The sequence below is a fragment of the Rhodanobacter sp. MP1X3 genome (assembly GCF_014207165.1).
GTDB lineage: Bacteria > Pseudomonadota > Gammaproteobacteria > Xanthomonadales > Rhodanobacteraceae > Rhodanobacter.
Genome location: NZ_JACHCO010000004.1, coordinates 401,845 through 458,491 on the forward strand (window position 1 = coordinate 401,845; position 56,647 = coordinate 458,491).

The window sequence follows — 56,647 nt, forward strand, 5'->3', positions numbered from 1 at the left end:
TCGACATCCTCGCCAACATAACCCGCCTCGGTGAGCGTGGTGGCATCGGCGATTGTGAACGGCACATTGAGCAGGCGCGCAAGCGTTTCAGCCAGCAGGGTCTTGCCCGAACCGGTCGGGCCGATCAACAGAATATTGGATTTACCGAGCTCGATATCGTCGCTCTTCTGACGCGACTCGATTCGCTTGTAATGATTGTAGACCGCGACAGCGAGCGCTTTCTTTGCACGCGTCTGACCAACCACGTACTGATCCAGTGACTCGCGAATTTCGCGCGGCTTGGGCAACTGGGTACGGCCGGATGCAGCCTTTTCTTCCAGTTCCTCGCGGATGATGTCGTTGCAAAGCTCCACGCACTCGTCGCAGATGAACACGGATGGACCCGCGATCAGCTTGCGCACTTCGTGCTGACTTTTGCCACAGAAGGAGCAATAGAGAATCTTGCCACTATCGCTGGAACGGCCCTGCCGATCGTCACTCATACTTTCGATCCCGCTGGTAAATCTGGATGCGTCTTGAGAATAACACAGCGTTTCGCATCTGCATTCAGATACGAAACGCTAATAAAGACACCTAGGTACAGCGTGGAAATCAGGCCGATTTGACCGTCTCACCGGCGCGCTTGCCGAGCACTTCATCGATCAGACCGTAAGTCTTGGCATCGACGGCGTTCATGAACCGATCGCGCTCCATGTCCAATTCGATCTTCTCGATCGGCTGGCCGGTATGCTCGACATACAGCCGATTCAAACGCTCGCGGATGTAAAGAATCTCGCGTGCCTGAATCTCGATGTCAGTCGCCTGACCTTGCGCGCCACCCGACGGCTGGTGAATCATGATGCGTGAATTCGGCAACGCGTAGCGCTTGCCCTTGGCACCCGCCATCAGCAGGAACGAACCCATGCTGCACGCCTGACCGATGCACATCGTGCTGACGTTCGGCTTGATGAATTGCATCGTGTCATAGATCGCCAGACCCGCGGTAACCGCACCACCCGGGCTGTTGATATAGAACTGGATGTCCTTGTCCGGGTTTTCCGACTCAAGAAACAACATTTGCGCGACCAGCAGGTTGGCCACCTGGTCGTTGACTTCGCCGACCAGGAAAATCACTCGCTCCTTCAACAGGCGCGAGTAAATGTCGTAGGAGCGCTCGCCGCGTGCCGTCTGCTCGACGACCATCGGTATCAAATTGAGATTCTGGATCTGGTCCATAGCCATGCTTGCAGCTCTCCGTTGAATGGACCTGGTATGGCTCAGGCGTTAGCCGGACGCATCACGTCATCGAAACTCAGATCCTGCTGCGTAGTTTTAGCATGTTCTGCCACCCACTCCGCGACTTGGTCTTCCATCACTCGATTCTGCAGCCCAGACATCAATTGGGGGTCGCCGTTGTAGAGTTCAATGACTTTCTCGGGCTCTTCGTAGGTGGAGGCAATCGCGGCCAGCTGCTCGGCAATGCGCTTGCGGTCGATCACCAGCGACTGCTTGCGAGCGATTTCACCCATCAGCAGGCCTGCGATCACGCGCTTGTGCGCGATCGGCATGGCAGCTTCGATCAACTGCGGCGGCGGCTGCTGGCCACGCGGAACGTTCCCAGCGGCCATGTTCTGCGCCTCAGACTGCACCATCAGCTTGGGCACATCCAGCTCGCCGTGCGTGTTGGCGAGCTTTTCCGCCACTTCGGACTTCAAACGCGCCATCAGTGCGGCCTTCAGCTCACGCTCGAGATTCGCGCGCACCTCCTTGCGGAAGACTTCCAGATCACCGTCCTCGATGCCGAACAACCGGGCGAATTCGCTATCGATCTCGGGCAGCTTCGGCTCCTGCACCTTGATGATCTTGAAGCTGACTTTTGCTGTCTTGCCAGCCAGTTCTTCATTGCGGAAATCATCCGGGAAGGCGATTTCGGTGTCGAAGCTGTCATCGGCCATGCGAGTAAGCAAGGCGTCGTCCAGTGCCTTGAAGAGGTTGCCCGAGCCCAGCACGCTGCCGGCACGCTCCATGCCTTCCGCCGGGAAACGATAGTCGCCAGCCTGCGCGGAATACTCGAACATCACGAAGTCACCCTCGGCCGACGCGCGCTCGACTTCATCGAAACTGCGACGCTGCTGGCGCAGGGTTTCCAGCATCTTGTCGATATCGGCGTCGGTCACCTCCGCGACGGGACGATTGATCTCCAGCCCGGACACGTCGATAGCCGGAAACTCGGGCATGACCTCGAAGGTGGCGGTATAGGCGATTTCGCCGTTCTCCGGCTGACCGGTCGTATTGATCGAGGGATTGGCGATCGGCTGCAGCTTTTCCTGCTCCACGGCTTCACGCAACGTGCTGCCGATCAGGTCGGAAAGAACCTCTCCACGCACCTGCGCGCCGAAGCGCTGCTTGATGACCGTGGTAGGCACCTTGCCCGGACGAAAGCCCTTGAGGCGAACCGTGCGACCCATTTCCGCGATACGTGCAGTCACCTGCGTCTCGAACCGCTCTGCGGGAAATTTCACCGTGAGCTTGCGCTCGAGCGTGCCGATGTTTTCAACCGAAACCTGCATGACGTCTCCTGGTACAACCTGATGTTATGGGCCTGCAACAGGCACCATGGCAGCCATTGCCGCCGGCAAAAAAAGAAAATCATCTAGCTTGGTGCGAAAGGGGGGACTCGAACCCCCACGATTATTAGTCGCCAGAACCTAAATCTGGTGCGTCTACCAATTCCGCCACTCTCGCGCGCCAACCACAGAAAACTTGCGCAACTGCAGGATTATCAAGTCTATTTTCGGGCGAGATACAGCCCAGCCATTGATCCGACCCCACTTTTGCCGCGCTCGTCTAAGTTGATGATTCCCTTATACGAAAGCGCTCCATTTTACGGTTGCACCACGCTACAGCACAAGCAGCGCATTCCAGCCTTGCCCTAGGCCCCACGTGGTTTTATTCCACACAAAGAAAAAGGGACTTGCGCAAGCGCAAGTCCCTTTTGAATTGGTGGGCCGTGAAGGATTCGAACCTTCGACCAATTGATTAAGAGTCAACTGCTCTACCAACTGAGCTAACGGCCCGGTGAAACTGGGCTTGAACAAATTGATTTGAAACTGGGGTGGATGATGGGATTCGAACCCACGACAACCGGAATCACAATCCGGGACTCTAACCAGCTGAGCTACACCCACCATAAATCTTGAAACTGGTGCGCCCGACAGGACTCGAACCTGCAACCGTCGGCTTAGAAGGCCGATGCTCTATCCGGTTGAGCTACAGGCGCAGTCACTACCAGAAGAACGCGTCGCTGGTCGGGGCAGAGGGATTCGAACCCCCGACTTTTGCGTCCCAAACGCAACGCTCTACCAGACTGAGCTATACCCCGCAACGAATGATCGAAGATTTCAAGTCATCGATGCCTTCAAATGTTACGGGTGACACTGCGATCCGTCAATCCGTATCGAAGCACACACCTTGATTCCACATCTCCAAGAACTACGGAAAAATCGCTTTCCGTAAAAACAAAACGGGGTGCAAGCACCCCGCCTCGCTGCATAAATGGTGCGCCCGGAGAGATTCGAACTCCCGACCACCTAGTTCGTAGCCAGGTACTCTATCCAACTGAGCTACGGGCGCACTGAAAAACGTTTGACTCGCTGTATCGATGTTTGGGCATCAACACGCCGAACCAAGAAGCGGAATTATTCAGACTCCGCCCTCATGCGTCAACACTTTTCGTCAAAAAAATTTAATAGACATGCTGCCATTCGGCACTGATGGCTCTTTCTAGCGGGCTCCGATGAAATAGTTGGCGCAATGACGGCGGTCATAAATCGGAACAGTGGAAATCAATTAGGCGGCCATGGCCGCCTAATTGATCGAACGTATCTGATCACACGCTACAGAGCACTACAGACTCATCTCAAGCCTGCAGCCCTACATCAGCTCTCGAAGCCCGAGCGATTTTGCGCAGCGGGATCACCCACCTTCCCCACCGGCAAACCGGCATCGCTTTTCGGCGGTGGCGGCGGTGGCGTGCTGCTGGTCGGCGGATTTTTTGTCCAGTCGGCTGGCGGACCGGGCTCGCGCCCCGCCATGATGTCGTTGATCTGGTGCGCATCGATCGTCTCATACTGCAAAAGCAGCTCGGCCATGATGTGCAGCTTGTCCATATTCGCCGTCAACAGCTCCTTGCTGCGCGCATAAGCGCGATCGAGAATGCCGCGCACGACTTCATCGATCTTGCTCGCAGTCTCGTTGGAGATGCTCTTGTGCTGGGTCACCGAGCGACCGAGAAATACCTCGTCCTCGTCTTCACCGTAGGTCACCGGACCGAGTTCATCGGACAAGCCCCACTTGGTCGCCATGTTGCGCGCCATCTTGGTCGCGCGCTCAATGTCGTTGGAGGCACCGGTGGTGACCTTGTCGGCACCGAAGATCAACTCTTCCGCCACACGGCCGCCATAGAGCGAGCACAATTGAGACTGGATCGCGACCCGGTTGATGCTGTACTTGTCGCCTTCGGGCAGATACATGGTGACGCCAAGCGCACGCCCACGCGGAATGATGGTCACCTTGTAGACCGGGTCATGCTCAGGCACCAGGCGACCGATGATCGCGTGACCCGACTCGTGATACGCGGTGAGCTTGCGCTCGTCCTCGCTCATCGCCATCGAGCGGCGCTCCGAGCCCATCAGGATCTTGTCTCGCGCCTTGTCCAGATGGCTCATGCGGACTTCGCGGGCGTTCTCACGCGCCGCAAACAACGCTGCCTCGTTGACCAGATTGGCCAGGTCCGCACCGGAGAACCCTGGTGTGCCTCGCGCAATCGTCATCGCATTGACGTCGCTGGCGGTCGGCACCTTGCGCATATGCACTTTCAGAATCTGCTCGCGGCCACGCACATCGGGCAGACCCACCACGACCTGACGATCGAAGCGACCCGGACGCAGCAAGGCAGGATCCAGGACGTCAGGCCGATTGGTCGCGGCGATGACAATGATGCCTTCGGTACCCTCGAAGCCGTCCATCTCGACCAGCAACTGGTTCAGCGTCTGCTCGCGCTCGTCGTGACCACCGCCGAGGCCTGCGCCGCGATGACGGCCGACCGCGTCGATTTCGTCGATGAAGATGATGCACGGGGCGTGTTTCTTGGCCTGCTCGAACATGTCGCGCACGCGGCTGGCGCCCACGCCGACAAACATCTCGACGAAGTCTGAACCGGAAATCGCGAAGAACGGCACCTTGGCCTCACCCGCAATCGCCTTGGCCAGTAGGGTCTTGCCGGTGCCGGGCGGACCAACCATCAGCACGCCACGTGGAATCTTGCCACCCAGCTTCTGGAAACGGCCCGGATCGCGCAAGAACTCGACCAGTTCGCCGACCTCCTCCTTCGCCTCGTCACAACCGGCGACGTCGCTGAAATTGACCTTGATCTGATCCTCGCCCTGCAGCTTGGCGCGCGAGCGACCGAAGCTCATGGCACCGCGACCACCGCCACCGGACTGCATCTGGCGCATGAACCAGATGAATACGCCGACGATCAGCAGCACCGGCAGCCAACTGATCAGCAAGCCGATGAGCGAGAAGCCTTCCGATGGGTCCTGGCGGACTTCAACGCCCTTGTCCTGCATCTGCTTGACAATCGGGCTGATGGACACGCCTACCTCAGGCACTACCGTACGGAAGGTGCTGCCATCCTTCAGCTTGCCGCTGATGGTTGCCGGCTGATCGGCGCTGATAACTGCGGTCGACACGTTGCCGTTGTCGACGCTTTGCACGAATCCGCTGTAAGGCAGATCCGAGGAGGATGTGCCGTGCGGATTGAAGCTCTGGAATACGGCGAACAGAACCGCCGCGATAATCACCCAGAGCAATACGTTTTTTGCTGTCTCATTCATGCGCGATTCTCGACCGGTTGCACCGCAGAAGGCTTTCTACCCATCGCCAGTGCGTACACCTCACGTGAACGGGCACGTGAGGCCTTTGGTTTACGCATAGTCACGCGGGTGAAGTCCGCGCGCAAGCTGCGCAAGTAATTGTCAAAACCGGCCCCCTGAAACAACTTGATCAGGAAAGAACCACCGGGCTTGAGCCACTGCCGACTAAAGTCCAGCGCCAGTTCGGCCAGATCCATGGCACGGGTCTGATCGGCTAGCGCCACACCACTCATATTGGGGGCCATATCGGACAGCACAAGATCCAGCTTTTGGCCGTTCAACCGGGCCTCCAGCTCGCGCAAGACCGACTCTTCACGAAAATCGCCCTGCAGGAAATCCACGCCAGCGATGCTCTGCATCGGCAGGATATCCAGAGCAACAACCGTGCCGGTATCACCCATGCGCTGGCGCACCAGCTGCGACCAGCTGCCGGGGGCTGCGCCCAGATCCACCACGTGGATGCCCGGCTTCAGCAGGCGATCGCGTTCGATCAGTTCTTCCAGCTTGTAGACCGCACGGGAGCGAAGGCCCTCGGCTTGGGCCTTTTTCACATAGACATCGTTGAAATGTTCGCGCAGCCAGACGGCACTGCTTTTACTGCGGGTCATGGTCGGATACAGCCAGGAAAAGGGAGATTGCTGAAAGGCCGAGAAAACACGCGTTAACGGTTACAACAGTACACAGGATCGTTCATCACTTGTGACGATCGAATGTTTTCCGGCATGCGGCTTGTGGACGCATGATACCCTTAGATGTTGAATGACAGCGAATCGAGTACGCACGACATGGCACTTTCCTCCTCGCAGATCCGTTACCTGCGCAGCCTCGCTCATGATCTGAGCCCGGTCATCCTGCTCGGCAACAAGGGCGCCAGCGACGCTGTCACCAAGGAACTCGGCCTGGCTCTTAGCCAGCACGAACTGGTCAAGGTCAAGCTGTCCGGTGGCGACAAGGAAGAGCGCCAGGCCCAGATTGCCGTTTTGACCGAAGGCACCCAAGCGGAGACGATCCACCAGATCGGCCACGTGGTGGTGCTTTTTCGTCGCAATATCGACGAGCCGAAGATCGCCCTGCCGCGCTGATGGATCTATCCCTCGACCAGGCCGAAGGCTATCTGCTTGTGCGCCGAGTCGGCGCGCAAAGCATCACACTGATCGATCGGGAGCTGTCCAGCAGCTTTCTGCTGGCACCGGACAAGGCCATCGAGAACTGGGGTGTCGACGACGCCAGCCAGCTCGATGCCGACCACGTCAGCGTTCTACTGGACTTGCAGCCCGAGCTCGTAATTCTGGGTACCGGCCAGCGCCAGACATTCCCGGCGGCGGCCTTCATGGCCGGCTTTCTTCGCCGGAACGTCGGCATCGAAGTGATGGACAACGCCGCCGCCGCGCGTACCTACAACCTGTTGGCGGGTGAAGGGCGACGGGTCGTTGCCGGGTTTATTCTGCCGACGCCTTGATTCGACGCGACTTGCGTTGCCGTTATAGCCTTAGTGCGGCGGCAGATAACCCAGCGGATCGACCGGGTTGCCATCCTTGCGGATCTGGAACTCCAGTTCGTTGCGGGTCGCGCCAGTGGAACCCATTTCGGCAATCTGCTGCCCGGCGGTGACTCGCTGACCTTCCTTGACCAGACGCTTGCTGTTGTGGCCATAAGCCGACAGGAAGCTGTCACTGTGCTTGATGATGACCAGCTCGCCATAACCGACCAACCCGTTGCCGCTATAAACCACGACACCGTCCGCCGCGGCGTGCACGGGATCGCCGGCGTTGCCACCGATCTCGATACCGGGAATGGCATCGCCCGTCTGGAAGCGTTTGATCAACGTGCCCTGTGCCGGCCAACGCCATGTCACGCCGCTGACCGCACGTGCGGGGCCGGTAGAGACCACCTGCGCGGGCGCAGGTGGTGGCAGCACCGCTGGTGACGGCGTCTTTACGCCCGCTACCGGTACAACGCTGGTTGTTGTTGCGACCGCAGGCGCCACCGGTTTGGATGGCACCGTGACGCCTGGCGTGGCACCTGCGCTTGCCGGGCTTGGCGGCTTCGAACTGGACGATGCAGCAGCCGGCGTGGTCACGGGTTCAAACATCGGTGCCGATGCAACCGCGGGAGCGGGCGATGGATGCGCAGTAGATGCCGGGGCAACAGCTGCCGCCGGACCCGGCGGCGGCGCACCGCCGGGATGCCCCGTTGCAACAGCAGTTGCCGTCACCGGAGAAAGTTTCAGACGCTGCCCGGGATGAATGGTGTAAGGCGCAGCGACAGAATTCCACTGTGCCAGATCGCGAAAGTCCACTTTGTTGCGAAAGGCGATTGAATACAGTGTGTCGCCCTTCACCACCTGATAGCTACCGCCGGGAATCGACGTATGTGCAGGCGCCGCAACACTGCCGCCGCTGTAACCACCGCCGGCAGCCGGCTCCACCACCACCGAACTGTGCATGGTGCTACAGGCGGCGAGCGTCAAGGATGCAACCGCAATCGTCAGAACAGGCAGGTGTCGAGTCATGGTGAGCAGCATACCGAGGCGCCATCCCTCTTCCTATACTTTCTCATCACTCTGTAGCCGACGCTCAACGCAACCACAACCACCAGACCAGCAGCAGGCCGAGCAGCAGCAGCGCGATCCAGCCAATCCACTCGATATATTTGTGCAGAATACGCTCGGCACGCTCGCCGAAAAGACGAATCAGCAACGCCAGCAACCACACACGTTTACCTCGCCCCAGCCCGATGCAGACGAGGAATGGCAGCACCGGCACGCCGATGATGCCGCAGGCCCAGGTAACAAATTTCATCGGTACGACCGGCTGCAGCGCGGCCAGAATCAGTACACCGAACAGTCCCCACTGGTGATGGACCATCTGCTGGCGTAATACAGTGACGCCCTGCTCGATCGGCACCAGCAGATGCAGCGAATCGAGCACGGGCCGCAGGGCCTGAAATGCCCAATGACCCAGCGCATATCCCACCAGCGCACCCAACAGCGAAAACAGCAGGCTTAGATTCGCAAAGTGAAAGGCCTTGTGCCGTTTGCCCAGCATCATCGGCGCCAGCATCACTTCCGGTGGAATCGGGAAAATGAAGGCCTCGACGAAGCTCAGTCCACAAAGGTAATAAATCGCCTTCGAGCTGCGCGCCCAGACCAACGCCTGGGCATAGAGTTTTCCAAACAGCCGCATCAGCCGATCCCGCCAAGCAGTGGCACGAAACTGACCGGGCCGAGTTCTTCTTGCATAAAGTCACCTTCGCCATCGCCGCGCATGCGGATCAACGTCTGGCTGCTGGCCGAACCGACCGGTGCCACCAGCACGCCGGTGGGCGTGAGCTGATCGAGAATTCGTGTGGGGATCGTGTCGCCCGCGGCAGTGAGGATAATCGCATCGAACGGCGCCTCGTCCGGCCAGCCCAGCTTGCCGTCATCATGCTTCGAACGCAGATTGGTGATGCCCAGCTGACGAAAGCGTCGGCGGGCCTGGCGCAGCAGCTCCTCGATGCGCTCCACCGTGAAAAGCTCCGGCACCAGCGCCGCCAATACGGCCGCCTGATAACCCGAGCCTGTACCAATCTCCAGCACCTTCTTCGGCATGCCCTGTTTCGAATCGAAGTGCTCCAGCAGCACTTCGGTCATCCGCGCCACCACCCACGGCTGCGAGATGGTCTGGCCGTGGCCGATCGGCAGCGCGGTATTTTCGTAGGCACGCGAATGCAGCGCCTGATCGATGAAATGGTGACGCGGCAAATTGCGGATCACCTCGATCACCCGGGTATCGCGGATGCCGCTTTCCTTCAGGCTGACCGCCAGACGGTCCCGCGCGCGTTGGGAGGTCATGCCCTCGCCCTTCAGTTCTGCCGCCGGCAATCGATAAACCGTCATCTTTCAGACGACCTCGTGGCTGGCAGTGTGATCGAGCGCCATGGGAGTGCTCAACATGTTATCGCTCAACTCTTCGATCCAGCTGCTGACTTTTTCCAGCGCCTGGAAACGCGTGAGGTCGACATGGATAGGCGTTACCGAGATAAAGCCGCGCTGCACCGCGTTAAAATCGGTACCGGGGCTATCGTCGTCTACCTCACCTGCCGGCCCGATCCACCAGATCGGTCGGCCGCGCGGATCAGTCTGTGCCACCGAGGGCGCCGAGCGATGGCGGCGACCCAGGCGAGTCACTTCGAAACCCTGAATTTCTTTCCAGGGCCGATCGGGTACGTTGACGTTGAGAATCGTGTCGGCCGGCAGTGGGTCGACCAACAGGCGCTGCATCAGCAACAACACGGCCTGCGCGGCCGAGTCGTAGTGTTGACCGTTATGATCCTTGGTGACCAGCGATACCGCGATCGCCGGCAGTCCGAGGAAACGCCCTTCCATCGCCGCCGATACCGTGCCGGAATAAATCACGTCGTCGCCGAGGTTGGCCGAATTATTGATGCCGGACACCACGATATCGGGCTCGTGGTCGAGCAATCCAGCCAGCGCCAGATGCACGCAGTCGGTTGGCGTACCGGCCACACGAAAATAGCCGTTACCCATCGGAAGCACCCGCAAGGGCGAGTCCAGGGTGAGTGAATTGCTGGCGCCGGAACGGTCGCGATCGGGCGCCACCACGGTCACCTCGCCGACCTCGCGCAAGCGCTCGGCAAGCACGTGGATGCCAAGTGCATCCACGCCATCATCGTTACTGACCAGAACTCGCATGCTGCTCCGTTGAAAGCTGACGGTGACGCACCGCGGTGATTTTCACAGTACGCCTTAACCGTTGAAGTCTACCGGAGCGCGTGGGTGGTTTCACACGAATCGGCCGCGATCCGGCGCATTCGCACCATCGCACGGGCTTTGGTTAGCATGGAGCCATGAAACGCCGCGCCCCCGTACCGATCGATGACGACGACAGCCGCCTGTTTCGCGAGTCGATCGGCGAGGTGCGTCGACTTGATCCGGTGACGGCACCACCGGCCCCGGCAAAGCCGGCGCCACATCCGCACATGTTCGAAGCGGACGAGGCCTCGGTACCCGGCGAACTGCTCGACATGGCCTTCGATCCAGCCATCCTCGAAGTCGGTGAAGAGCTGAGTTATCTGCGCGATGGCTACTCACCCAAGCTGCTGCGGCAGCTCAAGCGCGGCCAGTTCAGCGTACAAGACGATATCGACCTGCATCAGATGAACGCCGCTGCCGCCCAAGCCACCATCGTGATGTTTCTGGCCGAAGCCAAACAAAACGGGCTGCGCTGCGTGCGCATCGTGCATGGCAAGGGCCTGCGCTCACGCGCCGCCGGGCCCGTATTGAAAGGCCTGACCGATCGTCTGCTGCGGCGGCGCGATGACGTGATCGCCTTTGCTTCGGCGCGTCCAGCCATGGGCGGCACCGGCGCAGTCGTGGTGTTGCTGAAAGGCTAAGCGATTTCAGCGATCAGTTCAGCGCCAACTCGCGCACGACAACCGTGGCATACGCACCGGCTGGCAGTTCGAAAGACAGCTCCAGCGCGTCGTCATCCAGCCAGCGCCACTTCAAATCCGTTGGCATCAGCCGGAGTGGCCTACGCTCCTGATCCATGCGCGCCGCGACCAGGCCGGCCGCCAGATCGCTGTAGCTTTCGGCAATCGACTGCTCCAGCGCACCGGCTTCACTTTGGCTTGGCCGTTCACCCTGACCCCACAACGGCCCGGATGGATGGATGTCCAGACGCGCCAGTCGTTCGGCCAGTACGTCGCTGAAAGGTTCCGGGCCGAACCACGAGCGTGAACCGGCCAGCGCCCAGATTTCGCCATCGAGCGGCGTGTCCCAAGCGCCACGTTCAACGCGCGCGGCCAGCACGCTGTTGAAGATCTGCGAGCGCGCAGCCGACAAGAGAAACGAACGCTTGTCGCGTTCGACGCGGCGCCCGGCGAACATCGAGCGCGCCTGTGCCACGTTGCCGCCTTCGCGACCGAAACGCTGTTCACCGTAATAGTTCGGCACGCCGCGCGCGGCGATCTGCTGAAGCACGCGCTCGGCCGCTTCGCGATCGCCCTGCACCTGACGCAGTACCAGCACGAAGCGATTGCCGCGCAGCGCGCCACGCTTGAGCTTGCGCGAATGGCGCGTCGCGGCCAGCACTTTCACTTCAGCGTGAGGAAAAGTCGACCAGTCCGGATCAGGCTTGCCGGCCAACTGAACCGAGAAAGTCTGGCGAGTTACCGCATGGCGATCCTTCATGCCGGCGTAGCCCACCGCGACCTGCGACACGCCGGCAAACTTCGCCAACTCGCGTGCGACCCAGTCCGTATTCGCACCGCGCTTTTCTACCCACAACAGTGCGTGTTCGCCCTGACCGTCGGCGTCGTAACCCAGCACTTCCTCGACCCGAAAATCGTCCGGTGTGCTGCGCAGCCGAGCCTGCAACGGGGGGGCGCCGTAGGCCCAGGGAAGCGCTTCGTTCACGGACGTGGTCTGAGCCGACTCGGTGGTTACCGGCTGGTTTTGAGTTTCTTCGGATTCGGACATGACGCTCCACCGGCCGTGCCGGCATTCAATAGTTCAACGAGCGCTCAAAGCCGCTCAAGTAGCACAACAGCCTGTGCCGCGATGCCTTCGCCACGACCAGTGAAGCCGAGCTTTTCGGTGGTGGTGGCCTTGACGCTGATGCGGCCAGGATCGCTATCCAGATCAGCGGCCAGACATTCGCGCATCGCCTGCGTGTGCGGCCCGACCTTCGGCCTTTCGCAAATCACCGTAATGTCGGCGTTGCCCAGCGCGTAGCCATGTTGTTCCATCAGCAACGCCGCATGGCGGAGAAACTGGCGGCTATCGGCATTGCGCCAGCGTTCGTCGGACGGTGGAAAATGGGTGCCGATATCACCCAAGGCCAACGCACCGAAAATGGCATCGCACAACGCGTGGATCACCACGTCGCCATCCGAATGCGCGACCAGGCCATGATTGTGCGGCACGCGCACGCCGCCCAGGGTGACATGATCGCCATCGCCGAAGGCATGCACGTCGAAACCGTTACCGATACGCATCATGCCGTCCTCGCCAGCAGAAATTCGGCCAGCGCAAAATCCGCAGCGGTGGTGACCTTGATATTGTCCTCGGCACCTTCGACCAACAGGGGCGCGAAACCAGCCAGCTCCATCGCCATGGCCTCATCGCTCACTTTCACGCCACGCGCAGTAACGTCGCGCAATGCCGAAGTCAGCTCGCCGCGTCGAAACATCTGTGGCGTGAAGGCCCGCCAGCGCTCATCGCGCGGTTCGGTGGCCACGCTGCGCGCCGCGGCATCCGCGCGTTTCAAGGTATCGCGCAGGGGCGCGCCGAGCAAGCCACCGTCGACTACCGTGACGCAATCGATCAAGCGGCTGATATCCGCGTTACGCACGCAAGGCCTGGCAGCGTCGTGGACCAGCACGAACGCATCGTCGCCCACCACGGCGGGCAATGCATGCAGACCAGCCAGTACCGAATCGCTTCGCTCATTCCCACCCACGGCAGTAAGCACCGGCTTGCCATGCAGTGAATCGATGTCGGTCCAATGCACATCCGATGCGTTGAGCGTCACCAGCAACCCGGCAATCTGTGGGTGTGCGGCGAGACGATCCAGCGTATGCATGATCAACGCCCGCCCGGCCAGCGGCAGATATTGCTTGGGGCAGTCTCCGCCAACCCGTGTGCCGCGACCTGCCGCCGGCACCACACACCAGAACACCGGCGATGGGAGCGACGGCGTGCTCACGGTTGACCGGCTTGCGCCGCCGATGATGCTGCCGCAGGCGATGTCGTAGCTGCTGCTGGCGTTTCGACGACCTGATAGAACGTTTCGCCCGGCTTGATCAGACCCAGCTCGGTACGCGCACGCGCTTCAACTGCCTGGTCACCATGCTTGAGATCCAGCACATCGGCACCGAGCGCCTGATTGCGCTGCTGCAGCCGATCGTTTTCATCGGTCTGTTTCTTCACGGCGATGCGCAGGCTGTCGACGTCGCGCATGCTGCCCGCACCGGACCACAGCTTCAGCTGCAGTCCGACCAGGACAAGGATCAGAATCAGGGCGACCCAGCGCAGCATCGGCAGTCAATCGCCCCGCTCAGCCCGGCAGCTTGCTGAGGTTGGGGAACGCATTGCGACCGGCGTAACGCGCGGCGGTGCCTAGCTGCTCCTCGATCCGCAGCAACTGGTTGTATTTCGCCACGCGATCGCTGCGGCACAGCGAACCGGTCTTGATCTGGGTTGCCGTCGTCGCGACAGCTATATCGGCAATCGTGGTGTCCTCGGTTTCGCCCGAGCGATGCGAAATCACCGCCGAGTACTTGGCCGCATCGGCCATCGCAATCGCTTCCAGTGTCTCGGACAGCGTGCCGATCTGGTTGACCTTGATCAGGATCGAGTTGGCGATGTGCTTTTCGATACCCTCGCGGAAGATCGCCGGATTGGTGACGAAAAGATCGTCGCCGACCACCTGGATGCGATCACCGATGGCATCGGTCAGCAACTTCCAGCCGTCCCAGTCGCCTTCGGCCATACCGTCCTCAATGGTGACGATCGGATACTGCTTGGCCCAACTGGCCAGCAAGTCGACGAACTGTTCGGAGGTGTACTTTTTACCTTCACCCGCCAGATCGTACTTGCCGTCCTTGTAAAACTCCGAACTGGCCGCGTCGAGACCGAGCAGGATCTCGCTACCGACCTTGTAACCGGTCTTGCCAATCGCTTCGAGAATCGTATCCAGCGCTTCGATGTTCGATCGCAGGTTGGGCGCGAAACCGCCCTCGTCGCCGACGGCAGTGCTCAATCCGCGACCATGCAACACACTCTTCAGCGCATGGAAAATCTCCGCACCGGCGCGAAGCGCCTCGGCGAAATTCGGCAGACCGACCGGCAATACCATGAACTCCTGCACGTCGATATTGTTGTCGGCATGCTCACCACCGTTGATGATGTTCATCATCGGCACCGGCAGGGCGCCGGGCTTGCCGTTCGACAAATACTTCCACAGCGGCTCATGGCGCGAAGCCGCCACGGCATGCGCTGCCGCCATCGAAACACCGAGCAGTGCGTTGGCGCCGAGTTTGCCCTTGTTCGGCGTACCGTCGAGCGCAATCAGCTTGGCATCAAGACCTTTCTGATCGACCGCATCGAAACCCTTCAGCGCATCGGCGATGGTCGTATTGACGTTCCCCACGGCGTTCTTCACACCCTTGCCGCCGTAACGCGACTTGTCGCCATCGCGCAATTCCACTGCTTCGCGCGAACCGGTCGATGCACCGCTCGGCACTGCCGCGCGGCCGAAGCTACCGTCGCTCAAGGTGACTTCGGCCTCCAGCGTGGGATTACCGCGTGAATCGAGAATTTCACGGGCGTGAATTTTGGCAATTGTGGTCATTGATACGTCAACCCTATGAAAAACAGATGATTGAAATTATTTTTTGCTGAGACATGGCTTTAACTTTCAACTTGGCTACCAAGAGCACTGACCCTATGCTCGATACTGGCAACTACATAACCACTAATAACTCTAGGAGCCAAAGAATGCTGAATCGCCAGATGACGGCATAAACCAGACAGATCTGGAAAGATCGTTGCCGCATTGATGCCCGCATGATCGAGCTCTTGAATCAACGAGTGAAAAATATGAGGAGGTATTAATACTCTTCTCAATCTCTCTTTGAATCCAGAGACACCGTCAAAAGGCACCACACGCGATCCGTCTTCCCAATAACGATGAATAGAAAACAAACCTTGTTGAGCCGCCAACCTCCGATCAAAGTACGGTGATTCAAAAAATTTCGTTCTTTCAATATTGAAAGGATCGCTGCTCGATCTTTCAACCTCGGTCACATAATCACCGGTCGCCGTAGAACAGGCCCAAACTGTGGCATCACCGCCGTCATGCTGCCTGACCCGTCCGGAGACAGCGAACCACAGAGCAATTAATGGGCTACGTGTCCAATCAAGCAGACGCGTGGGAGCACCATGGTGCTGAATTAATGCGAGCAGATCCCAGTTATCTAACGGGCTACCGGAGTAAACACTAGGAAGGCGCAATCTCAGTTCTTTGAATGCCTCAACTTCTTTACCTTTTGGATCAACCTTAGGCTCATGCCTCGCGATAGCAGGCAATAATCGCCAACTTGCTAGGGATTGCCCTCTGTAAGCCCAACTTTTTTCAAAACCACATTCGTCACGAATGAGTGCAAGATATGCACCCAAATGCGACCCCGACTCGTCGGGCATTCGGACCTCTCGAATAGAGGCAGAAATCAAACCATGCTCTCCAAAAACGCGTGACGCTTGGTAACCGCATCGAGCGCCATCAACGTTTCCAGCAGCGCTTCCATCTTGTCCAGCGGCCACGCGTTCGGGCCGTCGCTTAGCGCCTTGCTCGGATCGGGATGCGTTTCGGCAAACAGGCCAGCAATACCTACCGCCACCGCCGCGCGCGCCAGCACTGGCACGAATTCACGTTGGCCACCGGAGCTTGTGCCCTGACCGCCCGGCAGCTGCACCGAATGGGTGGCGTCAAATACTACCGGGCAGTGGGTCTCGCGCATCACGCTCAAACTGCGCATGTCGGAGACCAGGTTGTTGTAACCGAAGCTGGCGCCACGCTCGCACACTATGATGTCGTCGTTGCCAGCGGCTTTGGCCTTGGCCACCACGTGCTTCATGTCCCATGGCGCGAGGAACTGGCCCTTCTTGATGTTCACCGGCTTGCCGGCACGCGCAACCTTCTGGATGAAATCGGTCTGCCTGCACAGGAAAGCCGGCGTCTGCAGCACGTCGACGACCGAAGCCACCTCGTCCATCGGCGTGTATTCGTGCACGTCGGTCAGCACCGGCACGCCGATCTGGCGGCGAACCTCACCGAGAATGCGCAGACCTTCTTCCAGGCCCGGTCCACGAAAGCTTTCGCTGGAGGAACGATTTGCCTTGTCGAAGCTGGACTTGAAAATGAAGTTGACACCGAGCTTGCCGGTGATCTCTTTCAACTTGCCCGCGACATCCAGCTGCAGCTGTTCGGACTCGACCACGCATGGACCAGCGATCAGAAACAGTGGCTGGTTCAGTCCAATCTCAAAACCACAGAGCTTCATGCGATCGACTCCTGCTGGGCCAGTCGATGACCATCACGCACCGCCTTGTACTCGCGCGCGGCGCGGACAAAGCCGATGAACAATGGATGGCCATCGCGTGGCGTGGAAGTGAACTCGGGATGCGCCTGGCAACCGAGGAACCACGGATGTTGCTGCGGCGGCAGCTCAACGATTTCCACCAGCAGATCGTCCATCGACTTGCCGGAAATCACCAGCCCCAGATCCTCGAAGGCCTGGCGATAGCGGTTGTTGAACTCATAGCGATGGCGATGGCGCTCGGCGACGACATCCTGACCGTACAACTCGCGCGCCAGCGTGCCGGCCTTGAGGCGGCATTCCTGCGAACCCAGCCGCATGGTGCCGCCCAGGTCGGAGCGATCGCTGCGCTGCTCCACCTCGCCCGTGGCCGTGGTCCATTCGGTGATCAAGGCGATCACCGGATCGGGCGTATTCCGATCGTTTTCGCTGGAGTCCGCTTCGGGCAAATTCGCCACGTGGCGGGCAAAGTCGATCACCGCCGCGTGCATGCCGTAGCAAATGCCGAAATACGGCACGCCATGTTCGCGCGCATAGCGGGCGGCCAGAATCTTGCCTTCAAAGCCGCGCTTGCCGAATCCGCCGGGCACCAGGATCGCATCGACACCTGCCAGAACGGCGGCTGCACCATCTGCCTCGATCTGCTCCGAATCGATCCACTGCAGGTTGACCCGCGTCTGCTGCTTGATGCCACCGTGGCGCAGTGCTTCGCCCAGCGACTTGTATGCGTCCTTGTGCTCGACGTATTTGCCGCAGATGGCGATGGTGACTTCATCCTTGGGATTCACCACCGCGTCCACGGTACGCTGCCAGGCGGAAAGATCCGCCGGTTTGGCATTGAGGCCGAGACGCTTCACCACGATATCGTCCAGACCCTGGCTATGCAGCCACAGCGGCGTCTTGTAGATCACATCGACGTCGACGGCGCTGATCACCGCCTGCTCGGGCACGTTGGTGAACAAGGCGATTTTACGGCGCTCGCCTTCCGGCAGCGGCTGTTCGCTGCGGCAAAGCAGGATGTCGGGCTGGATACCGATCGAGCGCAACTCCTTTACCGAGTGCTGGGTCGGCTTGGTTTTGATCTCACCGGCAGCCTTGATATACGGCACCAGGGTGAGGTGCATGAACACCACTTTTTCCTGGCCATGTTCAATGCGCAGCTGGCGAATGGCTTCGAGGAAAGGCAGCGATTCGATATCGCCGACCGTACCGCCGATCTCCACCAGTGCCACGTCAAAGCCACGCGTTGCTTCGTGAATGCAGTGCTTGATCTCGTCAGTGATGTGCGGAATCACCTGCACTGTGGCGCCGAGGTAATCACCGCGACGCTCCTTGCGGATCACCGATTCGTAAATTTTGCCGGTGGTGATCGAGTTCTTGCCGGCGAGACGGGTGTTGACGAAGCGCTCGTAGTGGCCAAGATCGAGGTCGGTCTCCGCGCCGTCGTCGGTCACGTAGACCTCGCCGTGTTGGAAAGGGCTCATCGTGCCCGGATCCACATTGATATACGGATCGAGCTTCATCATGGTGACCGAAAGCCCACGGGCTTCCAGAATCGAAGCCAGTGAAGCCGCAGCAATGCCCTTGCCAAGCGAGGACACCACACCGCCGGTGACGAAAATCAGGGGGGTCATGGAAAGTAGCCGTGCTGGAAATAGGCATTTTAGCGGCAGAACCGTCCCGCTGCGAGAGAGCATTTAATAATCGACCGTTTTAATTCATCTGCGCGGCCGTCGCAGCGGGTGAAAAAGCCGCAGACCGCCTGCTAGCATGACCGCATGAACAATTCAGCCAGCAACCCGACAGACCGCAACTCGATCCGCGTCCGGCTGGTCGCCCTGCGCGCGGCTATGCAGCAACATGGCGTGGCCGCCGTGCTCGTACCCAGCGCCGACCCGCATTTGTCCGAATATCTGCCCGAACACTGGCAGGCACGGTCGTGGCTGTCCGGCTTCACCGGCTCGGCTGGCACCCTGATCGTTACCGCAGACCACGCCGGCCTGTGGACCGACTCGCGCTATTTCTCGCAGGCCGAGCAACAGCTGGCCGGCACGGGCATCTCGTTGATGAAGCTGCAGGTGCCACATGCCGCCGAGCATCTGGTCTGGTTGCAAAAAAATCTGCATGAAGGCGATGTGCTGGCGATTGCCGGCGACAGCATTGCGGCGGGCTCGCAGCGGCAAATCGAGAAACGATTGAGCCAGAGCGGCGCCACCCTGCGTACGGACCTCGACCTGCCTGGGGCGATCTGGCCTGATCGCCCCGCTCTGCCGCAGGCGCCCGTAGTCGCGCACGAAGCTACTTTCGCCGTGATTCCACGCGCCGAAAAGCTGACCCGCGTGCGCGATGCGATGCGCAAGCTCGGCGCCACGCACCATCTGCTTTCCAGCCTTGACGATATCGCCTGGCTGACGAATCTGCGCGGCAGCGATGTCGAGTGCAATCCTGTGTTCCTCGCCCATTTGCTGATCGAAAGCAGCGGGCGCGGCACTCTGTTTGTCGCCCGTGGCAAGCTCAGCGATGCGCTGGTCGGTGCGCTGGCCGCCGATGGCATCGCGATCGCCGACTACGCCTCGGTTACCTCGGCACTGAGTGATCTGGACACCGGCGACAGCCTGCTGCTGGACAGTGGACGCGTCGTCAGCACGATCGATGCAGCCATCAAGCCGGCGGTAAAGCGCATCGATGCGGCCAATCCCAGCACCGCTATGAAGGCATGCAAGAGCGCGGCCGAACTGGACCACGTACGCGAAGTGATGCGGCGTGATGGCACGGCGCTGGTCTGCGCCTTTCGTCGACTGGAACAGCGGTTGGCGGCCGGCATGGCGCTGACCGAACTCGACGTCGACACGCTTCTCTATGAGGAACGCTCGATCCAGCCCGGCTACGTCGGCAAAAGCTTCGATACGATTGCCGGCTATCAGGCCAACGGCGCGCTGCCGCATTACCGGGCGACGCCCGAGCAGCACAGCGATCTGCAGACGAAAGGTCTGCTGCTGATCGATTCGGGCGGCCAATACCTCGGCGGTACCACCGACATCACCCGCGTACTGGCGCTTGGCCCCACCACGGAGGAGCAGCGGCGCGATGCCACGCTGGTGATGAAAGGCATGATTGCGCTCAGCCGCGCACGCTTTCCCAAGGGAGCGAGCGGCCCGCAGCTGGATGCGCTAGCGCGGGCACCGCTATGGGCCTCGGGCATGGACTATGGCCACGGCACCGGCCATGGCGTGGGCTACTTTCTCAACGTACACGAGGGTCCGCACGGTATCCGGCCGCCGGTATCCGGCAGCGCTCTGGTTGCCCTTGAGCCGGGCATGATCAGCTCGATCGAGCCGGGCCTGTACAAGCCCGGCCGGCATGGCATCCGCCACGAGAACCTGGCCGTGGTGATCGAAGCGGACCAGACCGAGTTCGGCGAGTTCTACGCCTTCGAAACGCTCACGCTGTGCCCGTTCGACCGCAACGCGCTGGAAATTTCGTTGCTGAATCCCGAAGAGCGCGCCTGGCTCGACGACTACCATGCCAGCGTGCGCGCCGCATTGAGTCCGCTGCTGGAAGAGGCCGACCTCGAATGGCTCAACCGCCACTGCGCGCCGCTGCAGGCAACATCGAAGGAAGCTGTCCCTGCCTAGGCCCCTGCACCAACTCAGGAGCGCTTGGGCGGAACCAGCCTCAGCTTGGTCGTTCCCTGCGAAGCGCTCGGGCGCAACAGACGCTCGATCTTGTCCGGACTGATCGGGTAGGAATACAGGTAGCCCTGTCCTTCGACGCATCCCGCGCGCACCAGAAAATCGTGCTGTGCCTCGGTCTCGATACCTTCGGCAATTGTCGTCAGACCCAGACTTTTTGACATCGCAATCATCGCTTCGGCAATGGCGGCATCGCCCCCATTGTCCGGCAGTCCTACTACGAAGGAACGGTCGATCTTCAGGTAGGCCACGGCCGGCAGCTTGAGGTACGACATCGAGGAATAGCCGGTACCGAAATCGTCGATCGCCACATCGATGCCCAACGTATGCAGCATTTGCATCGTGCGCTCGGTATCTTCGCCCAAGCGCAGCATCGCACTCTCGGTTATTTCCAGCAGCAGGCGTTGCGCGGGTATCTGACGAGCCTGCAAGGTGCGGTTGATGCCCTCGACAAAGGCCGGCTGGCCAAACCATCGCGCCGAAATATTCACTGCCACGCGGATGCCCGGCAAGCCGGCAAGGTCCCATGCCTGGATCTGCGCGCACGCCGCTTGCAGCACCCACTCGTCGATGCGGCGAATCATGCCCAGGCTTTCCGCCACAGGAATGAACTCGCCCGGCATTACCTCGCCACGCTCGGGATGCTGCCAGCGCAGCAAAGCCTCGACCGCAACGATGCGCCCAGTGCGCAGCTCCACACTGGGCTGGTATACAAGGTGAAACTCATCGCGCGCCAACGCCTGCCGCAGTTCGCTCGCCAGTTGCAGACGACGTCGCGTATCCGCGTGCATCATTGGCGAATAGAAGCGAAACGCGTTGCGTTCCTGGGTTTTCGCGGCATACATGGCAGCATCGGCGTTGGCGAGCAGCGCTGTCGCATCAGCGCCATCAAGCGGATAACCCGCGATACCGATGCTGGCACTGAGTACGATTTCGTATTCGTCCACGACAAACGGTTCCGACAGACTGGCTAGCAGACGGCTGACCATCGGACGGGCGTCTTCGCGCAGGCTCAGTCGATGGATAAGCACGGTGAACTCATCACCACCGATACGCCCCGCCATATCGCCCTCGGCCAGCTGCTGGCGGATACGCTCGGCCACCTTGACCAGCAACCTGTCGCCTATCGCGTGGCTATAACTGTCGTTGACAATCTTGAACGCATCCAGATCGATGAACAGCACGGCAACGGCCATGCGCTCGCGCTCAGCAACAACGATGGCCTCCGAGCACTGGCGCTCGAACTCAGCCCGATTGACCATCCCGGTCAGTGCATCATGCCGCGCCAGATGCTCCAACCGGCGCTGATTGGCCTTGCTGGTGAATATATTGGTGAATACCGCCACGTAATACACCACGTGACTGTCCGTATCACGGATCACGCTGATGCTCAGCTGCTCGGGATAGGTGCTGCCGTCGCGCCGCATGCTCTGCACTTCACCGAGCCAGTTATGGCCTGCCGCAATATTTTTCCAGATGGACGACGGTAGCGGCGTGCCATCGGGGAGCCTGCGGGTGTCTTCAAACGGCTTGCCAAACAGATCACGCGTAGTGAAGCCGGTGATACCGGTGTGCGCTGCATTGGTCGATACGATGCGTCGATCGGCATCGGCAATGATCACTCCCTCGACAATGCTGGCCAACGCCTCGGCGGCGACTCGACGCTCCTGTTCCATCGCCACCCGCTCGGAGATGTCGCGAATGATCGCCTGCCGCACTGGGGTGCCACTCCAATCAACCAGGCTACTCTGCGTTTCGACAGGCCGCTTGCTGCCATCGGCGTTGAGCAACGCGTTGATAGCAGGGCTGCCCTCCTTGCGTGAAATCTGCTGCGTAAACAGATGAACAAACCTGTCGCCAATCAGCTGATCCCATGTGCGCCCGGTCCACACGGTTGCAGCATGATTGACGTCCAGTATCTTTCCGCTGGTTTCATCGATCATCACGATCGCATCAGCGGCACTATCGAACACCAACCGGTAACGCTCTTCGCTGCCCCGAATGCTGTCCAGAATGCGTCGAGCCATGCGTACCCATAGCAGCGCAGCCAGCAAGAATGCGGTGAGTACCCCCCAGAAAAGTACCCTGCCCAGCCAGATCGCGCCGTTGACCACTTCGACCGAGAAAAGCTGGGTACGTGGCTCGATGAATGTATTGAGCGCATTGATACGCTCGCGCTGGCGCTCGATCTCCTGAGCCGACATGCCTCCCGTGCCGTAAGCATGCTGTAGCTCATCAGCCACCACATTCAGCTCGGCAATTTTCTCGTCGGTTGAACGCCACGCATTCAACGCCTCGTTGATATGCGGCGCACTGGAAAAATGCTCCAGCATGAAAATCATGCCTGGCCGTGCCGCTGGCATGATGCTGCCACGCCGGAACACGTTCTCGATAACCACCGTGTCAAAGTGACCGGACGCAATCGCATCACGGCCGTATCGATCAGACTCCAGAACACCGTAGTTGTGCTTGAAACTGGCAAGTGACGCCGCGTCGCCCTTCACCGCATAGTTGCTGAGGTCGATGACCGCCTGCTTCTGCGCCTTGGACCAAAGACTCTCGCTGTTGAGAAAACCAGCGAGAGTTATCTGGACCTGCAAAACAATCCAGGTCAACGCCATGATCAACACAATGACAACCGCAAGCGCATAGGCCAACGGCATCAACCGCTTTGTGAGAGGCCGCTTAAGACTTGCACCGATGAAACGCATCGATTGCCTATTGGGTTAGTTAAGTCTCAACGATACTGATTCTACTTTGCATTCTCCACATCGATCAGGCAGCGGCATCGTTCACCATACCGAGACTCCATTGACGCTGGATACAACGATCTCCCAGAAGAATCATGCTCACGTAACTGCGCTTGATGCACTCGGCCAGATGTGTAACATCATCAACTGAAGGGTTCATGCCCATAATGGTACAGACAATCTCCAATGCCTCCCATGGATGGGTGTCATCGTAGTCAGCATGCAGGTGTAGCCAACGCAAGCTGCCCACGCGGATCGATGGATCAAAACTCTCCTGGTACTTTGTACTCTTATAGACCATGGCTGACCACTCACCGGTGACGCCCTCGATCGCGTAGTTGGTGGCGATCATGCCGGCCGCCAACGTTCCGCGCGAGCTGACTTCCTCGCACCAGCGCGGTAAGCCATCGGTACCATGTGGCGCATCGGTATTGAGAAGCTCATCGCGCGATACGCCCGCACCTTCAGCCCAATTGATCCAGTACTCTGCGTGGTTCTGCTCGACGCGGATATTGCGAACCAGCCAGCGCCGGGCCATGTTGTCTCCGGTGCTGCGGCCATAGCGGGTTTTCAGCAAGTTCAGTGCCATGTAACTTGGAAAGCGTTCGATGAAAGGCCACAGGCCTTTCATGAAGTTGCGGGTGGACTCGTGATCGAGCTCGAGATCGATCATCATCTGCCATATCTCGTGATCGAGAACACGTGCTTTGGTCTTTGCGCAGTCGGCGACCATGTCCTGCGCCCACTGCGGGTAGCTGGTCAATTCGGTCAGGGGGCCGGTGCGTTCGAAATGTATACTCATGTGAATCTCCTTGGCGGTAGCAGTGATTTGGTTGACAACTGCTGAAATACGACGAGGGACGGTCCGCGTCGGTCTTGCTCCGGTGATCGGATAGAAATGATCCCGGAAACCTTGGGTCGCGCCAGGTTGCCAGCGCTTGGATGAAAGTGGGTTTAGCGCTCGACGATATCCCGCTCATACGCGCCATCGCGTACGTTCACAGTAAACGTGAGAGTGAATGCCTTCCCGGCATCTCAACAGGAAGTGATCGTGGACAACGCGGCGCAAGATGCGGCCGGTTTGTTGTCGACTCTTGCGACATCGGACTGCGGCGCCAGGTGCATCAACCCTACGCGCGCCAACGTTTGGCACCAGCGACCTGCCGATGCACATGGCTTCGCGCCAGCCTGCGCATAGCAATCCAGCCTCTGCAGATGAGGTGAAAACCAGAAACCGCGAGCGGCTCAATCCCACGGTACCGCCCCTGAAGATAGGCGTCCAATGAGACAGCAACAATCTCAAGTGCTTGTGGCGCTCTCGACGATCCGAACCACTGGTTCCGCCATGACTGATTCCGTGGCGCTGATTACCGGATGGCCATCGATATGGTTCGATCGTCTCTCAGTCAGTGGCCGGATGCAATAAAGCCGAATACGAAAAGGCCGCTGACTCCTGCAAGTCAGCGGCCCGAGTACTTCGACAGACTAACGATCAGCGCAAACGGCTAAAGCCATCCGCACTCCACGTCTCGCTGCCAACGCCGTGGTGAACAAAGAACAGCCCGGCCGGATCGACCTTGTGCTTCAGCATGGCCAGCCGTGGATAGTTTGCTCCCCAGAATGCCCGCTGCCATACCGGCTCGAAGTAATTACTCTCCGACACATATGAGCCGGTATCCGGCGCAACCTTGCGTAATTCACGCATCGCTTTAACAACGCCAGCCGATTCGCGGCGCGCGTCGGCAAGGTCGGGCCCTGGACCAGGCATCCCCGTATAAGCGGGTGGGCCATCGGCGCCGCAGATCGCCAACGCAAAAGCACTGATCACGTCCGGATTAGTAGCGGTGTCGCGTGCGGCATCCAGCACTTCGACCGGCGCGCCGGCCAGACCCTTGTTGAAATGCAACGCAAACTCCCACTGCCTCGTGGCGGCGAACAGCGCATCGACAAGACGCGCCTGCGCGTCTTTCTCCAGCAACGATGCCGGCATCCAAGCCGAGCCGTAGCCATGGATAAACCAGCCGACCTGCCCCTGGTCGCCCGCCCACAGGACGTGGTCACGCGGGGCACCGGGTCGATCATCCGCCACCATGAATCCCGGTGCGTGCTGACGAAAAAATTCCGCATCCCAGAAATGCCGTGCCGGCAAAGCCACAACCTCAATTGGCTTGGCGAACGAGTATTCCTTGCGCGCATTCACCCAATCGGTGAATGGTGTCCAGATTTTCTCCGCTTCAGTCTGCTCCAAGCCCTGAAACACCATCGAGATGCGCAACGTGTTCTCCTTCTTGAACACCATCTGTTCGCCCCAGTGCGGATTGAACAAATCGCTCCCATAGAAGCTGATCGCCTTGGCGATCAATGCGTGATACGCCTCGTCGGAGGATGCCCTGATCGCTCCAAATACGGCGCCGAACGTGTCTGGCAAATCATGCGTACGCAAGGTCAGCCGGGTCACGACACCCAGGCTACCGCCACCGCCGCCCTTGATGCCCCAGAACAGATCGGCATTTTTATAGGCGTTGGCAATGAGCGCCTTGCCATCGGCAGTGACGATCTCCGCCTCGATCAGCCCCGCCGCCGCGGTGCCGAAGTTTTTCGAGAAGCTGCCGAAACCGCCGCTCTGCACCAGACCAGCCACGCCCACCGTCGTGCAACCACCGCCCTGCACATAGCGACCGCCACGCGTGGTTACCGCATCGTAGGCATCGATCCACATCGCGCCAGCTTCGACCGTCACTGCCGGCTGCGACGCCTGTTTGCCCGCTCCTCCTTGCGCGACAAAAGCATCGTGCAAGGTGACGGCACTCATGTGCCGCATCCATACCAACAACGAATCGGGCGCTTCGGAGGTGCCCTGATAACTGTGGCCACCACCCTTCACCACCAGCCGCAGATGATGCTCACGGGCAAAATTGACCGCTGCCACGACATCGGCCGTGTTCTCGGCAGCCACCGCATACGCACTGGGCTGGGATATCCATGCATCGGCCCAGCCGCTGGTCTGGGTCAGCGCGGGCTGATCGCCGATGTAATACGGATTCTTGATCTCCTTCAGCGCTTCGCTGCACGAGGCATCCGACGGCGTCGACGCACAGCTGGCAAATGGCGACACCGGCTTCAGCAACCGACCACCGGTCGCGCGCTTCAATTCATCCCATTGGGCCGCTGACGGCCAGCCAGAGTCACCCGGCCGTACGCGTGAGCGCAACTTCAAACCGGCCGTGCTGCCCACCCCGGCAAGCGCCAAGCTGCCAGAAAAAATCGCCGGCAGAAACGGCACCGCTATCGCCGCCCTCAATACGTCCCGTCTGTTCACAAAACTCTCCCGCGTACGCCAGCTGTTCTGACAGTGACCAATCTCCTCACTGCCCTCCCCGGATACCAGCAAGAGGTGACGGATTGCACCGTCCATGTGACCAACGGCAGCCAGGGCGGGACGAACCGCGCCTCATGTCTCGACTGCGCAAGGGCATCGTTCGAACAGCCGTTCGCTGCGGCATGCCGATATTCGCGACATTGAAAGCCTCAGGGCTGCGGAGACCTTGTCCGAAAACCCGGCCGCTACGTCTCGGGGCATGGAGCGGGCTTTATCGCCCTTGTCAGAACAACGCTTCGAGCACCTGCAGAAAGCCCCACAACGCAACGATCCACACCGCTGTGCGCAGATACGGAATACCCGCTGCGTAGACCGGCCAGTAAACAACGCGTGCCCAGAAATAAATCTGTGCGCCGAGCGCCGTGTGATCCGTGTTGCGATGGGAAAGCACGACGGCCAGCACGGCCGCGGCAAAGAACGGAAAGGTCTCCAGAAAATTCTTGCTGGCCCGGTCGGCACGTGCCGCCACGCCAGTCAACGGTTTCATGTCACCCTCGCGGTTGCCGGCATTCCATTTCAGGCCACGCTGCTGTGTGGCCAGACAGGCGGCAATCAGCACATAGGCCAACCCAAGGACGATGGACCAGGCCAGCATCTTCACTTCGATGGTCATCATGCAACTCCGCGCTGCCGAAAGTTGGGCGAAGCCAGATGATGCTGGATTGAAAGCACCAGCGATACGGAAACAATCCACGTGACCGGCAACGCCGCTAGCTTCAATCGCTAATCGCTACTCTCAGCGAGGTCTTATCGACCATGGAATCAGCCGGCGACGGCATTCCACGCCTTGCCCTGCTGGTACTCAGCAGCGCTAACGCCAACAGCAGCCCCCTTTACCAACGCGTCGTAATGCTCACGCGTAGCTTCCACCAGCTTGCGGTTGTCGTGTTTCCAGGGGTGGTAGCCCGGCACAAACCACGAAAGCCACTGCCCGGTAATGCGGGTGATCGGGCCCGGCGAGATAAACAAAAAGCCCAGCAGCCGCAGCCAGCCGCGCCAGTCCTTCCGTGTGCCTTCGGCCTTGGAAATACGCCACATGAACTGCCATACGCGAAAGGTAAACAACCCCGTGACAAACAACATCGCGCGACTGCGGCGCAAATACTGTTTGAGTGGTGAGCCGCCCACGCGTTGAAACACGTCGAACGCTACACCCTTGTGCTCGGTTTCCTCGAGCGCGTGCCAGCGCCAGATCGAGGCCATGCGCGGATCGGACTTCTGCATGGTTTCGGGATGGCGCAGTACCTGATCTGCCAGCATCGCAGTGAAATGCTCCAAGCAGATGGTCACCGCGAGTTGCCCAAGCGGGGGAAGCTTCTTCGCGCGGTTCTCCTGAAAATTCTTCACCACCTCGACCAACTCCTTTGCGCCGATACCTTGTTGCTCGAGACGCTCGTTGTACTCAAGATGCTCGCGGCTATGCATTGCCTCCTGCCCGATGAAGCCGCCAACCTCCTCATTGAGCACAGGATCGTCGGCGATGTCGGCGCGGAACGCACGCACGCTGTCGATGAAAAAGCGCTCGCCATCGGGGAACATCAGCGACATCGCATCAAAAAACCGCGTCTTGTGCGCATCCCCGTCTACCCAATAGCGCGGGATGTCGGCATCCATATCGAAATGCAGATCACGTCGGACGATAGGAGGTAACTGGGTCATGGCGCATTCCGCAGTTTTGGACTCCAGTCAAACCTAAGCGCATCGCCGCGAGGTTTCAAGGCATAACGGCGTACGTCATGGTTTCTGGAACTCCATGCCACGCATTCTGTTCAGGCGAGTGGCCAAACAGGCCCTGCCTAACCGTTTAAAACGCCATGTCTGGATAAGTTGCTTTGCCGTTACTTCGAACAACCGACTTGCCGAAAGACATATATCGCAAGCGTGGATGTTCCGCGTATAAACCTTTGGCGGTTTTGTTGCATCTCACGAACGTTGCCAACTGGGAGTAGACACGTGCGTAAACTTATTCTTGCCTTGCTGATTACTGCGCTGCCACTGGCAGCCTGCGCGGACGAATGCAAATTCACTGCGCCGCGCAATGCCGATCTCGATGCAGCCGGACTGAAAGACCTGGCGCTGAGACTCGGTTCGACCGATCTACATATTCAGAGCGCTCCCGGCCTTACCAAAGTCGAGGTACGCGGCACCGCCTGCGCATCCGATGCGTCGAAGCTGAAGGATTTGCAGATCGACGCCCGCCGCAATGGTGACCATGCCACGGTGGATACCAGCAGCAACGGTGGCTATATCAATATCAGCCTGTTCGGCGCCAGCTACGCCTACATGAAACTGGAAGTGCGCGTACCGGCATCGCTGGCAGTTGGCGTCGACAGCGGCTCCGGTGACGTCAATGCCTCCGACCTCGCTTCACTGGATTTCGATTCCGGCTCGGGTGACCTTGTCGCCGATCACATTGCCGGTCCGTTGACCTTGAAGCTCGGCTCTGCCGACGTGAAAGCCGAGCATGTCGGCAGCGTGGATTTGAAAGGCACCGGTTCGGGCGACGTGCACGTCAACGGCGTGCAGGGTGATGTCCGCTCGGCTCACTCCGGCTCGGGTGACCTTGGCTTCGACAACGTCACGGGCAGCGTCACCATCGGCGGTACGGGCTCGGGTGATATCAAGCTCAACCACATTGGCCACGATGCCGACGTCGGCAGCACCGGTTCCGGCGATGTAACCGCCGATGACATCGGCGGCAACTTCAGCGTGCACTCCACCGGCAGCGGCGATATCAGGCACAGCAATGTCAAAGGCAAGATCAGCGTGCCGAAGAGCGACGACGAGTAAGGCGCGAACGTCTAAGCATCAATCCGCCGCCATTGCGGCCAGCTTGGCAACGGTATTCATGTTGCGGGCTGTGCCGGTTTTGGCGGCGGGAATTTTCAATCGCGTATCGGCCATGCCATCGCCGTAGTGCACGTAGATCTCGCGCGTGCCCAAAACGATCCGCTCGCCTTTTCTGCCTGTGGCGTGATCGAGCGCATCGGATGCTGGCGCAGTGTCTAGAAAGATCGCCGCCACGCGATTTGGCGGCTCATTGGCAAACGGATTCGCCGCCAGCACCGCAGCCATTTCCACGCCAGTTCGCACCAGCACACCAACTGGCTTACTGGCATACGCGGCCAGCCGCGACTCCAGCGCTGCAACCACCTGCTTCGCGGTCTGCCTGCTTTCAAACACCACGTTGCCGCTGGCGATGAAGGTACGCACATTGCCAAATCCCGCGTGCTCACACATGGTCTTCAGTTCGGCCATCGGTAGTTTGCCCGTGCCACCGACATTCACGGCACGCAAGAGAGCAATGTATTTGGTCATGGCCGCCTCCGGGCAGTCGATAGGGAAAAACATCGCATACGCGGGAAAGCCTCTGCCTTCGCGTTGTATCGGATTCACGCCGGCTTGAAGACTGGAGCTTCGGCCATGGCCGTGCGCAGTTTCTCACCAGCGGGCTTTAACTCATCGGCTTGACGATGATCAACCTCGACCTGGAATCTCCAAGCCCCGCTTCACCGCCGGTCGTGCCAGCGCGCGATCGAGCCACGCGGGAACATGGATCAGCGCGTCGTATTCGACAATATCGCGTGCTTCATAAAACGTGATGAGGTTGCGCACCCAGCCGATGGTGGCGATATCGGCAATGCTGTAGTCGTCGCCCATGATCCATCGACGGCCATCGAGGCGTGCGTCGAGCACAGCCAGCAGGCGTTTGGCTTCGGCGACATAACGCTCCAACGGACGCTTGTCGGCGATCTCCTTGCCGGCGAATTTGTTGAAGTAGCCAAGCTGGCCGAACATCGGGCCGATCGCCGCCATCTGGAAGAACAGCCACTGGATGGTGTCCCATCGTTGCGCCGTGTCGGCCGAAATGAACTGCCCCGTCTTGTCCGCCAGATACAAAAGAATCGCGCCCGATTCGAACAATCCAATCGGCTCGCCACCGGGACCATCAGGATCGATGATTGCGGGAATCTTGCCATTGGGATTGAGCGACAGAAACTCCGGTGTATGGCTCTCGTTTTTCATGATGTCGACAAGATGCGGCTCATAGGCCAGCCCGGTCTCCTCCAGCATGATCGACACCTTGACGCCATTCGGCGTATTGAGCGAATACAGCTGGATGCGATCGGGATGCTGTGCCGGCCAGCGCGTGGCAATAGGGAAGTTGGAGTAGTCGCGCATATCGTGATCCTGGGTTGTGAGGCTCGCAGCACGGTAGGTCGTTCTGGCCGCGCGTTCAATAGCGAAAAGGCTCGTCACAGCACAGGCCAGATCAACTCATCTCCCTTGACCATGCGCTTGCGCAATACGCGAGATTAGGACGATAGTCGCTTGCATGACTCAACCACTGATCATTCGGCCCGTCGTGCAGGCAGACTTGCTACCATGGACCCAGCTCTGGGACGGCTACAACGCGTTTTACGGCAGGAAAGACCAGACCGCACTGGCCGATGAAATTACGCAGACCACCTGGGCACGCTTCTTCGACCCACTTGAACCCGTGCATGCGCTAGTCGCCGAGCATGACGGTCAATTGCTCGGCCTCACGCACTATCTCTACCACCGCAGTACGAGGCAGCTTGGCCTGAGTTGCTATCTGCAGGATCTCTACACTGCCGAATCGGCTCGCGGAAAAGGCGTAGGCCGCGCGCTTATCGAAGCGGTCTATCGCAGCGCCAGGGAAGCGGGTTCACCGCGCGTCTACTGGCAAACCCACGAGACCAATACGTCCGCCATGCGGCTCTATGATCAGGTCGCAGAGCGATCCGGTTTTCTTGTCTATCGCAAACTCATGTGATTTTGTTAATGGCTCTGTGCGAACGCTCAGGGAAAGCCAATCACCACATCATTCAATGGCAGCTGCGCCTGACGGTGTTCGACAGGCAGCGGAGCCCACGGCTCGCCCTGACCGAAAAGCTGCGCTTCGGTTTCCGGCCCCAAAGAATCGAAGTGATCGAACACAAACGGCAGACCTTCCGAACCTTCAAAGGTCGCGGCGTTGGCCAGCTGAAAATGTAGATGCGGTGCACTTGAGCTACCCGATTGGCCTAGATGCCCAAGTAACTGGCCTCGCCGCACATGATCGCCAACATGTACCTTGAGGCTGCCGCGTTGCAGATGGGCATAGCCGGCAAACACACCCGGGGCAATTTCCAGCACCACGTAATTGCCGAACAGGCCATGAGCAGTAAGAGATTCAGGCTCCTGTTGCGGACTAAGCGGCAGGCGCTCCTCTTCACCGTCGCGCGCATCGCTCACCACGCCACCGGCGACGGCGATCACGTCAACGCCATAGCCAATCCAGTCGGCATAACGCGACTTGGTGATGTCCTTGATACCGGTGCGCATGGCGTGCCCCCTGTGATCGACACCCACCAAATCAAAGGCGTAGCGCTGAGGAATCGTCACCATGCCGTTCACTGCGACCAGGCTGCCCCAATGATGCGAATGCGCATTGCCCGGGCCTTCGTGCGCCATCCACCAACCACCGCGCAGCGGCGGACCGATGGCCAGAGGTGTCACGGTATTTACTGTCACCCGCGCACCATCGAGCAACTCCGTCTTGTTTTTCGCGGCCACGAATTCGATCCGATGACGCAACGTGCGCGGCACCAGGCCACCTTTCGGCAGCGTTATCCACACATACATCACGGCGCGCTTGCCGGAATCGATTGACACCGGCGCGTGCTCCGCTGGAGCAGGCCGCGTCATGTCCGCCAGATCGACGGCACTGAAACTGACGAGCGGCACGCTGGCATCGTCGCCATAAACCTTGAGGCTCTGCGGTTTCAACGGGCCGGTGTCGCCATAGATATTGGTAATATCCAGCTCGTAGGCGAGATGCGTCAAGCCATCACTACCCATGAATGCGGTCGGTGCAAACGGCACGCGTGCTTCCACCGGCGCCAGCGCCTGCTGTGCGACAGCTATTGAAACCCAGCCCATCAGAGATACCAGTATCAGCCCCGCAACATGTTTCCCCATCCACAGTCTTCCCTACGTATCCACTGACAATACGCAATGTTCGAGCGAAATGGCAGAAACAACGACTGAACCATCGCCTTTGAACATGGGCCGTATAGCTGTCGCTACATCGCAACGCTGATCGTTGGTTGCGCTTCCCAGAGGCAGCTCTCGACTGCCTCTGGGCACGCACATGACTCAATGCCGCCCGTGTTTCAGGATGCCTCGCCCACGATATCCGGCCGGTCGGCGCCCAGCCAGCGATAGATGGCGCCGCCGATGAGGCCACCCACGATGGGCGCTACCCAGAACATCCACAGTTGACTGATGGCTTGAGCACCCGCGAACAGGGCCACGCCAGTGGAGCGCGCCGGATTCACCGAGGTATTGGTCACCGGAATGCTGATCAAATGGATCAGGGTCAGCGCCAGGCCAATCGCCAGCGGTGCAAAACCTACGGGTGCGCGACCATGGGTGGCGCCCATGATCACCACCAGGAACATCGCCGTCATCACCACTTCGCACAGCAGCGCGGCACCCATCGCATAACCGCCAGGCGACATCGCGCCATAGCCGTTGCTGGCGAACGTGCCGGCAGCGGTGGGATCGATCGCAAAGCCCGGTGCGCCGCTGGCAATCTCCAGAAGTATCCATCCCGCGAAGATGCCGCCGATCACCTGCACCACCACGTAAGGCACCACGTCCTTGATCGGAAAACGGTCACCCGCCCACAGGCCGATCGTTACCGCCGGATTGAAATGCGCACCCGAGATATGGCCGAAGGCGTAAGCGCCCGTCACCACGGTCAATCCGAACGCGAGGGATACGCCGAGCAGACCGATACCGAGCGGATTGCCCGCTCCACCAAACTTCGCCGCAAGCACCGCACTGCCACATCCACCAAGCACCAACCAGAAAGTGCCGAGAAACTCGGCAACGAGTCGCTTCAACATGATGGTTCTCCCATGGACGGACAGGCCCAGTGCCGGTCCGGCTCTGGCACTCTGCACCGACTGATGCCCATGCGCAACGGGAGCGATGACGGAGCGTGATGATGCAGGCGCATGCCGTGCAGAAAGCATCAGCAATGCTGCATCGCAATGAGCGCGACAGAGGCGCACATTTTGCAATCAAGGCTGCGAGAGATTGGATCTGCGTAGGATCAAGGAGAAATCTGCTGATCGGCATGATCAGCGAATCCTGCACGTTGACGCCTTCTTCGATCAACGCATCGTCAGCCAGCGTAAGCAGATCTGGCCCAACGCTAATTCACGATGACTAGATCGACGCAGCGATACGCCCTACCTCAGCCAATACAGCATTGCGTGCCACGGAGTCGGCAGATGAACCTGCGTAGTAAGCCGTCACCAGCAGCGGCTTGCGCTGCGGTGGGTAGAAGATGCCCACATCGTTGGTTTCATTTTGTGCACCACTACCGGTCTTGTCGCCAACGGTCCAACTGGTTGGTACACCGGCGCGCAGCTTGTCGGCACCAGTGCTGCAGGCGCGCAACCATGCCAGCAGTTGCTCACGCGAAGTATCGGTGAGTACATTGCCCAGCAGCACTTTCTGCTGGGTGGCGAGCATGGCATTCGGCGTGGTGGTGTCTCGGATATCGCCGGGGCTGGCCACGTTGAGATCCGGCTCGATGCGATCGAGCCGGGTCAGCGTATCGCCAAGGCTGCGGGCAAACGCTGTTACTGCAGCAGACCCGCCCAGACTCGCCAGCAGCAGATTCGCTGCGGTGTTGTCGCTCACGGTAATTGCCGCCTGACATAGCTCGGCCACGCTCATGCCCGGCGCGCCGACGCGATGGCTGGTGATTGGCGCATAGCTCAGCACGACCTCCTTGCCAAACACGATGCGCCGATCGAGTTTCTCGGCGCCACGATCCACCCGCGTCAGCACCGCCGCCACTGCCAGCAGCTTGAACGTGCTGCACATGAGGAAACGTTCGTCACCCCGATGTGCCACACGACGCCCATTGCCGGTATCGAGAATGGAAACACCGAGCCGCCCACCGTGCTGACGCTCCAGTGCATCCAGCCTGGCGGCATCGGTATCGGCATCGAGGGCAAACACGGTACGAAGCGAGAGTGCTGCCGCGCCCAGTAACGTACTTTTCAACAAATTTCGACGGTTCATGGATTCACCTTTTTTGCAGCATGGAAAGCGATGCGCATCACGCGCGAACCGATCCATACTGACTGCGGCTGCGTACCGTTCGCTGCAAAAGATCGGGCAATACTGAGACAGATGCTGCTCATCATCTCCGAGCGGTCAGCCTAATATTCGACCAGCACCCGCCTCTGTTTTCGAAGGATGGGTATCGATCCCGTAGCTGCCGTTGGCACCTGTCGAAACACACGCTCATATCGGTTATCCGCTATCTTTCGATCGATGGAAAGAGCGCTCCTCGAACAGCCGCTGGTCATGGCCCCGGATCGGGTAAATCCCGCAACGACGATGGAAGATGCCGCGCGCCTGCGTGCGCTCACGCCCGAAGCCTATTGGCTCGAGATCACGCGGGAATTGATCTGGGATCGTGCGCCCACCATCGCCCTCGAAGGTGGATTCGGCGACTTTCGCTACTTTCCCGGCGCGATGGGCAACGTCAGCGTCAACTGCCTCGATCGATGGCCGGCCGATCGCATTGCCCTGCGCTACGAACGCGAGGATGGCCTGAAGGAAACCTGGACCTTCGGCGCGCTGACCGATGCCGTCGCCCGTTTTGCTGCTGCACTCGAGGATCTCGGCGTAAGCAAGGGCGATCGCGTGGCCGTCTATGCCAGCAACGTGCCCGAGTCGTTCATCGCCATCCATGCGTGCTACCGGATCGGCGCGATCTACTCGGTGATCTTTGCCGGGTTCAGTTCCTCGGCGGTGCGCGATCGGCTTGAGGATGCGCAGCCCAAAGTTATCGTCTGCACCGACGCCACGCTGCGACGTGGCCGCGACGTGCCGATCAAGGCCACGCTGGACGAGGCGCTGAAAGGTTTGCCGCTGCCGCACGTCATCGTCGCGCGCCGGGTCGACCCGAACTATCCACTGCAGAATGGCGAACGCGATTTCGCCGAACTGCTGGCACACACTACACGCCGAGCGATACCGGTATCGCTCGAAGCCAACGATCCGGGTTTCATCATCTACACCTCGGGTACCACCTCGAAGCCGAAGGGCTTGGTGCACGCAGGCATCGGCTTCCTGGTCGGCACCTATGCGAACGTGAAATGGTCGCTCAACCTCGGCGTCGACGACGTCTACTGGTGCACGGCCGATGTAGGCTGGCTTACCTTTCCGATCTTCGCACTGGTGGGTGGTCTCGCCCATGGCGCCACGCACATCATCTACGAAGGCAGCCTCGACACACCGACGCCGGCGCGCGCCTACGAACTGATGGCGAGTTACCGCGTCAACAAACTGTTCACAGCGCCGACCGCGCTACGGATGATGCGCCGGGCCGGTGATGATTTGCTGCAGCATCACGACACCAGCAAACTTGTATTGGTATCGCTGGTCGGCGAACCGCTCGATCCCGACACCTGGTTCTGGACGCGTGACAAGCTCGGTCGCGGCACCATCTTCGTCAACAATACTTACGGACAAACCGAGACCGGGACCGCCTGGTCGAGCAGCATGGTCGGCATCACGCCAACGCGACCGGGCAGCTGCGGGCACACGCTGCCCGGCTACCTGCCGCACGTATTACGGGAGGACGGCTCCGAGGCTGGGCCCGGCGAAGTCGGCGCGATCACCCTGGCCGTGCCGTTCCCCTGCCTGGCGCGAACCGTATGGGGCGATCACTCGCGCTACGTCAAAACCTATCTCGCCCCTTTCCCCGGCCACTATGTTGCGTCCGATGCCGCGCTGTTCGATGCGGACGGCCAGCTGTGGGTCACCGGACGTCTCGACGATGTCATCAACGTGGCTGGCCATCGCTTAGGCACAATGGAGATGGAGGCCGCACTGCTTACGCACGCGGCCGTCTCCGAAGCGGCGGTCGTTACCCAACCCGATGAGATCAAGGGCATGACACCTATTGCCTTCGTCGTGCCTCGCGCGGGTTACGCGGACAGCACCGAACTGCAGGCGGCGCTCTGCCAGGCGATTGTCGATGCGGTCGGCGCCATCGCGCGCCCGGCTCGTGTGGTGGTGGTTTCCACGGTGCCGCGCACGCGCAGCGGAAAAATCATGCGCCGCGTGCTGCGCGACCTCATCGTCACCGGCGAGGCATCAGGCGACCTGACCAGCCTCGAGAATCCGGACGCCATCGAGGTGGTGCTGCAGAAGCTCGCGCAATCCTGAGCGACGCGCTCTGCTGTACCAACCATCGAAGACATACGAAAAGCGGACGAGCCTTTTAGACCACAGTCGCGAGTGGGCGCACCACGATCTCGTTCACGTCAACATCGTTCGGTTGTTCGATCACGAACTGGATGGCGCGGCCGATGGCATCCGGCTCGATGGCCGTTTTGCGGTACGTCTGCATCCGCTCGCGCGCGACCGGGTCGCTGATCGTGTCGGCGAGTTCCGAGGTAACCACGCCTGGATACACGCAGGTGCAGCGGACGTTGGCGCTTTCCTTGCGCAGTCCTTCGGAGATCGCTCGCACCGCAAACTTCGTCGCAGCATAAACCGCTGCCGTCGGCTGGACCACGAAGCCGCCGATCGAGGACACGTTGATGATCTGGCCGTGCCCCTGCGCTTCCATCCGGGGCAACACCGCGGCAATACCGTGCAATACGCCGCGAATATTCACGTCGATCATCCAGTTCCACTCGTCGGTCTTGAGTGCATTGAGTGGCGACAGCGGCATCACGCCGGCATTGTTGACGAGCACGTCGATCTGTCCGAATTCCGATTCGGCGAAAGCGACGAATGCCTCCATATCATTTGCATCGGTCACGTCGAGACCGCGAAACCTGACCGCGCCGCCGGCTTTCTCGATATCGGCGGCGATCTCTTTCAGCTTGTCGGTGCGGCGTGCACCCAGCACGACGCGAGCGCCGTTGGCAGCGAGCTGGCGTGCCGTGCCTTCGCCGATGCCACTCGACGCGCCAGTAATAAGTACAACCTTGTTGTTCAAGCCAGACATCGTGATCTCCAGGTCAATGGGGCGGTAAATCCGCGCCAGATCACCTTAGCCCGCACCTCACCGTACGATAAGCCGCTACGATTGAGATGAGGCATTGAGCAGAATGGGATGATGAGCCGAGCGGAGTGCAACGATGAGTCGCGGTAACCTCGACGATCTGGCGTCCTTTGTCGCCGTCGCGCGGGCGCAAAGCTTTACCCGCGCCGCGGCGGAACTACGCGTCTCCACATCCGCGCTGAGCCACACGATCAAGGGATTGGAGGCGCGCCTTGATATTCGCCTACTGCAGCGGAATAGCCGAAGCGTGTCCGTCACGCCCGCCGGCGAACGATTGCTGCGTACCTTAGGTCCCGCGATCTCGGAGATAAACGGTGCGCTGGACGCATTGAACAGCGAACGCGACCTCATCTCCGGTGCGGTACGCCTCACGGCCACGCGACACGCATACGAGACGGTGATTCGTCCCGTGCTGGCAGATTTCCTTGCCGATCATCCCCAAGCCAGTGTGGAAGTGCTGATCGACTACCAGTTCCGCGACATCGTCGCCGACCGTCTCGATGCAGGTATACGGCTGGGCGAAAAGCTGGAGCAAGACATGATCGCCGTGCCCGTCGGCCCGGATCTGCGTATGGCCGTGGTTGCGTCACCAGCCTACCTCGCCAAACATCCCGCGCCGCAAACACCACACGATCTAACCACCCATCGCTGCGTGAACTACCGCATGATGACCTCCGGTCAGACCTATGACTGGGAATTCGAACAGGACGGCCGTGCCCTTGCCATCAAGGTCACCGGGCCACTTACCTTCAACGAACCCGCGCTGATGCTTCAAGCCGCACTCGACGGTCTGGGCGTCGCTTACATCCTGGAAAATCAGGCAACGCCGGATATCGATAGCGGTCGTCTGATCCGCCTGTTCGAAGACTGTACGCCGCCCTTCCCCGGCTACTTTCTCTACTACTCCTCACGTCGACAGATGCCTCCGACCCTCGTCGCATTCATTGCCGCGCTGCGTCGCCGCTCGGATCGCCACACCACGGACCGTCACTGATGTACGTTGCAGCAAGATGCCAAAAAAGATCGCGATTCCTTGCACCGCTCGCTCCTCGCACGCCGCGATCGTGTCCTCCGCAATAACGGTCATGACAGCACGAAATAAAGGACAGCAGATGGTCATTGTGGTGATGGGCGTATCGGGCAGCGGAAAATCCACTATCGGGCGATCGCTGGCTGACGCACTGGGCTGGGATTTTCAGGAAGGCGATGCGCTGCATCCGCAGGCAAATATCGACAAGATGAGCGCAGGCGTTCCGCTGGGCGATGACGATCGCTGGCCGTGGCTGGATCGCATCGCGTCGTGGATCAGCAACGAAAGCGAACACGCCAAGCACTGCGTAGTGACCTGTTCCGCGCTCAAGCGTAGCTATCGCGACCGACTGCGCCGCGCTGGCGATGGTGTTTGCTTTGTCTATATCCGCGTGTCACGTGCCGAGCTGGAGCGCCGCACACACCAACGCCACCACTTCATGCCGCCCTCCCTGCTCGACAGCCAGCTGCAAACCCTGCAAGAACCCACGTCAGACGAGAATGCATTGACAGTGTCGGGTGAAGGAACAATCGACGTGATGATCACGGCTGTTCGTCAATGGTTGGAAGCCCGCATTGCTCGATAACCAAGTGCATTGAGCCAAGTCCTATGCGCTTTCCCTCAACGCGTGCCACTCACTCTTCCAGCTCAACACGCGTCTTTACTATGCCGTTTTTCTGACGACGATGCGATGAATCTTCTTCTGAGAAGACAGGTTGATATTCTCGCTCTCCATGAGCACTTCGTAGTCAGCGCAGATGTCCAACACACTGGATTTGTCGAACGCAGAGTACAGCCGTCCGTGATCGTCGCGGCGTGAGTCGTCCTCGGTAATCCGCCAGCTCAGTGCCAGCACGCCACCTGGAATCAGCAAGCCAAAAAGCTGACTCACCGCTTCACTGATCTGCTCTGGTGGCAGATGCATGATCACGGTTTCGCACAGTACGTTCTGGAAAACACCGCGCTCGACACCATCGAGCGCCGGCAATATCGCATGCCCAAAGGCGAGATGCGGATGGCGTCGACGCGCCTCATCCAGCAAACCATCCGATGCATCAAAACCGGCAGCATCGTAGCCATGCGAAGCCAACCACGCCGTATCGCGTCCGGCGCCACAACCGATATCTGCCGTCTTTCCGGTCGTGAAGTACTGCGTCAGCAACCCATACAGGTCCGTGGGTTCGGGCTGCGCCAGCCAGTCGTCGGCGTAATGCGAGGCGTCGTTGTCATAGGCTTTGATGGTTTCGCCATCCATACCATTCTCTCTGGCTAAGTTCGCGCACTAAGTCTGTCATATCATCCTCGACAATCAGTAATTCTGACTGAAAGGCCGATGACCGGCATGCATGCCCGCTTCGATCAGGACCTCAGTGAAAGCGTTCTATGACACCCAGCGTGATTGGCGGATCACATCGCAAAAATTTCCGCGAACAAATCGTGGGTCCTTGTCGGCCAGAACGTCGGCCTTCACGTTACCAAAGGTCGTTTCCGGTTTGTGTTTAATGCCGTCGTAAAAAGCCTGGATCATGTCTTCCTTGAAATGCTCGCTCCGGGGAAAGGCATCAACCACAGACTGACGCTCATCATCCGAGTACCGAGCATACGTCAGCCCCAGCACGTCCATCTCGACGCCTGCGGTGACCAGCGCAACGACCGGGTGCATGTGCTGCGGGATTCCTGGCGTCGTATGTAGCGCAATGGCCGTCCATACCGTATCGATATCGCTTTGAGAAATTCCATGCCTTCTCAGAAAATCTCGCGCTGCATTGGCGCCATCCACCTCGAAGCGCTCACGCGCGCTGCTGTGCTTTTCCGTGAGCCCCATGTCATGAAACATGGCGCCGGTGTAGAGCAAATCGGGATCGAAGCCAAGCCCACGCTGCCGCGCGGCAATGGCGCCGAAATAGTAGACCCGACTGGAATGGTTAAAAAGCAGCTCCGGCGCCGTGTCACGGACTAGTTCGGTCACTTCTCTCGCCAGAACAGTGTTCGGCATCTGGATGCCGCTAATCGTCGTTTGCATGATTGTTGCCCTTGATAGCCAGACTTCAGGCTAGGCTTTTGCGGCCTTGTCTTCAATTTACCAAAACAGTCAATATCTGCCATCATCGGTTTACTGCAGCCATGTGGGCTGTGAGGCACTGACCATGAGACAAAAGCTGGTCCTCGTGCTGGCCATGCCTGGCGTCCAACTGCTGGATGTTTCCGGGCCGATGGACGTATTTGCTGAAGCCAATGTTCAGGCGGGTTGGCCGGCTTACGCGTTGCGTCTTATTGCCTGCGAACCGGGTGATATCGAGAGTTCATCGGGCGTGCGGCTCATACCCGATGGCGTGGCTCGCGGAAAAGAAAAAGCTCCAATCCACACCCTACTCGTCGCCGGCTCACCCCGTGCCGCTGAAGAACAATTCGGCGATACTGCGATGAGATGGCTCAAGACTCATGCGCCAACCGCACGGCGATTCGGATCGGTGTGCAGTGGTGCTTTCATGCTGGCAGCGGCCGGGTTGATCGATCACAAGCGAGTCGCCACGCATTGGGCGGTGGCGCAGCAACTGGCACGCGCTTATCCGAACGTCATTGTTGATGCCGATGCAATTCATGTGCGCGACGGACGATTGCGCACTGCCGCCGGCGTCACCGCCGGCTTGGATCTGGCGTTGGCGCTGGCTGAGGAAGACCTCGGTCACGACATCGCGAAAAAGGTTGCTTCGCAATTGGTGATGTTTTTCCGTCGGCCGGGTGGACAAACACAATTCAGTCGAAGTGGCGAGCTCGAGGTCATGGGACGTTCCTCACTGCAAGAGCTGCAGCGATGGGTCGCCACGCATCCCGAGCAGGACCATAGCGTGGCTGCACTCGCCGCGCGGCTGCATGTGAGCCCGCGGCATTTTGCGCGCATCTTTCGAAACGAAATGGGTACGACACCGGGAGTCTGGGTAGAAACCATTCGACTGGCCGCAGCCCGCCAACTTCTGGAAGGCGAGCACGGCGCCCCGAAACAGGTAGCCGCGCAATGTGGTTTCGCCGACGTAGACAGCTTTCGGCGAGCGTTCCATCGTGTATTCGGGCTCAGCCCGGCGCAATATCGAAAATCGTATGCGCTTTGAGTCGTCCACTCAACAAAACAATCATCCTCGTGTGGTCATGGCGGCAAAGCGGAGCACGATGCTTGCACATCGTGCTCCGCGTCATGGCGATGACTTATGACTTGGTCCAGGGCGTACCGCCGGCGTAGTCACTGTTGATGGTGGTATGGAGCTGGGTCAGGATGGATGCGTTGGTCGTCACGAGGCCCAGCTCGCGATTCTCGGTCAACGAAGCCGTCGAGAAGTTTTCCGAGCCAACGAAAGCCTGCGCGCTGGAGGTGTTGTAATCGGCGAGGATGACCTTGGCATGGATATACAGTGCCGTGCTGTTATCAGGGTAGGTACTGATCTTCACGCCAGCCTTGGTGAGCGCTTCGAATTCCGTCTCGTAATCGTTGTCGTCGTTGGTCATGCACACGGTCACGGCGACACCGCGCTTGGCGGCATTCTCCAGCGCGGTCACGACGCCGCTGTAACTCATCTCCTCGTTTTCGACCAGCAAGCTGTCTTTCGCCGAGTTGATGATGTTGACCAGATCGGTCTTCGATACGGTCGGGCTCCACACCAGATCGTCGCCCAACGGAGGTGTGATCGTCTGCGCAGCGAAATCGGCGTTGAACGTGCTTTCGATCGCGGCAACATCGCTGGGATCGTTTTCGATGATGGCGAAGTCGCGCGTGGTGCTGTAGTAGCGACTCGTCAGGTTGAGCGTCATCACCGCGCTGGTAGTGTTGTCGATGGTGATGGTTTTCTGGTGTGTCGCCGCGTATTTGGTCCACGCCCAGACGACTTGCACGCCGTGCGATGTCAGGTCGTTATAGGCTGCCGTGTTGTTGCTCTTCTCCAGGTTCTGATCGAGGATCACACGAACCTTGATGCCATTCTCGGCAGCCTCATCGAGCAGCGTTTGCGTCTGCGTATCGACGAGTTCGTACATCGTCATGTCGATGCTCGACTTGGCCGACTGGATCAAATTGTAGATCGATGTAAGGCCTTGGTCCGGTTCGATAACCAGCGTCTGCGTAACGGTGGTGCTTGCGTTGCTTTCGCTGGCGAAAGCTTGCGACGCGACGCCCAAGATGCCCGCACAAAATAGGGCGGAGTAAATGGCAGCTCTTGCTGAAATGGTAAACCCGCAACTGTTCTTCATTATTCAGTCCCTTTGATATGAAAATTGGAAAGATCCGCGTGACGAGTTTTGACCTCTCACGATAGGTGGATCTCTAGCTGTCCAGACGATCCAGTGCTCCCCTGCAGCAGACGCATAACGCCACAGCCACCGACAATTGAAGCTCGGATTTGTGACGCCGTTCTTTCCGTTAGCGGGTGCATGTTTTTACGTTTAAAAGCAGTACATGCTGAAAACACACTGACGTCGCAAGACCCTGCTGTGAAAGACGCCTTGGCCCGCTGGTAGGAAGCACAACTGCAACGATCGTCCGTACCGACCGACGATGACCATGGCGCAAGTTCTGACTATCGCCGCGCGGCGCGCAACAAAATCAATCAATGCGGACCACGGCCGTTCTGGGCTGGGTCGATGCGCCAGTTGATAGTCAGTCTCAGTAGAAACTGACTATCAACTGGCACCTGCTCCCCTTCGGTCGCTATCTTGGACTGCCACTGGGCGACCCCATCTATGTCACAAGCTGTCGACATCCATCACCAGGAACCAAACTCATGACTGTTACAACTGAACGCGCCATCCTTGCTGGCGGCTGCTTCTGGGGGGTGCAGGATCTGATCCGCCATCAGCCAGGCGTGGTTTCCACGCGCGTGGGCTACTCCGGCGGTGATGTTCCCAACGCCACGTATCGCAACCACGGCAGTCATGCCGAAGCGATCGAGATCATCTTCAACCCGCAGGTGATCAGCTATCGCACCCTGCTGGAATTCTTCTTCCAGATCCACGATCCCAGCACGCCGAACCGTCAGGGCAACGATCGCGGCCTGAGTTACCGCTCGGCGATTTTCTACACCAGCGAAGCACAGAAGGAGGTGGCCGAAGACACCATCGCCGACGTCGATGCCTCGGGCCTGTGGCCGGGCAAGGCGGTGACGGAGCTGGCGCCGGCCGGCGATTTCTGGGAAGCCGAGCCCGAACACCAGGACTACCTGCAGCACTACCCCAACGGCTACACCTGCCACTTCATCCGGCCGGAGTGGAAGCTGCCGCACCGCGCTTAATGCTCAAAAGGTGGATGCAGGGCCAAGGCAAAGCGCGCGGCCTGCACGACGTCTCTCAATGCAAGGACATCGCCCAGGTGATGTAGGCCGCGCTGACGGCGGTCAGGGTCAGCGCCACCAGAAAAATAACGTCGGCCATGCGTTCGAGTCGATAGTTGCGAATCACGCTTCGCGTGCGCAGCGCCCAGTACGACAGCAGGCAGGACGCCAGATAGAGCATGGCGTTCACCGCCAGCAGATCTTCGGCAAGCATGTCGGATTTGTGGGTTGCGATCACCACGCGAATGATGCCGGTCACGGTCAGGCATACACCCACCATCGCCGCCGAGGCGGTGAAGATGTGTACGCAGATGTTTTCATCGAGGCGGGTACGCTGGGACTTGCTGGGCGTGGTGACTAGAGAATTCATACGGGGGCTTCGCTAACGACTGATGACTCAGTGATTGAACACAGAACGCATGCAATAGTTTCATCGTGACCCATCTTGCGCAGGTGCTGCGGTGTAGCGAACTATGGCCAAGGTAAAGAACCAATGCGGAATGATTCGATATGTAACCGGTCGCAATAAATATTTTACTTACCGCGCTCGATCACCACGGAGCGCCGCGCTGGGTCACCTCTTCCAAAGCGGCGTCGCTCCAGACAAATCGTGGTCGCATGATCTTTGCACCATGGCGGCACGACCTCGGTAAAGTGCATGCTGTGATCCGATTTTGGGGATGAAAAAGCCGATGCCTGCGCGCCTGTCGAAGCAATCTCGTTATCTGCAGTGCTTGCTGCCCGTCGCTGCCTTGGTCGCACTCGGTCTCGCTGCTCAGGCACACGCCACTAGCGATACATCGGAGACCGCGCGATGGCAGCGCGAAACTCAAGCCGTCACCATCACCCGCGACGACTGGGGCATCGCCCATGTACATGGCAAGACCGATGCCGATGCAGTGTTCGGCATGGCCTACGCGCAGGCCGAGGACGACTTCAACCGCGTCGAGACCAACTACCTCAATGCGATGGGCCGGCTCGCCGAGGCCGAGGGTGAACCCGCGATCTGGCAGGACCTGCGGATGAAGCTGTTTATCGACCCGGTCCAATTGAAGACGATGTATGCGAAGAGTCCCGGCTGGCTGCAGGCACTGATGAACAGCTGGGCGGACGGGCTCAACGATTACCTCGCCATGCACCCGGACGTGCACCCGCGCGTCATCAGGCACTTCGAACCGTGGATGGCGCTGAGCTTCAGCGAAGGCAGCATCGGCGGTGATATCGAGCGCGTGCCGCTGAACCAGCTCGAGGCTTTCTACGGCCAGAACCCTGCTGCACTGGCGCGTGTCGATCCGCCGTCGAGCTGGAGCGAACCGACCGGCTCCAACGGCATCGCCATCGCGCCCAGGCTCACCGTCGATGGTCACGCGCTACTGCTGATCAATCCACATACCTCGTTCTTCTTCCGCTCCGAACTGCAGATGAGCAGCGACGCCGGGCTCGATGCGTACGGCGCGGTCACCTGGGGCCAGTTCTTCATCTACCAGGGTTTCAATCCGCACATCGGCTGGATGCATACCTCGACCGGCGCTGACGTGGTCGATGAATTTGCCGAAACCATCGTGCACAAGGATGGCAGGCTGTTCTATCGCCATGGCACCGAACTGCGGCCGGTCACCAGCAAGATCATCACCGTGCCCTATCGCGCGAAGGACGGCTCGATGGCCGAACGCCGCTTCACCGTCTATGCCACGCATCACGGCCCAGTGGTGCGCGCAGCCTACGGCAAGTGGATCGCCATCGCGCTGATGAACAAGCCGATGGAAGCGCTCGAACAAAGCTGGTTGCGCACCAAGGCCAACGATTACGCCAGCTACATGAAGGTTGCCGAGCTGAAGGCCAATTCGTCCAACAACACCATCTTCGCCGACGACAAAGGCGAGATAGCGTATCTGCATCCGCAATTCATCCCGCAACGCGATGACCGTTTCGATTACACCAAGCCTGTCGACGGCAGCAACCCTGCCACCGACTGGAAAGGCCTGCTGCCGCTCGACGCTGCGCCGCACCTGCTAAACCCGCCGAACGGCTGGATCTTCAACACCAACGACTGGCCCTACTCCGCCGCCGGACCGTACAGCCCGAAGCAAGCGGACTATCCGCGCTATATGGACAGCTTCGGCGAAAACCCGCGCGGCATCCATGCCACCAGTCTGCTCACCGGCCAGCGTGATTTCACCATCGCGTCGCTGATCAGCAACGCCTTTGATTCGTACCTGCCCGCCTTCGCACGGCAGATACCGATACTGGTTGCCGACTACGACGCGCTGCCCGCCAGCGATCCGTTGAAGCCGAAGCTCGCTGGCCAGATCGCGCTGCTGCGTCACTGGGATTATCGCTGGGGCATCACCTCGATACCGACCTCGCTCGCGGTGTTCTGGGGCGATACCTTGTGGGACTCGGTCAGCAAGGCCGATACCGCCGAAGGCCTCTCCATCTATGACTACATGGCGGAGAAAGCGGGACCAGTGGCGCGTCTGCAAGCGCTAGTCGAAGCGTCCGATCGACTGAAAAAGGATTTCGGCAGCTGGGGCATACCGTGGGGCGAGATCAATCGCTTCCAGCGGCTCAACGGCGACATCGAACAGCCGTTCAATGACAGCAAGCCAAGCATTCCCGTGCCGTTCGTCTCCTCGCGCTGGGGCTCGCTCGCTTCGTTTGGCGCGCATCGCTGGCCCGGTACGAAGCGCTACTACGGCACCAGCGGCAACAGTTTTGTCGCCGTAGTCGAGTTCGGCCCCAGAGTGCACGCCCGCGCCATCACCGCCGGTGGTGAGAGCGGTCACCCGGACTCGCCACACTTCAATGACGAGGCCGAGCGTTACACCACCGGCAATCTGCGTAACGTCTACTTCTGGCCGGAAGAGTTGCTGGGTCACATCGAGCGCGTGTATCACCCGGGCGAATAAAACCTGGCCCATACTCCAAAAGAAACCACCGACCAGAAAGATGATCTGGCAGCAGGCCCGTGATTCGAATCTGTGTAGCTGCAATAGTGGGCAATCCGTTACCCCTCTGAGATTTCCAGCAACCGCTAGCTTTTAGAAGCTGGCTTATGGCGAATGCGCCGATGTTGGCGTCATACCCTGCAAGGTCTCGATCAGCAGCTGGTCGGCGGCATCCACCCGGATCAATCCCATACGCGGATACTCGAGATCGCGGATCACGAACACGGTCACCGTCAGCGCCACCGCAAACACCATCACCTGCAGCCAGGGCACCCGCTCGCCGTCCGCCATGCCATAACCAGCCAGCAAGGCCGACATCAGCGCCAGCAGAAAAAGCATCAGGTCGATCACCGCCGGTGGATGATCGCGCGTGGCGGCCAGCCGCGTGGTGGTGATATCGAACATGTCGTTGAGCGCCGAAGCCACCAGGCTCAGTGCAGCGTTGCTACCCGAGTTCTGCGCCACGGTGGTGGCCTGCGTCCAGATCTGCTGTTGCGAGGTCACGCTGTCAGCCCACGCCTTGGCCGCGGCTGTGGAACCCGGCATAGCCTGGTAAGTATCCAGCCGCAGTTGCACGTACCGACGCATTGCTTCGCGCAGCGGTGGCTGCTGCGTCGCGGGCAGCAAGTCGATGCGCAGATAAGCCGTGCCGATGGCGTTGGCCTCCTGCGTAATCAACTCGCGTCGATGTTCGAACCGGCCCGCCGCGCCGGAAAACGAAAACGCGAGCAGCAGGCCCAGCAAACCGAACACCGCCCCGCTCAGCGCGTTGGCATCGCCTTTGACGCCGTAACGTTTGCCAAGCACAAAGCCCAGCTTCACGAAAATCAGCAGACCCAGCAAGAGGGCGACGGAATACAGCCAGGGGTCGATAACGGGCTGGGACATGGTGGCCTGCAGGTCATGGCAAGGTGGAAGGGTTGGCGTGATCAAACCACATCATTGGGCGGCAAGCGATGGCGCTCAGCAACGACGCCCATAGCCACTACACATCGCCGATCACATGCCGCTCATTCCGAAATCGCCAGCACGCAGGCATCGGCACCGTAGCTGCGGCAGCAAACGGCGAAGATCGACAGGCTATCCGACCCGGTTGCGGGACCGAGCAATCCTTGCAGGTAACCGTTGAAGAACGCGCAACCGGAGTGGCCGTCCTCGCTGCACAGCGGGCTGTGGCGAATATGCAGCTGGTCGTATCGTTGTCCGACATCCACCAGTGCGGCAAGAGCCGGTATCGCAACGCGCTCGATCGCTTCCTGCAGTGCGAATGGCTCGCGGAATGTCGGATCGCATTCCGAGACCCAGGCGCCAAGGCGTTGCCCCACCAGCATGAGCGACGCCTCACGCGCAACCGCGCTCACCGCGGCATCCAGCTTCAGCAGTCGCGGAAAGATTTGCGGATAGTCGTTTTTCAGTTTCGGCAGCATCGTGTCGACTGCCTCCATGTCCGGCCCCTCCGGAATCAGCTCGACAAACGGCTCCATCACCGCCACCGGAGCAGGGGCCGGCGAGGGCGCACGCGGAACAATGAAGACGAACTCCGGCTCGGGCTCCGGAACCGGCGGCGTCGGCGTCAGCGGCTCGACGGAAACGATGGCTACCGGGACTGGTGCTTTCGGCTGCTCCGCTGCGATCTCCTCTGCTACCACCGGCAAGGCATCGATGGCCGGTGACGGCGTCGATGCCGCCACACCGGGCGGACGCGGCAGCACACGCGACGCCGCGAAGTGCGGCGTCGACGCGCCATCCTGGAACGGCGCGATCTTGAAACTGATAATGCGCTCGTGCTCGTCCAGCGCCGATTCCAGCGCGCGTTTCCTGCGTGACGGCCCGCGCACCACCATCGTCATCAACGCGCCATGCGGATCCTGCACCAATCGGTGCCGCTGCAAGGTAAAGCCGTTTGCAACGAGCAGTCGACCGATGTCCATCAGCAGCCCCTCCCGTTTCTCCGAGAGAGTCTGTATTTCCAGCTCCAACATGAGGCCCCCCTGTTGTCGATGCTGGTGAATTAAGTTGTAGTTGCTACGATAACGTTTCCACGAACGAAAAACATGACGTGGTTCAAGGGCTCGCTGCTAACAACACTTGCCGCGGCCATCCGATCGGTATTCGGCGGACCGCGCCGGTTGTCGCTGCTTGTTTCGGATAGGGTCCATCTCAGGCAACAGCTACGCGTTGAATTGGTCGGAGGTGTTTATTTGATGGGAAACGTCCCCACTCCCTTTATCTATCAGCGCAGACCCACCGTGCCATTCGCTGCCTTGACCAATTTCGCCGGCTCGTAGCCCACGCCGCCCTTGAACACCAGCGCGACGTTTTCGATGTCCTTGATGTTGGTTGCCGGATTGCCGTCTATCAGCACCAGGTCGGCAGCCTTGCCGATGTCGATGGAACCGATGTTCTTTTCCTCACCCATGAAGCGCGCACCGTTGAGGGTGGCAATCTGGATCGCCTGCAGCGGAGTGAAGCCGGCATCCACCAGTAGCTCCACTTCGTGCTGGTCGCCGTAACCGGCGATGACGCCGCCAAAGCCGGTGGGGTCGAGCCCGGCCAGCAGGGTTCCGCCCTGCTGCACAAAGGCGTGCTCGAAATCCTCTTCCAACTTGAACACCTTCACCCACGGCGAGTCCTTGATGCCGGCAATCTTGTCACGCACCTTGAGGTATTCGACACGCGTCTCCGGCAGCATCGCATCGAGTACGCGCGCGTCGACCGGTGCGCGCCTGGGCACGAACGTCTCGAACACCGGCAGTGTCGAGGTGACCGCCACGTGCTTCGCCACCAGATGCCTGATCAACTGTTGAATGCGTGGATCATCCACGCTTATCGTGGCCAGATTCGCTACCGCAAGCTTGGTGTCCGGGCAGACGTCCGACTGCTTGCCTGCGGTGAACTCGGTATCCACCGGCAGCCCGTGTTCCAGATCGTCGATACCCAGGTCAGCCGCTTCGGTAAAGCCGATCGTGCATAGATGCCCGGTGACCTTGATGTGCTGCGCATGTGCCGCGGCAATCGCCGCCGACAGTTCGGCGCGGGTGATGTGCATATAGGCCTTGAACGAAGTCGCACCCTCACCGATCCAGTAATTGACCGTGGCGGTCGCATCTGCCGCGTCCACCAACTCATGCATCTGCGGGGTAAAGCTGCCCTTGCCTTCCAGGTAAGGTCCGGTGGTATGCATCTTCGGGCCAGGAATCTTGCCGGCATCGATGGCCTTTTTCAGCTCCAGGTCGGTATACGGTTCGGTACTGCCGGTGGTGCGGATAGTGGTGACACCACCGGCCAGATAGAGCTTGGGAAAGCTCGATGCCTGCTCGGGATAGATCGCCTCCTTCGCTTCCGGGTTCACCTTCGGCGCCGGATAAAACATGTGGTCATGCATGCCGACCAGACCCGGAATCAGCGTCTGCCCGCTACCGTCGATCACGGTTGCATTCTTCGGCAGCTTCACGTGCTTGCCGACCGCCGCGATCAGTCCGTCACGCAGCAGCACTGTCTGATTTTCCTTCGCGGCTGTTCCTGTGCCGTCGATGACCCGTATATGAGTGATCGCCAGCAGCGGTTGCGCATATTTCACAAACTGCTGCGTCTGCGCAGACAGCTGCGGAGTCTGCGCCACGGCGGATGTAGCAGCGCAGAACCCCGCCAGCACTGCGACTAGCAGGTTGTGCCGGCAAGTGATGATCGGTGGCAAGGCAGACACGAAGCGGATGACTCTCTTAAACACAGGTGGACTCCCCAGTAGCGAAGCAGACACGTGCCTGCTGATCGATCAGAACCACTATCTCACGATAGAAGCAGATGGCGCAGCCAGCACCTGCACCCTGCATGCGATGCCGGAAAGGGAGGGTCGCGGCGAAAGAAATGCTGATTCGATAAGAAGCTTCCGTGCGTAAGCGACATCCCTTGACATGTAACGAACGTTACATGTAACGTTCGTTACATGCAAAATCGAAAAAACGAACTCATCGAATCGCTTATCGCCTACCTGCTTGAAAACGGCTTGGCCGATCTCTCGTTACGCCCGCTCGCAGCGGGAACAGGAACCAGCGCCCGCTTGCTGATTTACCACTTCGGATCGAAGGAAGGCTTGCTCACCGAGGTACTGGAGGCGATGCAGGCGCATGTGCAGCAGTCCTTCGTCCAGTTGCTGGACAAACCATCGGCAGGCAGGCCTTCGAAACCACCACTGAAGCTGCTTTGGAACTGGGCCATCACCGACGAAAACTATCTGTATCTGAAACTGCTGTACGAACTGCAGATCCTCGCCATTCAAAATCCGGATACCTACGCGCAGTACCTCGGGCGCAACACCGACAGCTGGCTTGATCTTGCGCTGGCTGCGCTGTCTCCCTCGCTGCGCACCCCTGCCATGGCAACACTATGTGCGGCCGTGTTCGATGGCTTGTTTATCGAACTCATGAGCAGCGGCGATCGCAAACGCACCACGCAAGCCCTTGATTGCTTCATCCAGATGGGCACCGAAGCGCTTGCGAGTCAGTCGAAAGCATGAAGGCACACGGAGCATCCATACATCCACACAGGCGGATCCATGCACACGTTGGCCACTGAACTCGAACCCACCCGCAGGCGTAAATGGTTGGTAACACTTGTCGGGCTCACGCTCGCGCTAGGCGTTGCCAGCCTTCCCATCGGCGACTGGGATCATGAATTCGCGGGAATTGGCCACCTGGTCGGCAATGAAGCCATCTGGTGGATCTATGTCGCCGCAATCCTGTTGTATATCCGCAAGATAGAACGACGGCCACTGTCGTCGATCGGGTTTCGAACGCCGGGCATTGGGAACATCGCCCTGGGTGTGTGTGCTGGCCTGCTTATCACTGCCGTTCTTGGGGCGATGTATTTCGTTGTATTGCCCGCGCTTCATCTGAATGACTCGATGGCGTCCACAACCAACGCCAACGCATTGATGGCTACGCCGTTCTGGTGGCGATTCATCTCGACCATACGTGCCGCCGTCGCCGAGGAAGTCCTGTTTCGAGGCTACGCCATGGAGCGCATCGAAGAATTATCGGGAAGCCGAACCGTCGCTGTGGTGGTTTCCTGCGCGATCTTCACCCTCGCCCACGTAAGCAGCTGGGGTTGGAGTCACGAACTGTTCGTCGCAGTCGGGGGCCTGGCGTTTTCCCTGCTGTACCTGTGGCGACGGAATCTGTGGGTGAACATCATTGCGCACTTCATCGTGGACGCCGTGTCGTTTCTCGCCTGAGCGTTGAATGAAGAAAGACTCTTTAGTTCACATCCTCAACGATCCAAACAAAGAATCGATCGTGATTCATCTCAATCAGATGATGTGAACCAGATGATGTGAACCCTAGGCCGGGAAGAAAGTAGAACGTGCTCTGACTGGCCTCTCTACCACCTTTGTCCGCGGAACACCTACGCGATATGCGCAGCAAAGCCAACCTGCCCCGGCGCAATATCAGGTCGCAAGGTGAGTTGAGGAATGATGTACGCACCCGCGTTTTGTGGGCGAAAGGGAATCGGCGGGGTTTTCCAGAGGTCGTCGAGACGCTGCCCGAACGCGTCGCAAATCGTTGAAAACCGTGCGTCGTCGACCCGGTCTGTGCGATGGATCACGAACGGGGGCAACACGTCGAAACCCGGGTAGTAAAGAATCCCGTGCTGGATGGGAAACAACACATCATCCATAGGACCATTGATCCCACGCAGGCTGTAATGAGACTCCCATCCGCCTGTCGTCACGACTAGCATCGCGCGTTTTCCGGCCAGCGTGCCTTCGCCATAGCGATCGCCCCAGTGGGCGTCGGAATGCTCTCCCACGCCATACGCGAAGCCATACGCATACACACGCTCCACCCAGCCTTTGAGGATCGCCGGCAGCGAGAACCACCACAGCGGAAACTGCAGGATCACTGCATCTGCCCAGCGCAGCTTGTCCTGCTCAAGCACAATATCGCTGCTCTGCTGACCGCTGGCGAACGCGCGCCTGGATTCCGCGGAAGGATCAAAGCGCTCGCCAGCTGGCCGATCCAAGCTGTCGTGTGCATCGAGCACGGCTTTCCAGTGCATCGCATACAGATCGGAAACCTGCACGGAGTGACCAGCCTCTTCCAGGCGTTTGACTGCAAATTCCTTGAGCGAGCCGTTTAGGGATTTAGGCTCAGGGTGAGCGTAAACGAGAAGAACATTCATGGCGGAATCTCCGTGGGAAGAATCTACGGTAGGCGTCCACAAGGTATATTGGAAATGAATATCCAATATTTCAGGTATATCCATGAATAATCTCAGGCGCATCGACATCAACCTGCTGGTCACGCTGGATGTCCTGCTTTCCGAACACAATGTGACCCGCGCAGCACAACGCCTGAATTTCTCCCAGCCATCGGTGAGTGTCCATCTCGCCAAGTTGCGGGATATCTTTGGCGACCCGCTGTTGCTACCCGGCCCACGCGGCATGCGTCCTACCGCGCGAGCCGAAGCGTTGCGTGAACCGTTGCGGCAGGCACTGGAAACGCTTGAGCGTGCGGTGGCGCCCGACAGCCCGTTTGATCCTGCCGAGGCCAGTCAAACATGGCGCGTCGCCGCATCCGACTACGGCGAATCGACGATCGTGCTGCCAGCGTTGATCGGATTGCGTTCGGTGGCGCCGGGTACCCGATTGGCTGTGCTTGAAGCGACACCATCACGCATTGCCAGGCAGGCGGAACAGGGAGAGATCGATCTTGCCTTTCATACCAGCGAAGGCGCTCCGTCCAGCTTGCGTCGCCGCGTGCTCTTCAAAGAACGGTATGTTCTGGCTGGCCGTGCAGGCCATCCGCGATTAAAGCGGCGCCCAACGCTTGCGCAATTCTGCAAACTCGATCATGTGATCGTGTCGCCGGATGGTGGCGGGTTTCGCGCCGTCACGGATCAAGCGTTGTCGGAGGTCGGCCTCACGCGCCGCGTCGTGCTGTCCGTGCCGCACTTCCTGTTTGTTCTGTCGGTGCTGGCAAGCACCGATCTTGTGGCGATGGTGCCTTCGCGCGTCGTTCGCAACAACCATGCACTGCAGGTGGTTGAGCCGCCGGTCGATGTCCCGGGGTTCGAGATGGCCATGCTCTGGCATGAGCGCTCCCATCGCGATCCCGCGCACGAATGGCTGCGCGAGCACATCGCCCATTCGGTGTGATCCGTTCGCGCCCATTTTCAATGTGGGCGTATTCCTGGAAGCCATCGCAACGCAGGCCTTCAGCTCGCGAGGGCGCCGCGCCAGTACTCGTTGAGCGCCTCGGTCAGTTCGGTGTGAAACACTGGTTGCAGCACCGGTAGGGCCAGGGCTTCATCGAGTAGATCGATATCGCACGGCTGCGATGCCTGCCAGATGCCGCGGGTCATCGCAAAGGTACGCATCAGCAAAAGCACGCCCCGCCCTGCAGAAATTTTCATGACGGATTCAATCATGCTTGCCGTATGCGACAAGGCGATGATGAACTCGCGCTTGACCTCGAGCATCGTCTCGGCTTCGAGATTCTTCTCGAGTACACCATAAGAGATAGCGTCGAGGCGAAGCAACTCAGGACGTGATTCGATGATTGAAACGAACGACGCAATAAAACTTGCCACCTTGTCGGCTCGACGCCCTTTGAGTTCAGACAGAACGCTTTCCAGCTCTTTCAGTGAATCAAGCAGGCTTGCTGCCAGCAGTGCACTGAATATTTCTTCCTTCGTCCGAAAGTAGAGATAAACCGTGCCCTTGGCCAACTGGGACGCGTTGGCAATGTCGCCGGCAGACGGCAAGGTACCGTCGCCAGCAAGGAACAGCGTTTTCGCCGCATCGAGGATGGCTTTCCTGCGCGCCTGCTTGTCCTCGGTTGCTATTGCGTAACGTGCCATCGGGTCATGATTTTATTGGAAGGAGACCGCCATCTTCGCCTGTGTGTGCCGCGAAAAAAAGCGCGATGTAAAAGTCAGGAATTTGTTGACGCCACCAGCAACCACACTCGGCTTCTTGGCAAGCATCGCCTCGATGCCGATTCGAGCGACCTTCTCAGGGGCGAGCATCGTTAGCCGGGTCATCGGCGTCGGTACAAAGTCAGCCACCGCGAGGAAACCCGTATCCATCAAGCCGGGGGACAACACGGTGACGTTGACCTTGGGTGCCAGTTCGACATTGAGCGCATGGCCCAGCGAAAGCATGAATGCCTTGGAGGCACCATAGCCCGCCATACCCGGAATCGGCTGATAGGCCGCAACGCTCGCCACCAGCAGGATGTGCCCATGCCCACGTTTCGCCATGCGCTGTGCGAACACATGGGTCAATTCCGTCATCGCGACGATATCCAGATTCAGCATCGAGCGCAGCCGCGAGGCATCGTGCTGGATAAACGGGCCGCTCAATCCGAACGCCGCGTTGTTGATGAGGATATCGGCCTCAATGCCCTGGGCCTCGAGACCCTGCTGCAATGAGGCTGCACTATCAGCCTGCCCGAGATCCGCACCAACCACGACGACCTTCGTGCCATGACGTTCAAGCAGTTGAGCAGCGAGCAGATTCATCGGCTCCTCGCGTCGCGCGACGAGTACCAGATTTGCACCATGTTCCGCCATGATTTTGGCGAACTCCAGCCCAAGCCCACTCGATGCACCCGTTACTACGCACCATTTGTCTTTGAGGTTTTGCATGGACACATCCAATTAAAATGACCATTGGTCATCTTAAATTGACCAACGGTCATATTTCAAGTGCTCCAAGGCCTATCGAGATCAAAGTGGCTCGGAGTTGGTCATATTCATTGCGTCCACCATCCTTCGAAAATACCCGACACTGCGTGTGCTGTAACCAGCAACAAAGCCGCGAAAACAAAAAGGCCGGTCTTTAAGACCGGCCTTTTTACATGTTGACTCAGCGCTCTTTGCGCTGCGCGTAGCGAGCCCGTTCACCTCACGCGAAGTATCCGTTATCCCGCATGTCGCTCAGCAGATCCGGGCCTTCCGGATGCCATCCCAGTGACTTGCGGGTGATGGCGCTGGAGACGGGATTATCGGTGGCAACGAAGCGCGCCAGAAAATCGAAATGTGCGGGCGCTTCGTTCGCGGTAAGGCTACGGACGGGGATGCCGAGGCCCGCGCCGATCGCTTCGGCGATGGCACGAAACGGGATACCTTCTTCGGCGATGCCGTGCAGACGCGTTCCGGGCTCGGCGTTTTCAAGCGCCAGTCGATAGAGATGCGCTGCGTCCAGCCGATGCACCGCGGGCCATACGTTCGCGCCGTCACCTACGTACGCGGAGAGACCTGTTTCACGTGCGATGTTGATCAGCCTGGGCACGAAGCCGTGGTCACCCGCGCCGTGGACCGTGGGCGCCAAACGCACGACACTGCCGCGCACGCCACGGTCGGCAGCTAACACCATGGCTTCCGATGCGGCGC

Annotated in this window: 54 protein-coding genes and 6 tRNA genes (2 of these 60 running past the window's edge); 15 read left to right on the plus strand and 45 right to left on the minus strand. The window is 59.6% G+C overall.

Annotation, left to right across the window (positions count from 1 at the left end; genetic code table 11):
• From clpX to rlmE, 11 genes are all read right to left on the minus strand, one after another.
• Nucleotides 1-482 carry the 5' end (the start) of an ATP-dependent Clp protease ATP-binding subunit ClpX gene (gene clpX, locus HDE79_RS13295; protein ID WP_184602445.1) on the minus strand. The gene continues 811 nt to the left of window position 1, outside the view, so only the first 482 of its 1,293 coding nucleotides appear in the window; it begins with the start codon at nt 480-482; its stop codon lies off the left edge, out of view.
• A gap of 109 nt (nt 483-591) precedes the next feature.
• The gene (clpP, locus tag HDE79_RS13300; RefSeq protein WP_304625077.1) at nt 592-1,215 is read right to left on the minus strand and encodes an ATP-dependent Clp endopeptidase proteolytic subunit ClpP; all 624 of its coding nucleotides are present in this window, start codon (nt 1,213-1,215) and stop codon (nt 592-594) included.
• A gap of 41 nt (nt 1,216-1,256) precedes the next feature.
• Nucleotides 1,257-2,549 (minus strand): trigger factor, encoded by a 1,293-nt coding sequence (gene tig / locus HDE79_RS13305; RefSeq protein ID WP_184602447.1) that lies wholly within the window; start codon nt 2,547-2,549, stop codon nt 1,257-1,259.
• 89 nt (nt 2,550-2,638) lie between these two features.
• Nucleotides 2,639-2,724 (minus strand) — tRNA-Leu (locus HDE79_RS13310).
• A gap of 256 nt (nt 2,725-2,980) precedes the next feature.
• Nucleotides 2,981-3,056, minus strand: a tRNA-Lys gene (locus HDE79_RS13315).
• Between the two features lie 34 nt (nt 3,057-3,090).
• Nucleotides 3,091-3,167 (minus strand) — tRNA-His (locus HDE79_RS13320).
• 15 nt (nt 3,168-3,182) lie between these two features.
• Nucleotides 3,183-3,259: transfer RNA gene (locus HDE79_RS13325), tRNA-Arg, on the minus strand.
• Between the two features lie 25 nt (nt 3,260-3,284).
• Nucleotides 3,285-3,361, minus strand: a tRNA-Pro gene (locus HDE79_RS13330).
• Between the two features lie 174 nt (nt 3,362-3,535).
• A tRNA-Arg gene (locus tag HDE79_RS13335) sits at nt 3,536-3,612 on the minus strand.
• Nucleotides 3,613-3,917: 305 nt separating this feature from the next.
• On the minus strand, nt 3,918-5,876 hold the full coding sequence (gene ftsH / locus HDE79_RS13340; RefSeq protein WP_184602448.1) for an ATP-dependent zinc metalloprotease FtsH: 1,959 nt from the start codon (nt 5,874-5,876) through the stop codon (nt 3,918-3,920).
• Entirely contained in the window at nt 5,873-6,523 is a 651-nt protein-coding gene (gene rlmE / locus HDE79_RS13345; RefSeq protein ID WP_184602449.1) for a 23S rRNA (uridine(2552)-2'-O)-methyltransferase RlmE, read from the minus strand. The genes ftsH and rlmE overlap by 4 nt, the downstream gene beginning before the upstream one ends.
• A gap of 177 nt (nt 6,524-6,700) precedes the next feature.
• On the opposite strand from rlmE, the gene HDE79_RS13350 reads away from it, so the two are divergent.
• Complete coding sequence (locus HDE79_RS13350) at nt 6,701-6,997, plus strand: YhbY family RNA-binding protein (protein WP_184602559.1); 297 nt, start codon at nt 6,701-6,703, stop codon at nt 6,995-6,997.
• Nucleotides 6,997-7,374 carry an Mth938-like domain-containing protein gene (locus tag HDE79_RS13355; RefSeq protein WP_184602450.1) on the plus strand — a complete coding sequence of 126 codons (378 nt, stop codon included), beginning with the start codon at nt 6,997-6,999 and terminating at the stop codon, nt 7,372-7,374. Before HDE79_RS13350 ends, HDE79_RS13355 begins: the two co-directional genes overlap by 1 nt.
• A gap of 30 nt (nt 7,375-7,404) precedes the next feature.
• Here HDE79_RS13355 and HDE79_RS13360 read toward each other — a convergent pair whose 3' ends face one another.
• Genes HDE79_RS13360 through surE form a run of 4 tightly spaced genes read right to left on the minus strand, consistent with a single transcriptional unit; the run spans nt 7,405 to nt 10,611 of the window.
• Nucleotides 7,405-8,439 carry a peptidoglycan DD-metalloendopeptidase family protein gene (locus HDE79_RS13360; RefSeq protein WP_184602451.1) on the minus strand — a complete coding sequence of 345 codons (1,035 nt, stop codon included), beginning with the start codon at nt 8,437-8,439 and terminating at the stop codon, nt 7,405-7,407.
• A gap of 52 nt (nt 8,440-8,491) precedes the next feature.
• Nucleotides 8,492-9,100, minus strand: a complete 609-nt coding sequence (locus HDE79_RS13365) for a DedA family protein (protein WP_184602452.1) — start codon at nt 9,098-9,100, stop codon at nt 8,492-8,494.
• Entirely contained in the window at nt 9,100-9,795 is a 696-nt protein-coding gene (locus tag HDE79_RS13370) for a protein-L-isoaspartate(D-aspartate) O-methyltransferase (protein WP_184602453.1), read from the minus strand. The genes HDE79_RS13365 and HDE79_RS13370 overlap by 1 nt, the downstream gene beginning before the upstream one ends.
• A gap of 3 nt (nt 9,796-9,798) precedes the next feature.
• Entirely contained in the window at nt 9,799-10,611 is an 813-nt protein-coding gene (gene surE, locus HDE79_RS13375; protein ID WP_184602454.1) for a 5'/3'-nucleotidase SurE, read from the minus strand.
• A gap of 155 nt (nt 10,612-10,766) precedes the next feature.
• Here surE and HDE79_RS13380 point away from each other — a divergent pair, with 155 nt between their 5' ends.
• Entirely contained in the window at nt 10,767-11,312 is a 546-nt protein-coding gene (locus tag HDE79_RS13380; protein WP_184602455.1) for a Smr/MutS family protein, read from the plus strand.
• A gap of 13 nt (nt 11,313-11,325) precedes the next feature.
• Here HDE79_RS13380 and truD read toward each other — a convergent pair whose 3' ends face one another.
• The 8 genes from truD to HDE79_RS13420 are packed head-to-tail and all read right to left on the minus strand — an operon-like array spanning nt 11,326 to nt 18,655.
• Nucleotides 11,326-12,399 carry a tRNA pseudouridine(13) synthase TruD gene (gene truD / locus HDE79_RS13385; RefSeq protein WP_184602456.1) on the minus strand — a complete coding sequence of 358 codons (1,074 nt, stop codon included), beginning with the start codon at nt 12,397-12,399 and terminating at the stop codon, nt 11,326-11,328.
• Nucleotides 12,400-12,443: 44 nt separating this feature from the next.
• Nucleotides 12,444-12,917 (minus strand): 2-C-methyl-D-erythritol 2,4-cyclodiphosphate synthase, encoded by a 474-nt coding sequence (ispF, locus tag HDE79_RS13390; protein ID WP_304625076.1) that lies wholly within the window; start codon nt 12,915-12,917, stop codon nt 12,444-12,446.
• Complete coding sequence (gene ispD / locus HDE79_RS13395; protein WP_343205963.1) at nt 12,917-13,627, minus strand: 2-C-methyl-D-erythritol 4-phosphate cytidylyltransferase; 711 nt, start codon at nt 13,625-13,627, stop codon at nt 12,917-12,919. The genes ispF and ispD overlap by 1 nt, the downstream gene beginning before the upstream one ends.
• Nucleotides 13,624-13,959, minus strand: coding sequence for a cell division protein FtsB (ftsB, locus tag HDE79_RS13400; RefSeq protein WP_184602458.1), 336 nt, complete (start codon nt 13,957-13,959; stop codon nt 13,624-13,626). Before ftsB ends, ispD begins: the two co-directional genes overlap by 4 nt.
• Before the next feature lie 19 nt (nt 13,960-13,978).
• Nucleotides 13,979-15,274, minus strand: coding sequence for a phosphopyruvate hydratase (gene eno / locus HDE79_RS13405; RefSeq protein ID WP_184602459.1), 1,296 nt, complete (start codon nt 15,272-15,274; stop codon nt 13,979-13,981).
• Nucleotides 15,275-15,333: 59 nt separating this feature from the next.
• Entirely contained in the window at nt 15,334-16,125 is a 792-nt protein-coding gene (locus HDE79_RS13410; RefSeq protein ID WP_184602460.1) for an FRG domain-containing protein, read from the minus strand.
• A gap of 26 nt (nt 16,126-16,151) precedes the next feature.
• Nucleotides 16,152-16,985 (minus strand): 3-deoxy-8-phosphooctulonate synthase, encoded by an 834-nt coding sequence (kdsA, locus tag HDE79_RS13415; RefSeq protein WP_184602461.1) that lies wholly within the window; start codon nt 16,983-16,985, stop codon nt 16,152-16,154.
• A complete protein-coding gene (locus HDE79_RS13420) occupies nt 16,982-18,655 on the minus strand; it encodes a CTP synthase (protein ID WP_184602462.1) in 1,674 nt (557 codons plus the stop codon). Before HDE79_RS13420 ends, kdsA begins: the two co-directional genes overlap by 4 nt.
• Nucleotides 18,656-18,799: 144 nt before the next feature.
• On the opposite strand from HDE79_RS13420, the gene HDE79_RS13425 reads away from it, so the two are divergent.
• Entirely contained in the window at nt 18,800-20,656 is a 1,857-nt protein-coding gene (locus tag HDE79_RS13425) for an aminopeptidase P family protein (protein WP_184602463.1), read from the plus strand.
• 14 nt (nt 20,657-20,670) lie between these two features.
• Here HDE79_RS13425 and HDE79_RS13430 read toward each other — a convergent pair whose 3' ends face one another.
• From HDE79_RS13430 to HDE79_RS13450, 5 genes are all read right to left on the minus strand, one after another.
• Complete coding sequence (locus HDE79_RS13430; protein WP_184602464.1) at nt 20,671-23,376, minus strand: EAL domain-containing protein; 2,706 nt, start codon at nt 23,374-23,376, stop codon at nt 20,671-20,673.
• 112 nt (nt 23,377-23,488) lie between these two features.
• Complete coding sequence (locus HDE79_RS13435) at nt 23,489-24,265, minus strand: iron-containing redox enzyme family protein (protein ID WP_184602465.1); 777 nt, start codon at nt 24,263-24,265, stop codon at nt 23,489-23,491.
• 690 nt (nt 24,266-24,955) lie between these two features.
• On the minus strand, nt 24,956-26,782 hold the full coding sequence (locus HDE79_RS13440; RefSeq protein ID WP_184602466.1) for an FAD-dependent oxidoreductase: 1,827 nt from the start codon (nt 26,780-26,782) through the stop codon (nt 24,956-24,958).
• A 283-nt stretch (nt 26,783-27,065) separates the two neighbouring features.
• Nucleotides 27,066-27,455: an MAPEG family protein gene (locus tag HDE79_RS13445; protein WP_184602467.1), complete on the minus strand. Its 390-nt coding sequence runs from the start codon at nt 27,453-27,455 to the stop codon at nt 27,066-27,068.
• Between the two features lie 149 nt (nt 27,456-27,604).
• A complete protein-coding gene (locus HDE79_RS13450; RefSeq protein WP_184602468.1) occupies nt 27,605-28,501 on the minus strand; it encodes a metal-dependent hydrolase in 897 nt (298 codons plus the stop codon).
• Between the two features lie 294 nt (nt 28,502-28,795).
• On the opposite strand from HDE79_RS13450, the gene HDE79_RS13455 reads away from it, so the two are divergent.
• On the plus strand, nt 28,796-29,632 hold the full coding sequence (locus tag HDE79_RS13455) for a DUF4097 family beta strand repeat-containing protein (RefSeq protein ID WP_184602469.1): 837 nt from the start codon (nt 28,796-28,798) through the stop codon (nt 29,630-29,632).
• 18 nt (nt 29,633-29,650) lie between these two features.
• On the opposite strand, the gene HDE79_RS13460 is transcribed toward HDE79_RS13455, so the two are convergent.
• Nucleotides 29,651-30,160, minus strand: a complete 510-nt coding sequence (locus tag HDE79_RS13460) for a DUF1697 domain-containing protein (RefSeq protein WP_184602470.1) — start codon at nt 30,158-30,160, stop codon at nt 29,651-29,653.
• A gap of 159 nt (nt 30,161-30,319) precedes the next feature.
• Nucleotides 30,320-31,024: a glutathione S-transferase N-terminal domain-containing protein gene (locus tag HDE79_RS13465; RefSeq protein ID WP_184602471.1), complete on the minus strand. Its 705-nt coding sequence runs from the start codon at nt 31,022-31,024 to the stop codon at nt 30,320-30,322.
• Between the two features lie 154 nt (nt 31,025-31,178).
• Here HDE79_RS13465 and HDE79_RS13470 point away from each other — a divergent pair, with 154 nt between their 5' ends.
• Nucleotides 31,179-31,640, plus strand: coding sequence for a GNAT family N-acetyltransferase (locus tag HDE79_RS13470; protein WP_184602472.1), 462 nt, complete (start codon nt 31,179-31,181; stop codon nt 31,638-31,640).
• A 26-nt stretch (nt 31,641-31,666) separates the two neighbouring features.
• Here the strand turns inward: HDE79_RS13470 and HDE79_RS13475 are convergent, their stop codons facing one another.
• The 3 genes from HDE79_RS13475 to bla form a co-directional block, all read right to left on the minus strand.
• Entirely contained in the window at nt 31,667-32,827 is a 1,161-nt protein-coding gene (locus HDE79_RS13475; protein WP_184602473.1) for a M23 family metallopeptidase, read from the minus strand.
• Nucleotides 32,828-33,021: 194 nt separating this feature from the next.
• A complete protein-coding gene (gene aqpZ, locus HDE79_RS13480) occupies nt 33,022-33,759 on the minus strand; it encodes an aquaporin Z (protein ID WP_184602474.1) in 738 nt (245 codons plus the stop codon).
• A gap of 325 nt (nt 33,760-34,084) precedes the next feature.
• Entirely contained in the window at nt 34,085-34,951 is an 867-nt protein-coding gene (bla, locus tag HDE79_RS13485) for a class A beta-lactamase (RefSeq protein WP_184602475.1), read from the minus strand.
• Between the two features lie 288 nt (nt 34,952-35,239).
• Between bla and HDE79_RS13490 the strand changes: the two genes are divergently transcribed.
• Nucleotides 35,240-37,111, plus strand: a complete 1,872-nt coding sequence (locus HDE79_RS13490) for an AMP-binding protein (RefSeq protein WP_221440151.1) — start codon at nt 35,240-35,242, stop codon at nt 37,109-37,111.
• Between the two features lie 55 nt (nt 37,112-37,166).
• On the opposite strand, the gene HDE79_RS13495 is transcribed toward HDE79_RS13490, so the two are convergent.
• Nucleotides 37,167-37,901 (minus strand): SDR family oxidoreductase, encoded by a 735-nt coding sequence (locus HDE79_RS13495; protein ID WP_184602477.1) that lies wholly within the window; start codon nt 37,899-37,901, stop codon nt 37,167-37,169.
• A 133-nt stretch (nt 37,902-38,034) separates the two neighbouring features.
• On the opposite strand from HDE79_RS13495, the gene HDE79_RS13500 reads away from it, so the two are divergent.
• Both HDE79_RS13500 and HDE79_RS13505 read left to right on the plus strand, forming a co-directional pair.
• A complete protein-coding gene (locus HDE79_RS13500) occupies nt 38,035-38,952 on the plus strand; it encodes a LysR family transcriptional regulator (RefSeq protein ID WP_184602478.1) in 918 nt (305 codons plus the stop codon).
• Between the two features lie 91 nt (nt 38,953-39,043).
• Entirely contained in the window at nt 39,044-39,574 is a 531-nt protein-coding gene (locus HDE79_RS13505; RefSeq protein WP_184602479.1) for a gluconokinase, read from the plus strand.
• A gap of 78 nt (nt 39,575-39,652) precedes the next feature.
• Here HDE79_RS13505 and HDE79_RS13510 read toward each other — a convergent pair whose 3' ends face one another.
• Nucleotides 39,653-40,243 carry a class I SAM-dependent methyltransferase gene (locus tag HDE79_RS13510; RefSeq protein ID WP_184602480.1) on the minus strand — a complete coding sequence of 197 codons (591 nt, stop codon included), beginning with the start codon at nt 40,241-40,243 and terminating at the stop codon, nt 39,653-39,655.
• A gap of 126 nt (nt 40,244-40,369) precedes the next feature.
• A complete protein-coding gene (locus HDE79_RS13515) occupies nt 40,370-41,011 on the minus strand; it encodes an HD domain-containing protein (protein ID WP_184602481.1) in 642 nt (213 codons plus the stop codon).
• Between the two features lie 124 nt (nt 41,012-41,135).
• Here HDE79_RS13515 and HDE79_RS13520 point away from each other — a divergent pair, with 124 nt between their 5' ends.
• Nucleotides 41,136-42,098 (plus strand): helix-turn-helix domain-containing protein, encoded by a 963-nt coding sequence (locus HDE79_RS13520; RefSeq protein ID WP_184602482.1) that lies wholly within the window; start codon nt 41,136-41,138, stop codon nt 42,096-42,098.
• A gap of 94 nt (nt 42,099-42,192) precedes the next feature.
• On the opposite strand, the gene HDE79_RS13525 is transcribed toward HDE79_RS13520, so the two are convergent.
• Nucleotides 42,193-43,155, minus strand: coding sequence for a phospholipase D-like domain-containing protein (locus tag HDE79_RS13525; protein WP_184602483.1), 963 nt, complete (start codon nt 43,153-43,155; stop codon nt 42,193-42,195).
• 602 nt (nt 43,156-43,757) lie between these two features.
• Here HDE79_RS13525 and msrA point away from each other — a divergent pair.
• A complete protein-coding gene (gene msrA / locus HDE79_RS13530; RefSeq protein ID WP_184602484.1) occupies nt 43,758-44,264 on the plus strand; it encodes a peptide-methionine (S)-S-oxide reductase MsrA in 507 nt (168 codons plus the stop codon).
• Nucleotides 44,265-44,319: 55 nt separating this feature from the next.
• Here msrA and HDE79_RS13535 read toward each other — a convergent pair whose 3' ends face one another.
• The gene (locus tag HDE79_RS13535; RefSeq protein WP_184602485.1) at nt 44,320-44,673 is read right to left on the minus strand and encodes a hypothetical protein; all 354 of its coding nucleotides are present in this window, start codon (nt 44,671-44,673) and stop codon (nt 44,320-44,322) included.
• 322 nt (nt 44,674-44,995) lie between these two features.
• On the opposite strand from HDE79_RS13535, the gene HDE79_RS13540 reads away from it, so the two are divergent.
• Complete coding sequence (locus HDE79_RS13540; protein WP_184602561.1) at nt 44,996-47,212, plus strand: penicillin acylase family protein; 2,217 nt, start codon at nt 44,996-44,998, stop codon at nt 47,210-47,212.
• A gap of 144 nt (nt 47,213-47,356) precedes the next feature.
• On the opposite strand, the gene HDE79_RS13545 is transcribed toward HDE79_RS13540, so the two are convergent.
• From HDE79_RS13545 to HDE79_RS13555, 3 genes are all read right to left on the minus strand, one after another.
• Nucleotides 47,357-48,139 (minus strand): DUF4239 domain-containing protein, encoded by a 783-nt coding sequence (locus HDE79_RS13545; protein ID WP_184602486.1) that lies wholly within the window; start codon nt 48,137-48,139, stop codon nt 47,357-47,359.
• A 122-nt stretch (nt 48,140-48,261) separates the two neighbouring features.
• Complete coding sequence (locus HDE79_RS13550; protein WP_184602487.1) at nt 48,262-49,233, minus strand: hypothetical protein; 972 nt, start codon at nt 49,231-49,233, stop codon at nt 48,262-48,264.
• 251 nt (nt 49,234-49,484) lie between these two features.
• Nucleotides 49,485-50,981: an amidohydrolase family protein gene (locus HDE79_RS13555; protein ID WP_343205964.1), complete on the minus strand. Its 1,497-nt coding sequence runs from the start codon at nt 50,979-50,981 to the stop codon at nt 49,485-49,487.
• Between the two features lie 216 nt (nt 50,982-51,197).
• On the opposite strand from HDE79_RS13555, the gene HDE79_RS13560 reads away from it, so the two are divergent.
• Together HDE79_RS13560 and HDE79_RS13565 are read left to right on the plus strand one after the other, a co-directional pair.
• The gene (locus HDE79_RS13560) at nt 51,198-51,767 is read left to right on the plus strand and encodes a TetR/AcrR family transcriptional regulator (RefSeq protein WP_184602488.1); all 570 of its coding nucleotides are present in this window, start codon (nt 51,198-51,200) and stop codon (nt 51,765-51,767) included.
• Between the two features lie 48 nt (nt 51,768-51,815).
• Nucleotides 51,816-52,484: a type II CAAX endopeptidase family protein gene (locus HDE79_RS13565; RefSeq protein WP_184602489.1), complete on the plus strand. Its 669-nt coding sequence runs from the start codon at nt 51,816-51,818 to the stop codon at nt 52,482-52,484.
• Between the two features lie 170 nt (nt 52,485-52,654).
• On the opposite strand, the gene HDE79_RS13570 is transcribed toward HDE79_RS13565, so the two are convergent.
• A complete protein-coding gene (locus tag HDE79_RS13570) occupies nt 52,655-53,431 on the minus strand; it encodes an NAD(P)H-dependent oxidoreductase (protein ID WP_184602563.1) in 777 nt (258 codons plus the stop codon).
• Nucleotides 53,432-53,513: 82 nt separating this feature from the next.
• On the opposite strand from HDE79_RS13570, the gene HDE79_RS13575 reads away from it, so the two are divergent.
• The gene (locus HDE79_RS13575; RefSeq protein ID WP_184602490.1) at nt 53,514-54,407 is read left to right on the plus strand and encodes a LysR family transcriptional regulator; all 894 of its coding nucleotides are present in this window, start codon (nt 53,514-53,516) and stop codon (nt 54,405-54,407) included.
• A gap of 59 nt (nt 54,408-54,466) precedes the next feature.
• Here the strand turns inward: HDE79_RS13575 and HDE79_RS13580 are convergent, their stop codons facing one another.
• The 3 genes from HDE79_RS13580 to HDE79_RS13590 all read right to left on the minus strand — a co-directional run.
• Nucleotides 54,467-55,111 carry a TetR family transcriptional regulator gene (locus HDE79_RS13580; protein WP_184602491.1) on the minus strand — a complete coding sequence of 215 codons (645 nt, stop codon included), beginning with the start codon at nt 55,109-55,111 and terminating at the stop codon, nt 54,467-54,469.
• Nucleotides 55,112-55,123: 12 nt separating this feature from the next.
• Entirely contained in the window at nt 55,124-55,900 is a 777-nt protein-coding gene (locus tag HDE79_RS13585) for an SDR family oxidoreductase (RefSeq protein WP_184602492.1), read from the minus strand.
• 259 nt (nt 55,901-56,159) lie between these two features.
• Nucleotides 56,160-56,647, minus strand: the 3' portion of a protein-coding gene (locus HDE79_RS13590) for an SDR family oxidoreductase (RefSeq protein ID WP_184602493.1). The gene runs 397 nt beyond the window's last position; the window shows 488 of its 885 coding nt (coding positions 398-885); its start codon lies off the right edge, out of view; it ends in the stop codon at nt 56,160-56,162.

Coding starts and splice junctions, on each gene's coding strand:
- clpP (WP_304625077.1), bottom strand. CDS start 1,215: ATGGACCAGATCCAGAATCTCAATTTGATACCGATGGTCGTCGAGCAG.
- tig (WP_184602447.1), bottom strand. CDS start 2,549: ATGCAGGTTTCGGTTGAAAACATCGGCACGCTCGAGCGCAAGCTCACG.
- ftsH (WP_184602448.1), bottom strand. CDS start 5,876: ATGAATGAGACAGCAAAAAACGTATTGCTCTGGGTGATTATCGCGGCG.
- rlmE (WP_184602449.1), bottom strand. CDS start 6,523: ATGACCCGCAGTAAAAGCAGTGCCGTCTGGCTGCGCGAACATTTCAAC.
- HDE79_RS13350 (WP_184602559.1), top strand. CDS start 6,701: ATGGCACTTTCCTCCTCGCAGATCCGTTACCTGCGCAGCCTCGCTCAT.
- HDE79_RS13355 (WP_184602450.1), top strand. CDS start 6,997: ATGGATCTATCCCTCGACCAGGCCGAAGGCTATCTGCTTGTGCGCCGA.
- HDE79_RS13360 (WP_184602451.1), bottom strand. CDS start 8,439: ATGCTGCTCACCATGACTCGACACCTGCCTGTTCTGACGATTGCGGTT.
- HDE79_RS13365 (WP_184602452.1), bottom strand. CDS start 9,100: ATGCGGCTGTTTGGAAAACTCTATGCCCAGGCGTTGGTCTGGGCGCGC.
- HDE79_RS13370 (WP_184602453.1), bottom strand. CDS start 9,795: ATGACGGTTTATCGATTGCCGGCGGCAGAACTGAAGGGCGAGGGCATG.
- surE (WP_184602454.1), bottom strand. CDS start 10,611: ATGCGAGTTCTGGTCAGTAACGATGATGGCGTGGATGCACTTGGCATC.
- HDE79_RS13380 (WP_184602455.1), top strand. CDS start 10,767: ATGAAACGCCGCGCCCCCGTACCGATCGATGACGACGACAGCCGCCTG.
- truD (WP_184602456.1), bottom strand. CDS start 12,399: ATGTCCGAATCCGAAGAAACTCAAAACCAGCCGGTAACCACCGAGTCG.
- ispF (WP_304625076.1), bottom strand. CDS start 12,917: ATGCGTATCGGTAACGGTTTCGACGTGCATGCCTTCGGCGATGGCGAT.
- ftsB (WP_184602458.1), bottom strand. CDS start 13,959: ATGCTGCGCTGGGTCGCCCTGATTCTGATCCTTGTCCTGGTCGGACTG.
- eno (WP_184602459.1), bottom strand. CDS start 15,274: ATGACCACAATTGCCAAAATTCACGCCCGTGAAATTCTCGATTCACGC.
- HDE79_RS13410 (WP_184602460.1), bottom strand. CDS start 16,125: ATGCCCGACGAGTCGGGGTCGCATTTGGGTGCATATCTTGCACTCATT.
- kdsA (WP_184602461.1), bottom strand. CDS start 16,985: ATGAAGCTCTGTGGTTTTGAGATTGGACTGAACCAGCCACTGTTTCTG.
- HDE79_RS13420 (WP_184602462.1), bottom strand. CDS start 18,655: ATGACCCCCCTGATTTTCGTCACCGGCGGTGTGGTGTCCTCGCTTGGC.
- HDE79_RS13425 (WP_184602463.1), top strand. CDS start 18,800: ATGAACAATTCAGCCAGCAACCCGACAGACCGCAACTCGATCCGCGTC.
- HDE79_RS13430 (WP_184602464.1), bottom strand. CDS start 23,376: ATGCCGTTGGCCTATGCGCTTGCGGTTGTCATTGTGTTGATCATGGCG.
- HDE79_RS13435 (WP_184602465.1), bottom strand. CDS start 24,265: ATGAGTATACATTTCGAACGCACCGGCCCCCTGACCGAATTGACCAGC.
- HDE79_RS13445 (WP_184602467.1), bottom strand. CDS start 27,455: ATGACCATCGAAGTGAAGATGCTGGCCTGGTCCATCGTCCTTGGGTTG.
- HDE79_RS13450 (WP_184602468.1), bottom strand. CDS start 28,501: ATGACCCAGTTACCTCCTATCGTCCGACGTGATCTGCATTTCGATATG.
- HDE79_RS13460 (WP_184602470.1), bottom strand. CDS start 30,160: ATGACCAAATACATTGCTCTCTTGCGTGCCGTGAATGTCGGTGGCACG.
- HDE79_RS13465 (WP_184602471.1), bottom strand. CDS start 31,024: ATGCGCGACTACTCCAACTTCCCTATTGCCACGCGCTGGCCGGCACAG.
- HDE79_RS13470 (WP_184602472.1), top strand. CDS start 31,179: ATGACTCAACCACTGATCATTCGGCCCGTCGTGCAGGCAGACTTGCTA.
- HDE79_RS13475 (WP_184602473.1), bottom strand. CDS start 32,827: ATGGGGAAACATGTTGCGGGGCTGATACTGGTATCTCTGATGGGCTGG.
- aqpZ (WP_184602474.1), bottom strand. CDS start 33,759: ATGTTGAAGCGACTCGTTGCCGAGTTTCTCGGCACTTTCTGGTTGGTG.
- bla (WP_184602475.1), bottom strand. CDS start 34,951: ATGAACCGTCGAAATTTGTTGAAAAGTACGTTACTGGGCGCGGCAGCA.
- HDE79_RS13490 (WP_221440151.1), top strand. CDS start 35,240: ATGGCCCCGGATCGGGTAAATCCCGCAACGACGATGGAAGATGCCGCG.
- HDE79_RS13495 (WP_184602477.1), bottom strand. CDS start 37,901: ATGTCTGGCTTGAACAACAAGGTTGTACTTATTACTGGCGCGTCGAGT.
- HDE79_RS13500 (WP_184602478.1), top strand. CDS start 38,035: ATGAGTCGCGGTAACCTCGACGATCTGGCGTCCTTTGTCGCCGTCGCG.
- HDE79_RS13505 (WP_184602479.1), top strand. CDS start 39,044: ATGACAGCACGAAATAAAGGACAGCAGATGGTCATTGTGGTGATGGGC.
- HDE79_RS13510 (WP_184602480.1), bottom strand. CDS start 40,243: ATGGATGGCGAAACCATCAAAGCCTATGACAACGACGCCTCGCATTAC.
- HDE79_RS13515 (WP_184602481.1), bottom strand. CDS start 41,011: ATGCAAACGACGATTAGCGGCATCCAGATGCCGAACACTGTTCTGGCG.
- HDE79_RS13520 (WP_184602482.1), top strand. CDS start 41,136: ATGAGACAAAAGCTGGTCCTCGTGCTGGCCATGCCTGGCGTCCAACTG.
- msrA (WP_184602484.1), top strand. CDS start 43,758: ATGACTGTTACAACTGAACGCGCCATCCTTGCTGGCGGCTGCTTCTGG.
- HDE79_RS13535 (WP_184602485.1), bottom strand. CDS start 44,673: ATGAATTCTCTAGTCACCACGCCCAGCAAGTCCCAGCGTACCCGCCTC.
- HDE79_RS13540 (WP_184602561.1), top strand. CDS start 44,996: ATGCCTGCGCGCCTGTCGAAGCAATCTCGTTATCTGCAGTGCTTGCTG.
- HDE79_RS13545 (WP_184602486.1), bottom strand. CDS start 48,139: ATGTCCCAGCCCGTTATCGACCCCTGGCTGTATTCCGTCGCCCTCTTG.
- HDE79_RS13550 (WP_184602487.1), bottom strand. CDS start 49,233: ATGTTGGAGCTGGAAATACAGACTCTCTCGGAGAAACGGGAGGGGCTG.
- HDE79_RS13560 (WP_184602488.1), top strand. CDS start 51,198: ATGCAAAATCGAAAAAACGAACTCATCGAATCGCTTATCGCCTACCTG.
- HDE79_RS13570 (WP_184602563.1), bottom strand. CDS start 53,431: ATGAATGTTCTTCTCGTTTACGCTCACCCTGAGCCTAAATCCCTAAAC.
- HDE79_RS13575 (WP_184602490.1), top strand. CDS start 53,514: ATGAATAATCTCAGGCGCATCGACATCAACCTGCTGGTCACGCTGGAT.
- HDE79_RS13580 (WP_184602491.1), bottom strand. CDS start 55,111: ATGGCACGTTACGCAATAGCAACCGAGGACAAGCAGGCGCGCAGGAAA.
- HDE79_RS13585 (WP_184602492.1), bottom strand. CDS start 55,900: ATGCAAAACCTCAAAGACAAATGGTGCGTAGTAACGGGTGCATCGAGT.